Here is a 57671-nt window from a genome sequence, read left to right as displayed (position 1 = left end):
TCGCGAGCAGCAATGCCACCCCGTCGGTTGCCAAGAAAGGGGACGCAGCGACTCTAACCTTCACCGCCAGCGAGAGCTTGCAGAATCTGCCCGCAGTCACCATTGCAGGCCAGACGGCCAGCGTGACCAGCTTGGGCGGTAATGTCTACCAAGCGGAATATTCGTTTACAGGCGATGAAGCGGAAGGGCCTGTTCCGTTCACCATCAATTTCGCCAACTTGTCCGGAAACATGGGGGCGAGCGTACATACAACTACGGATGGCAGCGGCGTATTGTTCGATCAGACGGCGCCTGCAGGTACAATGAGCATTAACAGCGGAGCAGAGAGCACCAGCTCGGCTTCCGTCAGCTTGATGATTGCGGGTAGCGACGGTGCGGGTTCGGGCGGTGTCCGGATGCGCTTCTCTAACGACAATGCGGTCTGGAGCTCATGGGAAGCGATTGCCGGTACGAAAGCATGGACATTGAGCCCGGGCAGCGGCGCCAAGAGAGTGTACATGGAGTTGACGGATGCGGCGGGCAATGTAACAACACCCGCGATTAGCGCCGGGATTACTTTGCGTCATTCGTCCGACGGCGGGGGCGGTTCATCGTCCGGCTCTTCGCAAGGCGAGACCATCACCGTTCATGTAGAAAACAGCGGCAACGGCGGAATTGTGTCCACGGTGGTCATCCATCGTACGACTGGAGCGGACGGACGGAAGAAGGATGAGATTTCCCTTACACCGGGACAAGCGGACAAGCTGGTCGATCAACTGAAAGCTGCCGGTTCCGACTCTGCCAGAATCGTCATTCCCGATCCCAAGGATGAGGTTTCCGGGCTTAAAGTCGTATTGCCGAAGGAATCAGCGGGCAAATTGGCGGATAATCAAGTGAATCTGGAGATCAGCACGAATAACGTGCGTCTTGTTATTCCGGGCGAGTCATTGCAAGGATGGAAGGAAGACATCTACTTCAATATCGTGCCGCTCAAAACAGAAAGCGAGCGCAGTGAAGCAGAACAACGCGCAAGAATGGAGCCGATTGTGCGTGAAGCCGCGGGAAATGCAATAATCAACGTTTTGGGTCGTCCCATGAAAATCGAGACGAACATGCAGAACCGTCCGGTTACACTCGTAATGCCGCTGCCCGAGTCGGGTCTAAGCGGGCAGCAGCTTAAAGAGTTGGGCATCTTCATCGAGCATAGCGACGGGACAAAAGAGCTGATACGAGGCGAAATCGTCCCATACGATCCAACGGGCAAGCCGGGCATTCGGTTTACCGTGACTAAGTTCAGCACGTTTACGGTCGTTCAGCTAGGATCGCAAGCAAGCAAAGGGCATCATGCGTATATGACAGGCTATCCGGACGGCACGTTCGGGCCGGACAAGCCAATAACGCGCGCAGAAATGGCAACTGTGTTATCCCGGCTGTTCGGTAAGGATAAGGGCAGCGCGCCGTCTGCCAAAACCTTTACGGATACCGCGCCTTCTCACTGGGCGAAAGCGGCTGTCGATCTGGCGGCGGACAGCGGACTGATGGACGGTTATCCGGATGGCAGCTTCAAGCCGGAACAAGCAATTACGCGCGCTGAGGCGGCAAGCATTGCAGCTCGTTTGATCACAGCTGCGGAAGGCGGCGGCAGCTTTTCCGACACTGTAGACCACTGGGCGGCCGCAGAAATTGGGAAAGCGATGGCAGCGGGAATTGTCAGCGGATACGGTGACGGCACGTTCCGGCCGGAGCGGACTCTCACGCGCGCCGAAGCGGTAACGATGCTTAACAAGCTGGCAGGTCGGGAGCCATTGTCCGTATCAGATGCTGCATGGAGCGATGTGTCTGAGCATCACTGGGCGTTTAAGCACATTCAAGAGGCGTCGGTGGATCATGCTCATGAGACGGTACCCGGCCACGGAAAGTAATAGAGCAAGCCAGTCTCAGCTTGGAAGGGAAACAGGTATAGAGTCGGGTTAAGCGGCACATGAGAAGACGTTGGACGGCAGGGAGATAACATGCTCTCTGCTTTTTTTTGTCTCATACTTGCATGATCGGATAACCCGACGCCGTTGTCTTCAGCATGCCGTGCAGGTACTGCTTTCGATTGCATTCGGTTGTTTTGTATCCGCCGTTTTTTAGCAAGCCTCATATCGAAGGGGATTTACAATTACTTAACATTCGCAAATAATCATTTAATTATATAATTATTTACAAATATTAAGGGGTGTGAGAAAATGAACAGCAAAGCGGCTCGATTTTATTTTCTTTGCGGTCAAAACCGTTGTCGCAGCCAGATAGCAGAAGCTTTTGCCAAGTATTATGGCGGAGAGCATATCGTCGTTGAAAGCGCCGGATTGGAGCCATCCAATACACTGCATCCTTTTACGATTGAAGTCATGCAGGAGGTGGGGATCGATCTTTCGCAGAATGTTAGTAAAAAAATAGATATGAATTTTTTTATTTCCGCTAACGCGATTGTCAAACTATGTGAGCAAGTCGTCGAGCGTTGCCCGATCGTACCATTTCATATCCGAAACGAAGAATGGAACATTACAGACCCCTTGGCGATTGAAGGTTGCACTCTACAGGATGTTAGGGCGGCGCGTGATGAAATCCGGGAAAAGGTCATTGGTTTATTGAAAGGGATGAAAATCCCTGTCGTTTAGAAAGGAGTAGCAAGCATGATTTCGATTGAAGAGATGGCCGATGTATTGAAGTTGCTGGGCGATAAGAACAGGCTTACGATTGTCGCCCTGCTGAATGAGAAGGAACTGTGCGTCTGCGAGATCGTCGAGCTGTTACAAACGAGTCAGCCGAACATTAGCCAGCATATGCGCAAATTAAAAGACGGCGGCCTCGTCAAAGAGACCAAAAGAGGGCAGTGGGTATACTACTCCTTAACTATTCAAGACAAGCCCTACATCGCGGAAATTCTGAACCGGATTCCTTCGCAAAAAGAAAAAATGCAATCGACGATCTGCGAGGAGAATGAATGCTGCAATTAATTCAGGAGGGCTTTTATGGTTTACATCGCTTTTCTTATTTTTTTACTCACCTTAACATTTGTGATTTGGCAGCCAAAAGGATTGAATATCGGCTGGTCGGCTAGCGGCGGAGCCATTCTCGCATTAATTTTCGGTGTAGTCAGCTTCGCGGACGTCGGTACCGTTACCGGCATTGTATGGAACGCCACTTTGGCGTTTGTTGCCATAATTTTAATCTCGCTGGTGCTCGATGAGATCGGATTTTTCGAATGGGCAGCGCTGCATATGGCGCGGCTTGCACGCGGCAACGGACTGCTCATGTTCGTCTTTATCGTGTTGCTGGGATCGGCTGTCGCAGCTCTGTTTGCAAACGACGGCGCGGCCTTAATCATAACACCGATCGTGCTTGCAATGGTACGCGCGCTTAAATTTGAGGAGAAGATGATTCTTCCGTTTATTATGGCAAGCGGCTTCATTGCCGATACCGCTTCTTTGCCGCTTGTCGTAAGCAATTTGGTGAATATCGTATCCGCCGATTACTTCAATATCGGTTTTGTGGAATATGCGAGCCGTATGATCGTACCGAATTTTTTCTCGATCCTGGCCAGCCTCCTGGTACTGTATTTGTATTTTCATAAAAGCATTGCGAAAAGCTACGATCTCTCCGAGCTAAAAAAGCCGGAAGAAGCGATCAAGGACAAGAGATTGTTCCGACTATCCTGGGTAATATTAGCAGCTCTCCTCGCTGCCTACTTTGGCAGTGAATTTTTATCCGTTCCCGTGTCGATCGTTGCCGGGCTTGCCGCGATTGCTTTCCTTATGGCTGTGAGAAGAAGCCCTGTCATTCAGACATGGACGCTCGTCAAGGGGGCTCCTTGGGCTGTCGTCATCTTCTCCATCGGTATGTACGTCGTCGTGTATGGGCTCCGGAATGCCGGTCTTACCGATACATTAGGCAGTGTCATTCAAGCAGTCGCGGACAAAGGGCTATTCGCCGCTGCCGTAGGTATGGGGTTTATCGCAGCGATTCTATCCTCGGTTATGAATAACATGCCGACCGTCATGATCGACGCATTGGCCATACAAGGCACGCATACCGAAGGGATGATTCGTGAGGCATTAATCTATGCCAATGTGATCGGTTCGGATCTGGGGCCGAAAATTACCCCGATCGGATCTCTGGCAACCTTGCTCTGGCTGCATGTGTTAGCGGCGAAAAACGTGAAGATCGGATGGGGGATGTATTTCAAGATCGGCATTCTTTTAACCGTCCCCACTTTGTTTATTACTCTCGTCGGTCTTTTTGCGTGGCTTTACTTGCTTCAATCCACGAACGTTCATGTATGGCTGATCATCGTGACTATCACAGCAGCCCTTGCGATGGCTACCATAATCGCCGTGAAGTGGGCATTAGGAAGCAAGCATAGAGGAAGTCAAAAAGTCTAACCCAAATCGGAAATTGAAAGGAGACATGTACGATGGAGAAGAAACCTCTTGTTTATTTTTTATGCACCGGCAATTCGTGCAGAAGCCAGATGGCGGATGGATTTTTAAAAGCGTTGGGTGGCGAAAAATATGAAGTGAAAAGCGCGGGGCTGGAGGCGCATGGCCTAAATCCGCGTGCGGTCCAGGTGATGAAGGAAGCCGGCGTAGATATAAGCCGGAATACGTCCGATGTGATCGATCCGGAACTGTTGAATCGCGCCGATTACGTGATTACCTTGTGCGGACATGCCGACGAGCATTGTCCCGTGATCGCTAACAAGAATGTAACCAAGTGGCATTGGGGTTTTGATGACCCGGCAAAAGCAACCGGAACCGAGGACGAAGTCATGGAACAATTCCGGACTGTCCGGGATTCGATTCAAAACCGGATTAAGCAATTTGTAAAAGAAGGGAAGTGAACGTCTCCTATGATCAAAAGGATGCATGTTGCTTTGAACTGTACCGATCTGAAGAAGTCTCTTGACTTCTATCGGGCTTTTTTTGGAGCAGAGCCAAGTAAAATCAAGGATAACTATGCTAAATTCGAGCTCGGGGAACCGGCCCTTCATTTTTCATTAAATGTCCGCCCTTTCGAACAAAAGGGTGTATTGAACCACCTGGGTTTCCAAGTCAATAACACCGAAGAAGTGCTCGCTATGGGGGAACGGCTGCGTCAAAGCGGGCTTCTGCTCATTGACGAGATGAATACGACTTGCTGTTATGCGGTTCAGGATAAAGTTTGGGTATACGATCCCGACGGAAATGCCTGGGAGATTTTCTACACAAAAGAGGATTCCGAATTTGAATCGGCGGGAGAAGCCCGGGACTTGTCATTGTGCTGTGCTCCGCCATCGGCACCGGTTCAGGTGAAGTTCGAATCTTTTAAAAAAGGGGTATAGTCCGTGACTATCGAAAAATCGTACCATGCTCTAATTCCGAATCGCATATTTATGGGTGGAGCAGCAGACGTCGAATCCATGGTAAAAAACGAAGGCATTGATGTTGTTGTTGATCTCCGAGGCGAAGCGACTGAACGTGCCTATCCGAGTGACCAGGTGCAATGGGTTCAGATCCCGTTGGCGGATCGTTCCAGCCAGCCCCAGGAAGAAGCATTTCGGCAAGCCATTCAAGCGGTGACAGAGGCATACCGCCAGAATAAAAAAGTAGCCTTTCATTGCGGCGGGGGAAAGGGAAGAACGGGTACAGTCGCTGCTGGAACCTTACTTGCTCTAGGATTATGCCAAACGGTCGATGAGGCTGAAGCCAAAGCAAAAGAGATACGAAACGTGATCGAATTGAAACCGGCACAGAAAGAATCGCTGTTGAGATTGTACCCAAACCGATAAACAGGAATGAAACCACTTGTTTGAGAAAGTGGTTTTTTCTTTTTATACAAGACCAAATCATAGGAAAATTAATGGTTGCAATTTGCAAGTAAATGCGATATAACTATTGCAGGAGGCGAAAGAGCATGGAAAATATTCGCGAGCTGTTTCAAATCATGACCCGCCGATTTGGTTTTCTAAATAAAAACTGCTGTACAGCCGGCGGATTGGACATTTCCTTGATCCAGAGCCACATCATCTATGAGATTGATCATCAGCACAAACCATCCATGCAACAGGTAGCAGAAGCATTAGGTACCGATATTACAACTTTTAGCCGTCAAGTTCAGTCGTTAATCAAAATGAACTTGGTGAAAAAGGTTCCCGATCCGGATGATCGGAGAGTATATATTCTTTCTTTGACCGTAGAGGGGAAATTCGTTGCAACGACGATCGACCAGCAAATGAATGCATATTTAAACGAGATCTTCTCACACATGAACGATTTTGAAAAAGAGACTGTACTTCGTTCGATCAAGCTGCTGAATGAGGCGATGGCAAAATCCGGCTTATGCTGCACACCCCCTATGGGGTAATCTTTTTTGGTACATAGTTGCAATTTGCAAATAATTTGAAGGGTGATGACAATGGCTGAGGTATGGGACACAATCGTAATCGGGGGAGGGCAGGCAGGGCTAGCTTCCGGATTTCATTTGAGCAGGAACGGTCTGAAGTTCATGATTCTTGAGGCAAGCGATCAGCCGGCAGGTTCGTGGCCTCAATATTATGACAGTTTAAAGCTTTTTTCACCGGCACGCTTTTCCTCTTTACCCGGAATGAAAATTCAGGGGGACCCCGACCGGTATCTCCGGAAAGAGGAAGTTATCCGTTACTTACAGGACTATAGGGAAAAGTATCAGCTGCCAGTTAGATTAAATAAACGTGTGGTGTCCGTCGAGAAAAGCGGTGATGTGTTCACAGTCCATACAATGACCGGGGACTTGTACCAGACCAGAACGATGATTAACGCAACGGGTTCCTTTCACAATCCGTATACCCCCGTCATTCAGGGGAGAACCGAGTTTAAGGGCGCGATCATGCATTCCTCCGAGTACCGCAATCCGGATCGTTAAGGAGCCTCTCTAAAAAGAGCAACTGATACCGACCTGCGCGGAAAATGGTTATGGAATATCCGATGGTGCAAGCTGGTTTCCGGTCTCCGGAACGGGGACTTTCGGAATTGCCGATTGCGTAAAACCGGGGAGACGTGTAAGGAGCTTGCAGAAAACGTTGTCCGCCGGGCCGCTTCCCGCTAATCCGTCTTTCTAATAAAACGAACGAGCAGCATCCGGAACAACAGGATGTGGTAAAGCGTGCCCGTCGCCGCAAGCAGCAGTGCAGCGGGCAGATCGGACGCGGACCCGGCGAAGTAGGCTTTGGACGACCAGTAGGCCGGAAAGACGGCGCCCAGCGCCTGGATCGGGAACGGAATAAAATAAGCGATGACAGGGCCGAAAACAAGCAGTCCGACTCCTTTGGACAACGCCATGCCTTCCACTTTGTTGGATGCGTAAGCGCCCAGAAACAAAGACATAACCGGTGCGGAGAGCGCCGCCATCGGCAGGATCATCAACATATTCCACAGGCGCACCGGGACTAACCCGGAGCAGGTGAGTATGAAGACGCTGTAGACGACGGACAGCAGCACCGGCAGGAAGAGCCGATACCGCAAATATCCTCGTTTCGATAAAGGCGTAACCGCATAATAGTCGATCAGCTTCTCGTCCCGCTCGTCGAGCATCAGGAAACCCGTCATGACCCCCAGAATGAGCGGTGTCAGAAACAGCGCGATACTCAGGATCAGATCATAATGGACGGTCAGGTCGAAGCCGGTCCGTCCCTCCAGAAGCATGGCGCCGGCCGGGACTCCGAACCGGAGCACAACTAATAGAAGCAGCGGCGCGAGCAGATAAAAGGCGAGCATAGGGTCCCGGGTTACTTGCCGCAGATCCCCGCGAATCAGATGGAACGTTCGGTTCATCGTCCTTCGGCTCCTTCCCCGATTTTATAAACGAGAAACCGGTAAACAGAGTTCCGGGTCCAGCCATAAGCGAGCCCGATCCAAGCCAATAGCAAAACCGCGCTATACAGAAGCTGAGCCGGACTTGGAGCGGAGAAGGGCGCGCCGATGAGCAGAAGCGATCCGTAGGTTGGCAATACCGCAAGCAGCGGGCTGCTCCATATTCCGGCCGTTTCCAGGACTGGCAGCATGAACAGTAGTGTCGCAAAGGTAGACAGGAAGAAAAAGCCGTTTAACGTCTTCACCCGCACCGCAACCCCGAGACCGATAAACGTAAAAAACACCGAGGTCATGGCTACGCCGATTAGCAGCCATACGGGATTCGTGCCGAAGCCGAAGGCAGAGGCATGGATGATCCAACTGGTAGCAACAGACAGCACCGATAGCGATAGCGTTTTGGACCAAATATACTCTTCCGGCGTATAAGGTGTCACAAATAAGCTGTCGTGGATGCCTTGCCCTTTCTCAAGCAGGACGAGTCCGCCGATAAAGAAAAAGCCGAGCATGCTCGGGTCGGAGAACGTGAGCAGGATGTTCGTTTTCTCCAGGTAGCTGTCCGGCAGCAGCTGCATCAGGACGATATAGGCCACAGCGACGAGGGAATAAGCGTAATAAAAGCCGTGACGGAATTGCAGCAAAACATCGTATCGGAACGCCGCAGCCAACCTCATCCCAGACACCTCCCCGTAATGTTCACAAATATATCTTCCAGGGAAGCTTCCTGGGTATGCATCGTCTCGATCGTTCCGCTGCGGAGCAGCCGGATAAACGCAGGATCGTTGCCGATCGTCCGCAGATCGAACGAGGCTCGCTTGAGCGACGAATCTTCCTTGTACTCGATTTGGACTTCCTTCCGGCCTTGGCGAACCTTCAGCTCGCGGGGGGAATCGATCAGACGGATGTCTCCGTCTACGATGAAAGCGACGCGGTCGCACAGCTCTTCGGCGGCGCTCATGTTGTGCGTGGTCAGAAGAATCGTTGTGCCTTCGCGTTTTTTCCGGAGGATCAGCTCCTTCAAGCTTTTGGCATTCACCGGGTCAAGTCCCGATGTCGGTTCGTCCAGAAACAGCAGGCCCGGTTTATTCAGAAGAGCCCGGCACATGTTCAGCCGCATTTTCATTCCTTTGGAATAATCGGCTACTTTCCTATGAGCGTACGGTTCCAGCCCGAGCATGGCCAGCAGGTTCTTCGGATCTTCCGTCTCACCGGAATATAACGAGCGGAATAAATTCAGATTCTCGATGGCCGTAAACCGGGCGTAAAAGTTGGGGAACTCGAAGGCGACGCCGATGTTCTCGTAATAATCGTTCCGCACCTCCCTAAGCTCTTTGCCGATGACGCGAACGCTTCCTGCATACGGCTTGAGGACGCCGATCAATATTTTTTGGATTGTGCTTTTACCGGCACCGGACGGGCCCAGAAATCCGAAAATTTCCCCTTCGCGGATGGAGAAGTCGAGTCCTTTAAGCGCAGGCTCCTTAACTCCCGGATACCAAAACTGCAACTGTTGCACCTCAATCATCGGTTTCCTCCTCTTCGGCAATCAGGCCGTCCGCCACAAGACGGATGAGCAGTTCGATCGTATCCTCGTATTTGTCCTCGCCGATATGACGTTTCTGCAGGGCGAGCAGCACAAGCGAACGAAGCAGACTAACGATCGTTTCCGGATGTGCCTGGGTCATGATCCCGCGCTGCTGAGCCAGCTCGAAAATCGGAATGAAAAACCGGGTGTCGCTGTCAAAATGCTCCTTCAGCTTCTCCTCGGGTATTCCGCGGAACAACGTTTCCATACTGTCGTTGTCGTAAAGCTGGCGGATGAGCGGATGGGTCTCCATAACGGCGAACGATTCGCGTAAAAACCGTTTGAAGAGCGGCCGGGTCAGCTTTCCGGCAGATTGAAGCAAATCCAGCAGACGGCTGCGAATGGCCTGCTCCTCAAGCTGGAGAATTTCCAGATACAGCTCCTCCTTGGAAGCGAAAAACATATAAAACGATCCTTGCGCGATTCCTGCGGATTTGGTCAGGTCCGTGACGCTTGTTTTCTTAAGCCCGTGCACCGAGAACAGCTGGCGCCCATTCTCCAGCAACCTGCCGCGGATAAGCTCTTTTTCTTTGTCGGTGAATTTGCGCATATGCGGAAAACTCCTCTTTGGAAACATATGAATAATTTTATTTTATATTCACATAATAAAGTTTCTGCATGCTTCTGTCAATGATTGCCGGCAAGGTTCACCTGAAGATTGTCCAATGGAAAAGGGAAACCATCAGAGAGCCGTACTCCGGAAAACAAGCTTGTATCGCTTGATGAGGGGGCTGGGTAACCAGCCCTCTGTAGCGACAGGGCGCCGGTATCGTTCGCTGCATTCACACCGTCCGTACAACGGCTCCGTATCGGCCAACGACGCCTCGAACAGCGCGGCCCGCGACCGCCGTCGCCGTATAGCCGCACCGGTATCGTGCATCAGCCCGGGGTGCCGCTGATCGCGGAGGACGAATGTGCCGCCGGATTTCCGCTTGAGAAGCGTTGTCATTTTGCCAAGACAAAAATGCTTCACCCGCATAAGCTGAGCTAGTGCGGAGAGAAGCATTTATTGGTTGTGTTTACGGTTAGAGAGTGGTTTGCGAGGCTGTCGATTCAATGTGGACAACCCAAGTGGAAAGGGAAAAGATTACCTTCTGGCGAGTTTTGTCTGGAATCCCCTACCTTACAATCCTTATTCAATCAAGGGATTCCGGACAACCTGTTTGAGCAGAAGAAGGTAACTTTTCACTTGGAACGGCCTGCTTACACTTCTACACAATGAATCGACAGCCTCGTTTGCAGCTTTTATTTTGTCTGTAACCCGCTTGAATGACACAATAAGAGTGATCTGCAGCTTCTTCTATCGGCCGAAGGCTGTACCGTCAAGTTGCAATCCGTCACGAAGACGCAGGGGCGTCCTGCAGCTTGCGTTTGCCGGCTCTTAGCGACATGCCGAAGCAGATCAGCAGAACCATACAGGCCAGCGCATACGGATAGTTGATATCCACATCGAACAAAAATCCGGCGACGATCGGTCCGGCGATATTGCCGAGACTGGTGAAGGCCGAGTTGAGACCGGCCACGTAGCCCTGCTGATCTTTGGCCATCATGGACATCTGGGTGCTGATGGCCGGACGCAAGATGTCGATCGCCAGGAAGACGATAAACGTAACGGCGAAAATGAGCCAAAACTTATGGACGAACAGCGTGAGCAAAATAAACAAACCGGCAAAAAACAAGCAAACCGAAATGACGCGTTTCTCCCCGAAACGGTTCAGAATCCAGCTGAACGCGGTCACCTGAACGACGGCGCCGGCGATGGAGCCGAACGTGATGATAAAGGCGATATCTTTAGGCCCGAACCCGAATTTATGATCGACGAACAATCCGAAAACCGTCTCGAAGTTGGCCAGTCCGAACGACATGACAAAGACGATAACCAGGCTTAAAAAGTAAGGCTCGCGGTAGGAGTGCAGCAATTGCGAGAGAAGGCTTCTCCGTTGTTTCTCTGCGGACGCCGAATCGGCAGCCCCTTCCTTGGCCGGCAGCGACTCAGGCAAAATAAGGAGCGTGATGACGGCGGCGATCAGTCCGGCCACGGCGGCGGTATAAAAGGGGGTGCGAATCCCGAATTCGGCGATATACCCGCCAATGCCCGGACCGATAACGAAACCTGTCGTAATCGCCGCGTTAATATAGCCCATCCCGGCGGCGCGCTGCTCCTTCGTCGTGACGTCCGCGGCGTAAGCCATGACGGCGGGCATAATCAAGGCGGCGCTGACGCCGCCGAGCATCCGCGAGACGAACAGCAGCACCGGGTCGCTTGCGATTCCGAACAGCCCTTCCGACACCGCGAACACGAACATGCCGATGACGATCATCCGTTTTCTGCCGAACGAATCGGCCAGCCGCCCGGCCTGAGGCGAGAACAGAAGCTGCGTTAGCGAGAAGGCCGCTACCAGCAAGCCGACCGTGCTCCCGGTTATGCCGAGCTCGTCCATAAACATAGGCAGGATCGGTATGACGAGGCCGATCCCCGTAAAGACTAGAAATAGATTCAACATCAGGACCAGAACGGCCCCCCGATTTTTTAACAGCAAAGACATGATTAATTCCTCCAAACGATATAAAAGCAAACATACTGAATATTCATTCTAGATTATGGTGAAAAAAAGGACTAGCGGGATGGCTTGGCAACGCCGTGCAAAAACACGTCCATTGCAAGCCGGTAAGCCGCCAGCGCCTTATCCCGGTCCATATGCCGGGAATGTTGACTTAATCCGAACATCAAACTGTCCAAAATAATCGCGAGAGCCGCCACATTTGTGATCTGGAATTCGCCGTTGTCGACTCCTCGTTGGAGCAGCTGCCGATTAAAGTTAAGATAACCTTGGACCATGGCGTTAATACGCTCTTCCACATCCGAAGCTTTCTCGGCATTGTTGAAAAACTCGTCAACCGCTTTGGTCAGCGGATGATTCAATTGGTCGATCGCCAAATGTTCAGCCATTCCGTATAATTTCTCGGCGGTAGTCGGGTAGAGCGGTTCTTTGGCCAGCCATGTTTCTTCCCATTCCCGGTTCCATTCCTCGATCAGATATAAAATCAGTCCTTCTTTACTCTTGAAATGATAATAAATGTTGCCTGCGCTGCAGCCGGTCGCTTTCACGATATCTTCAATCGATGTAGCCTTGTAGCCTTTTTGCACGAACAAGGTTCTGGCCTTCTCGGCTATTTTCTTTTTGGTTTGCTCGCTTTGCAGCTTCTTTTTATTCATCCATACCGCACCACTTTCTGGCTGGCCGTGTACAGTCGCCGAATTATACTGAACGTTTATTCAGTATTCTAACCGATCAAGAGATCATTTCGCAAGGTTTGTCTCAAAAAATGTGATTCCATATGTAAAACCTATAGAAAGATAATATTTTTAATATTATCGCTATACAACAATCAGTGATAGCATACGGATAGACTCGGACTGATAGAATATAGGTGCAAATGGCAAATGGACGTATTCCGTCACAAGAATAAATACATTTGGGGAGGGAAAAGCGCGTGAACGGGACGTTTTGGCTGACGAATGTCCGTTTGGAGACCGGTTATAAGATGGAGGACGGTGCGATTACGGGAACAACGACAGATCTGTATCACCTGAGGATCGAGAAGGGAATCATTTCGGATCGGGTACTAGCAAGCGATGTGCCGTATGGATCGAAGCCGGGGGAAAGGAAAGGGAAACAGGGGCTGCCTCATCTGGATGTGCAGGGGCGGCTCGCTCTGCCTTCTTTCGTAGAGAAGCATTGTCACCTGGACAAGACGCTGCTCGGCGACCGCTGGCGCCCGGTTCGTCCGGCCCCGACCTTATTTGAACGATTCGAGATTGAGAAAGCTGCGTTGCCGCAGCTGGCCACTACGATGAAGGAACGGGCCGAGACTTTGCTCGGCATCCTTCTGCAGGCGGGGTCGACGCATGTCCGCACGCATGTCGATTTATATCCGGAGGTTGGGCTCAGCCATCTGGAAGCCGTACAGGAGGCACTGGCCTCGTTCAACGGCAAATTGTCGTACGAAATCGTCGCGTTTCCTCAGCACGGACTGCTGCGCACGCAAAGCGCCGGACTTGTGAGAGAGGCGCTGCGCCGGGGCTGCAGGCTGGTCGGAGGCGTCGATCCGCATACGGTGGATGGCGATATGGAGAAATCGCTGCAGACGATGATGGAGCTGGCGGTGGAAGCGGATGCTGATGTCGATCTGCATTTGCACGACGGCGGTCGGGTCGGGCTGGACACGATCCGGAGATTGGCGCAGTTGACGGAGGAAGCCGGCTGGCGGGGCCGGGTGTCGGTCAGCCATGCGTTCGCCTTGGGCGAAATGGAAGGCCGGGAAGCGGACGAGCTGACGCAACTGCTCGCCGATAACGGCATGACGATCATCACGAGCGTGCCGCTGGGCCGGACGATGCCGCCGATACCGTTCCTGCATGCCAATCAAGTGCCGGTTGCGATCGGCTGCGACAATATATTCGATTCATGGTCGCCGTTCGGCAACGGTGACATTCTCGAAAGAGCGGGGCGGCTGGCGGAACGGTTTGGACGAAATACGGAGCAGGCATTGGGGGAGACGCTCGGCTGGATTACGGGAGGCCGAACGCCGCTTGACCGGGAAGGACGGCAAGTGTGGCCCAAGCCCGGCGACGAAGCGAGCTTCGTGTTCGCCGAAGCGGAATGCTCGGCGGAGGCTGTAGCCCGAAGAGCGAAACGTCCGGCCGTGATGTTCAAAGGAAGCATCGTATATGGATCATTGGAGGGTGGAGCATGAATCATTCGGCTTATTGGCTCGTCAACGTTCGTTTGGAAAGCGGCTACCGTTACGAAGAGGGGGAGATTACCGGAACCGAAACGGATATGTGCAGCATTCGCATCGAGAACGGCCGGATGACGGCCATCGCTTCGGCTGCGGACAGTCTGCCGGGCGACGGGCTTCCGCTGCGTAATGCGGGAGGGCTCTTGATGCTTCCCGCTTTCAGGGAAATGCACATTCATATCGACAAAACCTACTATAGCGGGCCGTGGAAAGCGGTAAAACCGGTGACGGGCATATTCGGCAGAATCGAGGAGGAGCGGGAGCTCTTGCCGAAGCTGCTGCCTACCGCACAGGAGCGGGCGGAGAATATGCTCGCGCTGCTGCTTGGCTATGGCTCCACTCATGTCCGGACGCACTGCAATGTCGACCCGGTCGTCGGCTTAAGAAACCTGGAGGCTGCCATGCGCGCGCTTCAGACGTATTCCGGCAAGCTGACCTCCGAGGTAGTCGCCTTCCCGCAGCACGGGCTGCTTCGCTCGGATGCGGTCCAGCTCGTCCGGGAGGCGATGCGGCATGGCGCCACCCATGTCGGTGCGGTCGACCCGGCAACGGTGGACGAAAATATCGAGAAATCGCTGCAAACGATGATGGACATCGCGGTTCAGACGGATGCGGGCGTAGATATTCATATCCATGACCGCGGCGAGACGGGAATAAGGACGATGCACAGGCTCGCCGATCTGACGCAGCAGGCCGGCTGGCAGGGCCGGGTGACGGTGAGCCATGCGTTCGGTTTTGCGGGCGAAGCCGGAGCCGCCGCCGAGCTGGCGGAACGCTTCGCGGGTCTCGGCATCTCCGTCACCTCGACGGTGCCGATCGGCAGTTTGATCATGCCGATTCCGATGATGCGAGCGAAGGGAGTCCGGGTTGAGCTGGGCAACGACAGCATTACCGACCATTGGTCGCCGTTCGGCACCGGGGACTGTCTGGAGAAAGCGGGACGGCTCGCCGAGTTGTACCGGTTCGTCGATGAGCGCTCGCTCGGCGAAGCGCTGGGTTTTATCACGGGAGGCGTAACACCTCTCGATGCCGAAGGCAAACGGGTGTGGCCCGCAGCCGGCGATGCCGCCGACGCGGTGCTGGTACAAGCAAGCTGCTCCGCGGAAGCGGTAGCACGAAGAGCGAAGCGGGTGGCGGTGCTGTTCGGAGGAGAGGTTGTCTCCGGGGCGTTAGACGCCGGATAAAACGTTCCGCGGGGGAGCTGCGGCTCCCAGCGCAACAAACAAGCCGGGAGCTTCTCATTCGAGAGAAGCTTCCGGCTTGTTTTCAATCGATTAGAATAGTTAGCCGAAAATAGCAGATGCAAAAGAGGCTGTCGATTCATTACGGACAACCAAGTGGAAAGGGAAAAGATTACCCTCTGGCGAGTTTTGTTTGGAATCCCCTACCTTACAATTCTTATTCAATCAAGGGATTCCGGACAACCTGTTTGAGCAGAAGAAGGTAACTTTTCACTTGGAACGGCCTGCTTACACTTCTACAATGAATCGACAGTCTCGCAAAAGACTCTTATTTTCCTATTTTTCCAGTCAGCTCGACGTACGCGCATTCGTTCCAGCGCAGCTAAACGCAATCTGCTCCCTGAATGAGGGGAACGGGCTTCATCCAAGGTGGAGCGGTTCCCCATAACCTCTCCACGACCGGCTGGAGCGGAGGTGGCCCCGACTCCTCCCACGCACCGACCGGGTCGGAGTCGATTATTTGCCCATTGCTTGGCCAGCCGTTTCGCTTTTTAACAGCTCAACAAAATTGTGAGCGGCTTTGGACAAACGGTGGTTTTTCAGCCGGATGACGCCGACCGGAGAATACAGCTCCGCAGCCGGGGAGATTCGGCGAGCGCGGACCGGGTAGCCCGGATGCCGGGCAACCATCGTCTCCGGAACGATCGAGCAGCAAAAACCGGACGAAACCAAATCCATCAGCAGCGTAATATCGGAACATTCGCCCATAAGGTTAGGGTTCAGACGGAACCGGGAGAACGCCTCCACGATTAAATAATAAACGCCTAATCCTTCGGTGCTCGGCAGGATCAACGGAACGTCACCCAGATCGGCTAGCGACACCTCGTCACCCGGCCACTGTGTCGATTGGGAAGACGTAATAAAGTAAAACGGCTCGGCAAACAGATGAAGCACGGAAAAAGGAGACAGCTCAAGCGGCAGACGAATGATCGCAAGCTCGATGCTCCGTTCCTTGACCAGATTGCACAGATGAGCCGATTCGTTCTGCTGAATTTTATAAGTGACCTTAGGGTATTGCTTCTGGAACCGGTGGAGCATCCCGGATAGTCCCGCAACCGAAAACGTATTGATGCCGATTTTCAACTTTCCGTTTACCCCATTACCCACTTCCTTTACTTCCGTTTTCGCTTCTTCCATGAGCTGGGTCAGCTGCAGCGCATACTTATACAACGATTTCCCGGCTTCGGTCACTTCGAAATTTTTGCCGCTTCTCTCTACCAGCTGCAAGCCGAGCTCTTCTTCCATCGCTTTTAACTGCTGGCTTAACGGCGGCTGGGACATATGCAGTTTTTCGGCGGCGGCCGAGATTCTCCCTTCCTCCACGATCGCAATAAAATATCGCAGCTGCCGGATATCCATCTCTTGAAGACTCCTTTCTCGTAATAAGGGGCGAACGGATCAGGGTACTGTCTCTTGGCGGCGGATGCGCGCCCGGAGGCAGCCACGGGTCGCCCTACAGCTCGAACCAAATGAAAACGGCCAGTGAAGCTAGCAGCGCAGCAGCGTTGACCGCCGCGAAAAACCGTTTTCGCACCTTTCCGCTCATTGGTTCGGCAGACCAGAGAAGCTCCCACACCAATATCCCGTTTAATACGGCGAAAATAATCAAAGAGATCACCAATTTTACAACCATCCGGTATCCACCTTTCCTTGAGAAATGATGAGTTTAGGAGCATAAGCTTGAGGGTTGCGCCAATCGCTGGCAACGATCGCACGCAACCTGATCCTTGCAGCGTGGTCTAGCGGTTCCGTTTGCGGAGTCCGGCCGGCAGGTACGGGATCGAGAACGATACGGTAGTCCCGCGATCCGGAGCGCTTTGGATATCAAGTCCTTTGCCATAGTAGCGTTTTAAACGAAGATCGGTATTGCATAGGCCAATTCCCCGGTCGGGCTCGGACGGATGGCCGGATAACCGCTGCAAAATCTCCTCCTCGATCCCGACACCGTCGTCCGCGATGACGATCTTCGCGTGAGCGCCGGTGTCGGTGAGACGGATCGTAATCGTTCCGCCGCGGGTCCGCTTCATCACTCCGTGTCTGACTGCGTTTTCTACCAGGGGCTGGATCGTAAGCAAGGGGATCATCAGCCGTCCGCATTCGCCTATCTCCCATTGAACCTGCAATCTGTCGTCAAACCGTTCCTTTTCAATATGCAAATAAGCGCGGACGATGTTCAGTTCTTCTTCAATCGGGACCAGCTCATCCCGGAATTTAATTTTGCTTCTGATGACATCGCCGAATGCTTCGAGCATGTCGCGCATCCGTTTCAAATCGATCGAACTGAGCGCCGAGATCGAATTTAATGTATTAAAGATGAAATGGGGCTGAATTTGCGCCTGCAGCCAGGCAGTCTCCATCCGAATCCGCTCGCGCATAGACTGCTTCACTTCCGTTAACATTTGTACTCTCGCTCTTAATTCGAGCGCATCGACCGGCTTCGTTACATAGTCGTTGGCCCCTGCTTGAAACCCGTATCGAATGTCTTCGGGCCGGCTTCTGGCGGTAAGGAGCAGAACGGGAAGGTCGGTGACGGAGAAACGGCCGCGAATGACACGGGTCAACTCATACCCGGACATATGAGGCATCATGACGTCCGTTAAGACCAGGTCCCATTCTTTGGCATCCAATGCAGCCAGCGCTTGCTTGCCGCTTGTCACCGACGTTATGGCATAACGGTCCGACGATAAAATCGTCTCAACCACTTCCAGATTTACCGGGTCGTCGTCTACGACCAGCAGATGAGGCCGATCGCCCGCGCAAGCCGCTCCCGTCAGCGTCTTCTCCATCCAAAGCGGCGGGGAAAAAGGGGCGGCGACCGCAGCTGCCGATACAGCCGATTCTGTCGACTCCTTCGCCTTAACGTCCAACGATTCGGCCTGTCCCGCCAGCTGCAGCGTAAACACGAATTCCGAACCTTGTCCGGGTGCGGAGCGGACTCGCAGCGTTCCGCCATGCAGCTCGACCAGCTGCTTGCTGATACTGAGGCCGAGGCCAAATCCGCCCTCGATCATCGTCTTGGCGGAGTCCGCCTGCTCGTAAGGCTCGAACACCCGCTGCCGCGTTTCCTCATCCATCCCGATGCCGGTATCGGCGATCGCGATGCGGGCTTTTCCGTGTTTGACCTCCCCCCGAATCGTTACTTCGCCTTCGTTCGTAAATTTCAACGCATTGTGCAGCAGATTAAACACGATTTGGATCACCCGGTTTTCGTCGGCGTACACGTTCGGGAAATGCTCGGGAATTTCGTTAACGATCCGTACGGGCTTGCCTTCCGTCATCGGGTGGAGCATGTCCGTGACGCCGGTAACGATCGGTTGCAGCTTGATGCTCCGGAGCTGCAGACGGGGACCCGACTCTTGCAGGCTCATGGCATCGAGCAGGTCGTTTAGCATAATGGACATCCGGCGCCCCACGGTCAGGACGGTTTTCAGATCTTTGACGCTTTTCCTGTTCAGCGACGGCTGCTCTCGTTCCAAGACCGCATGCGACAAGTTCAAGATGCCGTGCAGCGGATTGCGCAGCTCGTGGGACGTATTGGCCAAAAATTCGTCCTTCCGTTTATCCGCCCTCTGCAGTTTGGCCGCGAGCTGCTCGGTTTCCGCATGCACCTGAAAGTAGTGTCTGAACCAGACCGAAGCGAAGCAAGCGATCGAAGCGATCAGGTCAAACGGGTAATAAACGACTTTAATGCCGGCCGTCATCAAAATCCCCCACCAGAGGAGATTGCTCATGAACGCGATGACGGACAGCAGCAGCAATACGTTATCCTTCGGTTCCTTGATGGAGGTGCGGAGCATGGACAAGATCGTGAACAGCATCGAGACCCCGATGCCTAGCGAATATATGAACTGAATCGTCACCACATACCTGGCCGGCAGGAGGAGCGACAACAAAGCGGCCGTACCGCAAAAAGCGGAGAGCCATGGGACCCATTTGCGCCAAAAGGCCGTCAACTGGTGCTTGATGCACTGAAGCAGCGCATACGCGGCTGTAATCATGGCAAAATGGACCAGCTTAAAGCTGAATTCATAGTTGATCGGGAACCAATACGACAGCAGTTTCTCGTCGCTGCCCAGCAAATACATGAACATCGCGCTGACCAGAAGCAGGGAGAAGGCGATCAATCTCCGGTCCCGGCGTCCTACCAGATACAGGATGAGTGCATAGACGGCATGGATCAGAAAAACGACGGCCGCAATCTGCTGCATGCTGATCGAGAGCAGCGTCTCCCGGGCCATCCGCTCCTCCGTCCCGAACTTGATGGAACGGACGATCCCGCTCCCCCGGGGATCTTTGTAATTGGCCGCCTGGATGACAACCTCGATTACGCTGTCGCCGTTCGCCGTGAAGGAGGAGGAGTAAGGCACGTTATGCGCGACATACGTCTCTGCACTTTCCCCCGGCTGACCCGAGGCGGACAGCAGCCGGCCGTTCACATACAACGCGGATGAGCTTCGCACGCTGGGAATCCGAATGCTGTAGTTCCGGTCCTGTTCCGGGCTGACCAGGATGCGCAGCCGATAGGTCGCATAGCCGTACGGCGTGTCGCTTCCCGGCTGCAAGGAATCGTTCCAGCCGCCCGGAACCCGTATCCAATCCGGTTGGCCTGGCGCCGCTCCCCGCTCGCCGGTGATCAGCCACGTATGCGGGTAAAACTCCCACTCGCCGTCCAGGGTAAGGGTGCGGCTGTCCCAGTCCTCCCAGTTTCGCAAATCGAGCTGGCCGTGAACGGCATGGGGCTGATCCGGGTTATGAAACGACGCGATCCATATTAGGCGCATGCCGGTCAGAATCATAAAAAAGACACCGGCGATCGCTATATATCTCCATTTGGTATTTCGGTTTGGAAAATTCGGCAAATCAGATATACTCCTTATTAATAGGTGTTAACGGCTAGATGGGGAAAGGCCGCAATAAAAAAAGGGCCTATAATAAAGTTCCATGCTCCGCAGTCGAATCCTTTCGAATCGTGTATCTCCCTCCTTGAAAAAAAAGGAAAACAAAAAAAGAGAATCCAATATGACAGAGGTTGTCATATTTATTGCGGTATAATGAGGAAGAGAACAAGAGACCGAGGGGGAGAGACGATGAAAGATTTAAGCGGAAAAGTAGCCTTGGTGGCGGGGGCGACGACGGACGCCTTGGCCAAGGAGCCTCACTTCGTGATCTCCGAGACGCCGCGTTTCGTCGGACGCGCCGTTGCGGCTTTGGCGAAAGACCCCTCGGTGCACCGATGGAACGGTCGTTCCGTGTCCAGCGGCCAGCTTGCGCAGGAATACGATTTTTGCGATCTGGACGGTTCGAAGCCGGACTGCTGGCGGTATATCGTTGAAGTGCAGCAGGCAGGCAAGCCGGCAGATCCGTCCAGATACCGGTAACGCTCCTCCGTTACAACTGAATAAGATTTGGAGAAGAACCTCCGGCCCCGCAGCATACAAGCGGATCTGGAGGTTTTTTACTGCGCTTTTGTGATTTTTTTGGGAGATCGGCGTGGTATAGTAGAGGTTGTCTGTCGACTTCCAAGAAGAGGGGAACAACCGTTGAGTAGAGAGTTTTACCGGAAGCTCGTTGGGATCGGCTCGATCTTTGCGATTTCGATCGTTCTGTTTATCGGAGTGTATTCCCAATCCATACCGAATCCAAGCTCGCCGCCTGCCAAGCAGGGGGTATTGGATTTATCGGATTGGGATTTTCGCGGCTCAGGGCTTGTCCGTCTGGACGGAGAATGGGAGTTTTATGAAGATCAGCTGCTGGAGCCTTCGGATTTTCGCCAAGGCACACGCCCGGAGGCCGCTTATTTATCAGTGCCCGGCACGTGGAAAGGAAAGCTGGCGGATGGCGGCATGACCCGCAAAGGGTACGGCACGTATCGGCTGAAAGTAATCGTTCCCGTAACGGACGAAGTTTTCGGACTGAAAATGAGAAGCGTCCGCATGTCCCACCGGCTGTTCATCAACGGCAAGGCGGAAGGAGAGAGCGGTCTGCCAGCAGCCGGGATGGACGAATACCGTCCGGGCAATACGCCGTATACTACATTTTTCCACACCGGTTCCCGCGAAGTTGAAATCGTGATCCAGGTGTCGAACCACGTTTTTGTCACCGGAGGCATCGTGAATTCGATCCCGTTCGGGCTGCACCACGCAATGACCAAGATGAACGGAATCCAGCTCGGCACCGACATTGCGATGATCCTCATTCTGGGCATGTTCGGCTCCTACCATCTCAGTCTTTATTTTATCGGACGAAGAGAACGGTCGTACTTGCTCAGCGGTTTCTATATGCTGATCCTGGTCGTGCAGAAATCGCTGTTCGGCGAGAAGATTTTGCAACGGACGCTGCCGGATCTCCCGTTCGAAATCGCCTACAAGCTGCTGGATGTAAGCGAATTTCTCAGCGCGGCGGTCATTATTTTATTTTTCTGCACGGTGGACCCTCGTCTGATGTCGCCCCGGAGGAGAAAGGCAGTACTGGCTCCGCTTGCCGTATACGTAGCCGCGGTTGTCGTGCTGCCCTACCACGAACACATCCAAGCGAAATATTTGTTTTATGTATACCTCGGTATCGCGATTCTGTGCATCATCGGCCGAATGATTTATTTGTACGGCAAAAGCGGAGGGCTCTCATCCGAGCGCAGGGAGCAGGCGCTATTTATCGGCGGGATCGTGTCGCTCCTCCTCTTTCTTGTCGATGGAAGCCTGTATGCGGAAAATCTCGTTCCTACGGATCTGGCGGGGAAATTCGGCGTCATCAGCTTCATCATCTTCATGAATATATTGCTTGCTGTACGTTTCTCGAACGCTTATGCCAAAACGGAAAGCCTGACGCATCAGCTGACGATATCCAATCAGTTGAAGGACGAATTTCTGACTAATACGTCCCATGAAATCAAAACTCCGCTTCACGGCATTATGAATATGACCTCCTATTTGCTGGACGACGAGGAGAACAATTTGACCGCGAAGCAAAAGCAAAACTTGTGGCTGATCAAGGATACGTCCATGAAGCTGTCGATGCTGATCCACGATTTGATTGACGTGACCCGCTTGAAGCACGGGGAGCTGCGCTTGCAGCAAACGGTAGTGGACGTGAAGGTTGCCGCGCAAATCGTATGCGACGTGCTGCAATTCGAACTTGCCGGCAAAGCCGTCCGGCTGGTCAATCAGGTCGACTCCGACGTATGGGTTTTGGCCGACGAGAACCGGCTGCGCCAAGTGTTATACAACCTGGTCCATAATGCGATCAAGCATACGGACCAAGGGACGATCGAGATCACCGCGACCGTGGAGAATGAGGCGGTTTATCTACATGTCGAAGATACGGGTACCGGTATTCCGCCGGAACGGCGTGATGCGATCTTCGAATATTTTGAACAACTGGACGGATTGCTTCCGCAGGACGGTTATACCGGTATGGGCGTCGGCCTGTACATCAGCCGCAAGCTGGTCGAACGAATGGGCGGGGACATTCGGGTGGCCTGGTCGGAGGTTGGCCGGGGGACGAGCATCGTTTTCACGCTGCCTGCCGTAAAGCGGATACCGGTGTACCGCGAAGCGGCATCCGCTTATGAAGAGCTGCGGCGGGTCGCTTTCGACGATGCTCCGCTGGATATTGTAAACCAGCAGGGGGATACGATACTGATCGTTGACGACGAGGCTTCCAATATCCACAGCTTGCTTACCATTTTGAAGCGGCATCGTTACAATGTGGTTGTCGCGTTCTCGGCCAAAGAGGCGATGGACAAAATGAAACAGCATCCGGATGTCGATCTCGTCATTCTGGATGTAATGATGCCGGGAACGTCCGGCATTGAGCTGTGCCAGACGCTGCGCACACACTATTCGATTCTGGATCTGCCTATCCTGTTTGCGACCGCCAAGGATACTACGCAGGATATTGCGCTTGGCTTCAGGGCAGGAGCCAACGATTATGTAACCAAGCCGTTTGACGGGGAGACGCTGATCGCCCGAATTCAGACGCTGATCGCGATGAAAACTTCGATTCAGGAGGCGATTCGCAACGAGCACGCGTTTCATCAGGCACAAATCAAACCGCACTTTTTGTACAACGCGCTCAGCAGCGTAATCTCCTTTTGCTACACGGATGGAGAAAAAGCGGCCTATTTGCTAACCATGCTCAGCCAATATTTGCGGTACATTCTGGACATGGACCGTTCTACCTTGTTCGTCCCTCTATATCGGGAGCTGGAGCTGATCGAGGCGTACGTGGAGATTGAAAAAGCCCGATTCGGGGAGCGGTTCGATTTTGTCTGCACCTCCGACCCGAAACTGAACCACATCGAAATTCCTTCCTTATGCATCCAGCCGTTCGTGGAAAATGCGATCAGGCACGGGCTGTTCGAGAAAGAAGGACCCGGGAAGGTAACGCTTGCGATTCGCGAAGGAGAGGGATATATTCAAGTAACGATCGAAGACGACGGGGTCGGAATTCCGGACGATTTGCTGTATCACTTGTCTGCAGGCGAACGAAAAACCGGCGGCATCGGCATCTCCAATATCCGCAAACGTCTGGATACGATACCGGGTGCCGCTCTGACGATCCGCTCCGAGCCGGGACTCGGAACTAAAGTAATGATGTATCTGCCGGCCAGTTAAGGACGGGCTTACTTACTGAGAGAGGAGGAATAGCTCTGTTTCAAGTTTGTATTGTCGAAGACGAAAAGCCGATTCTTGACTTGATGAAGGTAATCATCGGCCGCAACCCCTATTTTACGATCACAGGAACGTTCGTTAGTCCGCTGGAGGCGCTGGACCATCTGCCCCGCCTCAAGCCGGACGTCGCGTTTCTGGACGTGGAGATGCCGAGGATGAACGGGCTCGAGCTTGCGCAAAACATCAGCAAGTTATCGGAGCGGACCAAAATCGTATTTACAACCGCCTACAGGCACTACGCGCTGGAAGCGTTCGATGTATATGCGCTGGATTATATTTTGAAGCCTGTAACGCCGGCGGCAATCGAACGGGTCGCGGACCGTCTCCTGAAGCTGCATCGTCCCGTCGTCCTGAACGGGCACAGGGCTTGGACTTCTGCGATCAAATGCTTTGGGGGACTGGATGTCCGGAGTCCGGAGGGAGCTCCGGTTCGTTTTCCGACACGCATGACGGAGGAGCTGTTCGCCTATTTCCTGTGTCATCCGGGCAAGGAACAGAGCAAGTGGCAGCTCGCCGATATGTTGTGGCCGGATATGAAAGAGGAGCGGGTATCCCATAATCTGCACAACACGATCTACCGGTTGAAGAAACTGTTGAAAGAGAACGGAATCGGCATGGATATACAGAAGTCTAACGAAGGCTACCTGCTGGATACGGGGCATGTGTTATACGATGTGTTAGCCTTCGAGAAGGAATACGACGCTTTGACGGGCGCGGGCGATCCGAAAGATGCGGAGCAAGCGGAACGGCTGTGCGCCCTGTACAAAGGGCCTTTGCTCGACGGGAAGCCGTACCTGTGGAAAATGCCTCTGGAGGAAGCCCATTTCAACAAATATACGGCGCTCGTTCGTTATCTGATTACCGAGGACCTCGCTAAGCAGAAATGGTTGAAGGCGGAGCAGCGGCTGGAAGCGTACGTTTCGTTGTACCCGGTACACGAGGAGATGAACCGGACCTTGATGGGGCTTTATGCGATGAGAGGCGATAAGGAGAAGATTGTCAGACAGTATTCGGTATTCGAGCATACGTACCGTAAAGTGCTGGGGCTGGAGCCTCCTCAGGAGCTGAGGGACCGGGTCGCGTCCTGGCTGGGGTGAAAGCTGTTGAATAGGGAAGAAGAAGCTAAAAAGCTTTTGCGGGAATGGGTGCTGCAGAAGCTTTTTTTTGTATGCCCGGCAGTACTTGGGGTGAAGTGCAATCTGCATGCGAATGTGCCTCTTCATTGTAGGGCGGACGGTCGGTCGACAAACGGGCCGTGCAGGCTTGAAGCGCCGCTTCCGAACCAAAGATTGCTTTTAGAACTTCTTCACCTTGTTAAAACGGGGATGAGCACGGAATATAGCTAACTCAGCTCTAGCGGCCCCGGAATACAGCTAGCCATGCTCTGACGGCCCGGAATATAAGCTAACCGTGCTCTAGCGGCCCGGAATACAGCTAGCCATGCTCTAGCGGCCAGGAATATAAGCTAACCGTGCTCTAGCGGCCCGGAATACAGCTAGTCGTGCTCTAATGGCCAGGAATACAGCTAACCCGGCTCTCCCCCTACTCTAACGGACATGGTGGAGGTTATTTCGCTAATAAACCGTATTTTAAAATGTAACGGTCACCACAGCGCTTATTTACTCCGAACCACCTCCAAAAGAGACGTTTCCCAACAAATAAGTGCATCTATGTCCGTTAGAAATCAAAACGATTGAAATTCACCGTAATAACGGCCGTTGTGTCCGTTAGAGTTTTTGTTCTTATACACCATTCACGACTTGCGCTCCCAACAGAGCCGATATGTACGATATCGCTGTTTCCCGCTGACTACGATTAACAAATTTCGTTCGACTAATCCATGCAAGATGCGCCGGGTATGACGATCGGAAAGTCGAAGGTGACCGGCCAGGTCGGCTGCTGAAAAACAATGGAGCAGACGGCGGGCGAATCGAAGCGCTTCAGCTTCAGCCCAATCCAGGTCCGACGACACAGGGGTGGAGATAAATTTTCCGATAAAAGCTAGTACAAGCTGTTTGCAAAATTCGGGTTCTTCGACTATGGAAAGGTAGGCAACAGTGAGCAGGGTCCAGTCGTCGAGTACCAGCATGGAATGCTTCTTGCACAAATCCTTGAAGCGTGAAACACCGATGTCTCTGGCGTGAGAGCGATAATCCTGAATTTCAATGCAGCCTTTGGCGCCTCCGGGCATATACGCCAGATCGAGATAGCGTACGGCATTATGAACATCCTTGACTTCCCATTCGGGGTACAGATGATCCAAATTCCCGACTGCCGGATACCAGCAGGATCGTAGAAACTCCACGGTGCTGTGGGTCAATCCTTTTTCAAGGAATTCACGCCTTCTCGGATTTTTCTCGTTCGCCATGTTTCGTTGCAGCCATTCCTCATAAGCTTTAGTAAATAAGCTCATTGCCCCGTCTCCTTTCATCCATACAAAAAGCCGCTCCAATACGGCATCCATAAACAGACGCTCGTATTAAAGCGGCATATGCTTCACGCCGATTCAATAGGGTTAGAGTATAACCGATTATCCCGAATACGACAATTGTGAACACGTGATCCTCTGAAAAAAAGAGCGTCGTTCAGGCGTTTTCCCCGGACGATCATTTTTAAATGCAGGAATACTGCCCATCGCCTCACCCATGCGCGAACCTAGAGTCTGGCCCTGGTTTCCATCTCCATCTCCACCTTCGCGACCGATCGGCATACAGACAAACGCTTTCGACAAAAGCGATGTCCGAGTCCGTTAACGTTTTTCCTGCAAGCCCTGTGTGGACGGTTACGATTTTGTAATCCAAATGTAACAAACGCTTCACGTTACATTAAGGTTCGAACGTTACTATGAAATAGACCCCTTTTATAATATAAACCTTGAACCCGCGGCCCGTTGCCGGCGGGTTCCTTTTTTGGCGTTTTATTTTTTAAGGTGTTAAAGCGGCAAAATGACACGCCAAATCCTCCGTTTTCGCCAGAGGCATTCATTGTGGAAAAGGCTTTGTCTAGAAGCTTTTCTTATCCTAGCAGACTCGCTTTGCCGCACGCGCCTCTTCGTGACCGTTATAGCCAAACTGTCCTTTGGAGCCGCGCAAGCCGGATGGTATAATGAACACAAAAACGAACAGGAATGTGATGAGGTTATGATTAAAGCAGTGGATGCAGCCTCCTAAAATAGCAATCCACTATTCTAGGAGGGACGATACGATGAATTTCACTCGGATTGATTTGGATACATGGAGCCGGAAACCTTACTTTGAACATTATTTAGACCGTGTCCGATGCACGTACAGCATGACGGCCAACCTCGACATTACCCGGTTGCTGGCGGAAGTTAAGTTAAAGGGGATCAAGCTGTACCCGGCCCTGCTGCACATGATCGCCGCCGTAGTGAACCGCCACCGCGAGTTTCGCACCTGTTTCGATGCCGAAGGCCGGTTGGGCTATTGGGACCGAATGTCTCCCGGCTATACGATTTTCCATGACGACGATAAAACTTTTTCGTCCATATGGACTTCGTACTGCGACGATTTTAATGCATTTTACAGGCGCTATCTGGACGACAGCAATAAGTACGGAAACGTCAAAGGATTGGCCGCAAAACCAAACGAGCCGCCGAATACGTTCCCGATCTCCAGTATTCCCTGGGTCAGCTTCACCAGCTTTAACTTGAACATCTATAACGAGGGAACCTATTTGCTGCCTATTTTTACAATGGGCAAATATTTCTCGCAAGACGGGAAAATAGTAATCCCCTTATCGGCACAGCTTCACCATGCCGTATGCGACGGTTATCATGCCGGCGTGTTGTTTAGAGAGCTGCAGGAGCGGGCGGAGGCATGTACGGACTGGTTATGAAACGATTCAGTGCTCCTCAGACCCTCCCGTCCGAAGAAGCTGTAAGAGAGCATAGGGAATGAGCGATTACAAGGCCATCTTTCTATTTCCTGCGAGACGAACTGCCGGAATAGTCAGGGGCCTTGTTCCCGTCTTTACTTCGATTCATGAGGATGTGAGCGTCCATGATGAAGGATACCATCATCTCGTCCTTGCTGGAAACGGCGGAGCTGAACGTACTTCAATTCGATATCCACCGGCTCCGTGCGATGAATTACCGTAATCGCGTGTTCGAGCACTATTACATGATGACTTATGTGAAAAGCGGCTCGGCCAAGCTGCGGGTCCGGGATCGAATCTATGAGATCACCCCGGGGACTGTCATTTTCATCCCTACCTTTCTGGAGCACGACCAGTACATGGACAGCGAAGAGGAGACCGAGTTCTTATGGTGGCACTTTACGTACAAGATTCATAATCGGATCGATGTGCTGCCGTTTCTGCAAATTCCTTATCTGTATCCGCTGCGGAATCATGAACGGTTCGAAGCGGTATTCGATGAATTTATGTGCTCCACGGCGAGGGAAGGACGCCTGCCCAACATCATTTTGCACAAGGCCAAATCGCTGGAGCTGCTTTATCTACTTCTGGATAACGCAGTAGGAGCCGTCGATCCGGGGGAATCCCCGCAGCCGTCCCACAGTTTTTTGTCCATCCTGCTGAAGATCGTCACCCGCCCCGAAGCAACGCTTTCGTTAAAGGAGCTGGCCGTAGATTTACATATGAATCCGACTTATGTCAGCAACCGGTTCAAAGAAATGTTCGGCACATCGCCGATTCTGCTTCAGCGTGAAATCAAGATCGCCAAGGCGAAGAAGCTGCTGGAAATGCGCGAGATGAACATTACCGAAATCAGCCGGATTCTCGGCTTTAACGATATTCAGACGTTTACCCGGTTGTTTAAGAAATATACCGGCATATCCCCGGGGCAATACAAAAGGCTGTTCAACCTGTAAAAGTGTTAAACTTCAACAAAGGCATGCTCTACGTTGTCTGCCCCTCCCGGTTATACAATACTCCCAAGAGGAATTTATTCCGACTTGAGGAGGTTCCAGGATGGACACTGTAAACATCGTATTCGCAGACAAGGAAAAGGTAGAGGTCCGCAAGGAAACGCTCGAAACTTCGCTCGGGCCTTCGCAGCTTTTGTGCGCCGCACGTTGTTCGCTGATCAGTACAGGCACGGAGATGCAATGTCTGAAAGGCGTATTCGACGCGGATACGAACTGGGCGGGGTGGGTCCGATATCCGTTTCGTCCCGGATATTCGATGGTGGCGGAAGTGCTTGAGGCCGGAACGGAAGTTCGCGGCATACGGAAGGGCGACCGGGTGTTTGTCGAGAATGCGCACGCCCAATATTTCAAAACGGACGCAGGAAGCGTATGCCTTCTTCCGGACGGAATCAGCGACGAGCAGGGAGCGTGGATCAATCTCGCCAAGACGACGCAACTCGGCGTAAGAAGAGCGGAGCTGCAGCTCGGGGAGACAGTCGGCGTGATCGGGCTCGGCCTATTGGGACAGCTTGTTACGCAATATTTGGCTCTTTCCGGAGTGCAGCAGATTTTCGCCATCGACCCGGCGAAGGACCGCCTGAAGCTGATTCAGGAACGTCCGGGCCTTCATCTGCTCGCTATGGATGCGGGTGAAGCACAAGATGAGATTCGCCATGCAACCGAAGGCCGGATGCTGGACGCCGTCTTTGACGTAACCGGTCATCCGGCGGTTCTGGCCCGGGCTACCAAGCTCGTCAAACCTTTGGGACGCGTAATATTGCTGGGGGATACGGCGACGCCTTCGCGGCAGGAGATGGGGCATAACGTCGTATCGAATTCCGTGTCCATCCTGGGCATTCACGGCACTATGACGTACCGGTCCTGGACGCATTCCGAGATGGCCGATTTGTTTGTCACTTATTTGCTTCAGCGCCGGATGGAGGTGTCGGGATTAATCACGCATCGCTATTCGCCGCTGGAAGCGGCGGATGCCTACGATATGTTAACCCGAAACCGGGGCTCGGCTATGGGCGTGCTTCTGGACTGGACGAAGCTGCCTGCGGAAAGCTACTCGCCCGCAAGCGGCAGCGTGAAGTAAAAAACGACGCCGTTCGCTTCGTTGCGCACCCCGAACCTGCTTCCGTGCAAGGTTAAAATATTTTTGACGATGGCCAGACCGATTCCGGAGCCGCCGAGCCCTCGATTGCCCGATTTGTCCACGGTGTAGAACGTATCCCAGATGTGCGGCAAATCCGTCTCCGGGATCGGCTCGCCCTCGTTAAACAGCAGCACCTCGATCGTTCCGACCGAGCCGGGGACGCCGGCGCCCGGCCCTTCGGCAGTGACGATCCGGATTTTTCCGCCTTCGGGCGTATGCCGGATCGCGTTGCCAAGCAAATTCGTGATGACTTGCCCGATCCGAAATTCGTCGCCCATCACGACCGCATCCGCATCCTCGAGCTCGACCCCGCAGAAAATCCGCTTCTTGTTCAGCTCCACGAACATTTTATCCGAAAGCGATTCGGCCAGCGTCCCGATCCGGAAAGGCTCCTTGCGAAGATTGAACTTCCCGGCTTCGAGCTGCGAGAGGTCGAGCATATCGCTTACGATATTGGCCATCCGTTCCGTCTCCGAGACGATGACGTCCAAATATTCCTCCTGCCGTTCCCCCTGCACGATCCCGTCCTTCAGCCCTTCCGCATAACCGCCGATCAGGCTGATTGGGGTTTTCAGCTCGTGCGAGACGCTCGCTACGAATTCTCTCCGCAGCCGCTCCAGCCGTTTCTCGTTTTCGATATCCGCTTTTAATTGCTCGTTGGCTTTATGGAGCTGACCGAGCGTGTCGTTCAGGTTTTGCGACAAAAAGTTCAGCGTTCCGCCCAAGCTGCCGATTTCGTCGCGCGAGCCGTCCTCGCACCGGACCGTAAAGTCCAGCTTCGCCATCTGGCCGGCGGCTTCGTTCAGCTTGACGAGCGGCCGGGAGATCATCCGGGAGAACAAGTACGTAAGCAGGACGATCAGAGCGATGGCGAGAAGCAGGAAGTAGACGTAAAAATCGCGTACGATCCCGGCCGCTTCTCCTACCGGTTGAAGCGACATGACGGCGAGCAGGACGTTGTCCGTAGCGTCGCCGTTCTTAAGCGGAGCGATGGCGGCGATCGTGCTTGTACGCGGATTCGCGCGGTCGCTGACGTTAGCGAACGAGACCGTTTCGCCAAGATTGATCACCCTCCGGACAAGAGCGTTGTTCTCTTTCCAGCTGTTCATCGCCGTCAGCACGTCTTTCAGCCCGTTGTCGGGGAGAGGCGGGCGGAGCAGCTGCTGCTGCCTTTGGACGGCATTGCCGTCTTTATCTACGACCTGCACGAACGAAAAACGCGGCTGGGTGCCGAGCACGAGCGACCCGTCCTTCAACTGGCCGATCGCCATCGTGGCGGAATACTGCTTCTCGAAGACGGAGAACTGCTCGACCAGACCGGACAAATCGTCCTGCGATTTATAATAAGTGCTGCGAAACGTTTCGAGCGCACTTTTCAGCTCGTTTGTTTTTTTGCGCTCGTAATACGATTCGAAAAAGCTGGATTGCACGGCCATAAGCAGAGACAGGAAAAATACGAGCAGCAGCGACGTCAGGACGAACAGCTTCGTCGATATTTTACGGAATCGTCCGATCATCGCCTCACCTCGAATTTGTACCCGAACCCTTTGAGTGTGGCGATCAGGTCCGATTTGTGCTCCAGCTTCTGCCTGACGCGCTTGATATGCGTATCGACCGTACGGATGTCCCCCTCATAATCGAAACCCCATACCTGGTTTAAAATCTGATCCCGCGACAAAGCCATGTTCGGATTCCGGTACAAGTACAGTAGCAGTTCGTATTCTTTGCGGGTGAACAGGATTCTCCGCCCGTCGATGCGGATCTCATGGGCGTCCAGATCCAGCTCCAAGCCTTGGATGGATACGGTATGATGACCGGCGCCGCTTCCTTCGTCCAGTCGTTTGAACAGCGCTTTGATTTTGGCGATGAACACCTTCGGGCTGAACGGCTTCGTGATGTAATCGTCCGCGCCGAGGTCGTACCCGAGCAGCTTGTCGTACTCTTCCGATTTGGCCGTCAGCAGCACGATCAGCACGTTGGACGTCTCGCGAATCGCTCTGCAAGTGTCGAAGCCGTCCATAAACGGCATCATGATATCCAGGATGACGAGGTCGACCCGTCCGGCTTCGTATCGTTCCAGAGCTTCCCGCCCGTTCGCTGCCTCGATTGTATTGAAGCCCTCGTGACGCAAATAATCGACCAGCAGCTTGCGCATCTTCAGTTCGTCCTCGACGATCAGCACCGTTTTACCCATCATGACCACGCTCCCGCACCCATTGTAGCACCAGTTCACACGGTTGTCACATTGACCGGATACGATACAATTGCAGCCCTGTAAGCCAAATTCGTAACAATTATTACCAGCGAAAGCACCCAATTCGAACGGAAAGGCGGTGTGCAACTTTCGAATGAAAACCAGCTGGAAACGGCTGATGAAGCGCACAACGTTCCCGTCTCCGGCATCCTCCGGCGATCTTGCGGGATTTCAAACCGGCGGCCGGAACGCTCCGGCTCCGCGCAAACGCCGCCGCTTGCGGTTTCACGACGGTTGGATAGCCGGCGTTTTTCTGGCGCCTAGCCTGGCCGGGTTCTCGGTCTTTTTCCTCCTCCCGTTCGGCGTCGGCTTTTATTATTCGTTAGTCGATACTCCGGTCGACGGCACGTTCGTCGGACTGCGCAATTATACCGAGCTGATCGGCAACGGCGTATTCCGGAGAGCTGCGCTCAATACGCTGCTGTTCACGCTCGTAAGCGTTCCGCTGAACATGCTGCTGTCGCTGCTGCTCGCGATGCTGCTGAACCGGAGCGTTTACGGACGCAATTGGCTGCGCATCGGCTTTCTCGCTCCGCTCGTTATTCCGGTAGCCTCCGTCGTCCTCGTCTGGCAGTCGCTGTTCGACCTGAACGGGAGCGTGAACGGGCTTCTCGTGGCGTGGGGCGCAGGGGCGGTAGACTGGATGGAAAGCCCGATGGCGTTCTGGGTTGTCGTCATCGTTTATTTATGGAAAAACGTCGGCTACAACATGGTGCTGTTTCTCGCCGGACTGCAGAATATTCCGGGTGAATACTACGAAGCCGCCTCGATCGACGGGGCCGGCCGCTTCCGCCAGTGGCGGACGATTACGCTCGTTTATGTGACGCCGACGGCATTTTTCGTGTTCATTATGTCGATCGTCAATTCGTTCAAGGTATTTCGGGAGACGTATATGATTGCCGGGGAATATCCGCAGGAGCGCATCTACATGATGCAGCATTACATGAACAACATGTTCAAATCGCTCGATTACCAAAAGCTGACCAGCGCCGCCTTTATGATGGCGGTTGTGATTGTCGCGCTCGTCTTTGTGTTGTTTACGGTAGAACGCCGGATAGCAAGGTCGATCGGATGATACTCGAACGGAAAGGGGGGATACAGCGGATGAGGAAGGATGAGGCGGCAGTGCCGCTCTATAGAGGGACCGCTCCCGCCCGAAGCGGGCCGTCCTGGAAGCGTCGGACGTTCAGGCTCGGGGCCGGGCTGCATAAGGCGCTGCTGACTGCTTTTCTGCTCGGACTCGCCAGCGCATTCGTCTTCCCGATCGTGCTGACGCTGACGAACTCGCTGATGGCCGAAAGCGAAATAACTGGGATTTACGAGGCGATATCGGGCGACGGCACGGGACTCGATCCTCGGTTGGCAAGCTCGTACGTCCGTCTGAAATGGATTCCGGACTTGGTAACGATTAGACAATACTACGATGTTCTGGTGAAAAAACAGCCGTTTCTGCTCATGTTCTGGAATTCGGTGCTGATGGTCGTTCCGATTATCGCCGGACAGCTGGTCGTCGCGTCGCTGGCGGGTTATGCGTTCTCGCAGCTCCGGTTCCGGTTCAGGGAGCCGCTGTTTTTTATGTACATCGTGACGATGCTGATGCCGTTTCAGGTGACGCTCGTGCCGAATTTTATCGTGGCCGACAAGCTTGGGCTGCTGGGCTCGTATTTCGCGATTATACTTCCCGGCATTTTTGCGGCGTTCGGCGTCTTTTTGATGCGGCAGTTCATGCTTGCGATTCCTTACAGCTACATCGAGGCGGCGCGGGCGGACGGAGCTGGACATCTCCGGATTTTTCTAGGCATCGTGCTGCCGATGTGCAGGCCGGGGCTGGCTGCCCTCGCCATCCTCGCGTTCGTCGACAACTGGAACATGGTCGAGCAGCCGATCGTTTTTTTGCGCGATGCGATCAAGCAGCCGCTCTCGGTTTATTTGTCGGTGATCGGCGAAGGGGAGCGGGGGATCGCGTTTGCCGCTTGCGCAATCTATATGGCTCCGATGCTGCTGCTGATGCTGTACGCGGAGCAGTATTTGATCGAAGGGATTCAGCTGTCGGGTTTAAAGGGCTGACACGCGTGCAGTGTTAACCGACACCGCCGTCCGAAAAGCAGGACGAAACACGAACTAACGGAGGTGAACGAACGGTCATGGAGTCTCTGGACATCCCGCAGCAGCATCTCTCACAGCCGGCGGCCGCATCCGCGCGCAAGCGGATGATCCGGAGCGTTATTGCCGCTTTTGCTTTGCTGATGATTACCCTTACTTTGTTTTCGAACACGCTGCTTCATTACTCGCTTCCCCAAGTCACGGTCGAGAAGGCCGCCCCCGGAGCTTTGTCGCATGAAATCGCGGGTTCCGGAGCGGTGGAGGTCGCGGAAACAGCTGAACTCAACGTCGATACCCGCTGGACGGTCGATCAGGTTTTCGTCAAAACCGGCGATAAAGTAACCGCAGGCCAGACGCTCGTCACGTTCAAGACGGATGACGCCCGCGGCTCGCTGATGGACGAGGAGGCTCGCTACGAGCAAAAAAAGCTGAACGTGCAAAAGCTGCAGGACAATCTCGTCGAAGCGATCAAAAACGGGAACGTGCTCCAGGAGCGGTCGCTGGAGCGCGATCTTGACAGCGTCAAGCTCGATATGCAAATTCAGGAGCGCAAAATCAGGCAGCTACGGGAGCAGCTCGAGCGGGGAGCGGAGCTGGTCTCAACCGTAACCGGTACGTTGATCGAGCTGAACGCGACTGAAGGGCTAGTCCCGGCAAGCGGCCGCTCGATCGCGAGAGTAACCGACGAGTCGAAGGGGTACCGGTTCAAGACGACGATCGATTCGTCCAAGACGAAATATGTCAACGTGGGCGATACGGTCGAAGTGATGATCCCGTCCCTCAGCAACGCCAGATTGAACGGCCGTCTGAGCGCCATTAACGATCCCGTCAGCGGGACGAGCAGCACGGCCTCGGGCGCGAATGCCAGCCGCAAAGAGCTTGTCGTGGAATTGACGGACGACCGGCTCCGGGGCGGGGAAACGGGAGAATTGTTCGTATCCAAAAAGATGTCCCAGTCCAGGATGCTCGTCTCGAATGCGGCGGTTCGGGAAGACGACAGCGGCAAGTACGTGCTTGTGATGAAGCAGGTCAAAGGGCCGCTCGGCGATGAAATGTACGCGCAGCGTGCGGCCGTCACGATTATCGATGGAGATGACGATAAATCGTCGATCGACAGCGGCGTGAGTCCGCTCGACCAGATTATCGTATCGGGCAGCAAGCCGGTCCGGGACGGAGACCGTGTCATGCTGGCGCCATAAGGAGGAGGAGCTTTGATACGATCGTACAGAACATCGTGGCTCGTCTTCGCCGGGATGCTGCTGCTCGTCGCCTGTTTTGGGCTGGCAGAGTCGTTTCTCACCCAGTGGCGCGATCTGAACGGCACGGAATCGCTGGGCAAGCTCGGGGTTAACGCCGACCTGTCGGCCGATCCGTCCGGCTCCGCGCAGCTGACGTTACAGGAGGCCGACAAGCTCGTCGGGAAGTGGGGGCGTCCGGCGTTTTACTCCGCCCGTACCGTTGACGCCGTCTCGAGCGGAGACAAGCGGACGGAAGCGGACGTTTTCGGCGTCAGCGCGTTATACGACCGCTTCGCGAACTTCCCGCTCGTTCGGGGCAGCCTGCTGACCGGGCGGTCGATTGTGGAGCATGCGAGGGTCGTCCTGATCAGCTCGGATCTCGCCGACAAGCTGTTTCGCACCCGGGATGTCGTCGGAATGCCGATGCAGATTATGGGGGCTACGTTTAAAATTGTCGGCGTCTACGAGGCGTCTACGTCGCTGCTTCACAAGATGACCGATAACGGCAAGCCGGATCTGCTCGTACCGGTTACGACGCTGACCGAGCTCCGTCCGTCGATACGGGTTTCGGCTATCGAGCTGCAGGCGGGTCCGGGCGCGGTAATTACCGGGGAGACGGAAGTAAGGAACGCACTGGCCGCGATAGGCATATCCCCGTCCGGCTACCGGATCGTGAATTACGCGGCGGAGCGGGACTGGATCGCCCAGATGCCGAAGCTGCTGCTGGCGGCGGTCGGGCTTGCCGGGATCGGCTGGTCGGTTCGGCTTGTGATCGGCCGGATCCGCAAGATCGGACGTCAGCTGCGGCGGGGGCTTGCAGCCGAAGATTGGCCGGACGTGCTGCGGAGCCATTGGAAGACGCTTGCCGCGGATCTGGCCGCGATTGCCGCGCTGCTCGCAAGTATGCTGGCCATATGGCTGGCGATCCGGCACCGGTATTACATCCCGGCACGGCTGTTTCCGGAAGAACTGATCGATTGGAGCTTTTACCGGGACTTATGGCTGGCCGAGTGGCGGCGTCAAGTCGCTGCGATGGGGTATGTGGCCACGCCCGGGGAGCTGATCCATATGCGGGTTGAGCTGCTTGTCGGCAGACTAACGTGTACCGGACTTCTGGCCGGCTTGCCGCTCGTGTGGATCGGACTGCGCCAGTGGGCGCTGGAAGGCGTTGATCTGGCCGCAGGGATCGTCCGTCTGGCTGCATATACGTGCGCAGCGGCAGTGATCTCGGCGGTGGCCGCCCAACTGGCCGGGACGGATTATGTCATTCGGCCGCAGGATCTGTTCGTGATCGTTTGTATGCCGGTCTTGGGGGCGCTGGCTCAAAACGCCGCGAACCGGCGTCGCCGATAGGCCGAGGAGGCTTGCATTTATATGAATGGGGAGGAACAACGATGACGAGGAGACAAACATGGCGCAGATGGATCGCCGGAGGCACGCTGTTATCTATGGCGATGCTATCTGCATGCGGAGGAGCCGGGGGATCGCCGGCGGGCAATACGGATGCCGGAGCCGGCGCTGCGGAGGGGGAGAAAGGGAATGCCGGAGCAAAGTTGGCCGAACCGGTTACGCTGACGTTATCGGTGCAGTCCTCGAACCGTTTTCTCGAGCTGGCCAAGCAAAAATTCGAGGAGAGCCATCCGAACGTCAAAATCGAGATCAAGGAAAGCATCGCCGCTCCGAAGTCCGACGGCAAAACGATGATCCGCAAAGGGGAAAAGCCCGACCCGAAAGATGCGGAGAAGTTCACGAGCACGGTCAATACCGAGCTGATGAGCGGCAGGGCGTCGGACATTCTGATCACCGACGAAAATTTCCCTTACAAGAAATACGCCGATAAAAAGCTGCTGGAAAATATCGCCGATCTGATGAAAAAAGACGGCTCGTTCAAGCGGGACGACTATTATTCCAACGTATTCGACGCGATGGTATACAAAGATGGCATCTATGCGCTTCCGGCCAAGCTGACGCTGAACGGGCTGCTCGGCAATCAGGACGCGCTCGGCGGCGTCAGCCTGAACGACGACGTATGGACGTGGCACGATTTCAAAGCCGCCGTCGAGCCTCTGGCCCAGGATGCGAACAAAGACGGCGTTCCGGACCGGTATGCGCTGATCAACACGAGCGGCGCCGCACTGCTGTCTCAAATGGTCGATTCCAGCTACGGAAAGCTCGTCAACGACGCGAACAAGAAGTTTGACACCGGTTTGTTCACGGACATGCTCAAGCTGAGCAAAGCGATGGCGGACGCCAAGCTGGTCACCCCGGAAAGACCCGAGCGGGCCGACATCCTGTTTCAGGCGTTCTCGCCCCTTCAGTACGAAGACATGATTCTGCTCAGCCAGATGCAGTTCGGCGGCAACGGAGCTTTTTACAAAGTGCCAGCCTATACCGATTCAAAGGGACTTTCGTTTACGTCCGATATGCGGCTCTCGATCAATGCCAAATCCGGCCATAAGCAGGAGGCGTGGGAATTCGTCAAGCTGCTGCTGTCCGAGGATATGCAGAAAACCCGCGAGCTGTCCGGCTTTGCGGTCAACCGCAAGGCGAGCTTGGAGCGGCAGGCGCAGCTCAAGGAAATTGGATCGGGCGACGGCAAAAACCAGATCAAGCTGATGACGAAGGACGGCAAAGAATTCAAGCCGCGCCCGGCGGAGCAAAAGGATATCGACGCGATCGAACAGGCGCTGTCGGAACTCCGGGTATACGCGGATACCAATCCGAAGGTAAAAGCGATCGTCGAGCAGGAAGCCGGCCCGTTCTTTTCCGGCCAAAAATCCGCCGAAGAGGTGGCTAAGTCGGTTCAGAACAAGGTGAACACTTATTTGCAAGAGTAAGGAATGAAAGATTTTTAATGGAATGCAAGCATCCTGAACCGCGTTAGCGGGACGGGATGCTTTTTAACAATTCGGAATGGTTGGCTAACGCAGGTCATTCACCGTGTCGGGGTCGGCCCTGCGTCTTGCTTATAGACAGGAAGGAACCGGATAAGAGCGGTTTGCAGCGTTTATTTTGTCCGAAACCATCTTGGATGGGGAAATAAGAGCGAGTTGGGGCTTCTATAATCGGCAAAAAGGGTGCAGACCCCGCCAGTTGGTTGAAGTAAGGGGTGCAAACCGCTTTTATTCGCTTCTGTTTATCGATTAGGCTGAAAATAGAGGGTGCCAGAAACTCTTATTTTGTTATATAGCAATAGCCTACGGCATTACGTTTTTCAGCGTATCTGAACACGACCTGCTCGCAGAAAGCTGTCTAAAGGGCGAATCATCAATACAACCAAAACATCGAATGCCAGTCGAGGCTCGTAAGCCGCGGATCTGTTCTTTCGTCAAGTAGCCCAGCTTTTCCGCCGTCCGGACGACTAATTGGCGTGTAGACTCGGACATCCCCGGTTTTCCTTTTAACGCTTTGGATACCGTTTGGACGGTCAATCCGAACCCTCTGCGATTGTTCGAAGGGTGATTGATTTGATTACGGGCATAGAAGCACCTCGATCGGGGAGTCATAGCAGCATCGTAACACGATCCGGCGAATTTAGGAATGCGCTATATCGATGGGAAGCCTTGGTGCTGCCCATTTTTTGATTAAACTAAAGTGATACTAGAAGCAGCGATTCAGACGTTTATAATGGGTTACAGACGGAGACCTCAGCTAGAATAAGGCAGAAACGCCGTGAAGCGGGATCGAATAAAACCGGAACATAGAGGAGAGTTTACTGTGCAACCTTTACACACTCAGGCGGATACGATCGTATATGGAGGAACACCTGCCGGCATCGGTGCGGCCATCGCATCGGCGCGGCGCGGGAAACGCGTGCTTCTGATCGAACCTTCCGCTTTCGTCGGCGGTTTGATGACGAGCGGTCTGGGAGAGACCGACATCCGTTCGGTGGATACGTCCGGATCGGTGTTCGGCGAATTTCTGACGCTCGTGCATGAGCACTACGTATCCGTATACGGCGAGCAGTCGCAGCAGGTGAAGGATTGCTGCGGAGGCTTGAGATTCGAGCCTTCCGTAGCGCGTAAAGTGATGCATACGCTGCTTGGAAATGAGCCCGGAGTTACCGTACTAGTTGAACGGCAGCTTCTCTCCGTTCAGATGGAAGGCGGACGGATTGCAGGTGTGGAGGCCGAGGACGTGCGGTCGCGCGAGAAAACGGCGTACCATGCGCATCAGTTTATCGACGCCACGTATGAGGGGGATCTGGCGGCCATGGCCGGTGTGCCGTACCGGATCGGACGCGAATCCCGTGACGAATGGAACGAGGAGCTGGCCGGCAAGCTGTATTGCGAATACAACACGAAGGAGATTCTTCCCGGCAGTACGGGGGAAGGCGACGAGTTGCTGCAAGCGTACAATTTCCGGCTCTGTATGACGAACAATCCGGATAACCGGGTACCGTTTACCAAACCGGCTCATTACAACCGCAACGAATATACTAGCTTGCTCGGCGATATTGCGGCGGGCCGGCTGAAAACATTCGGCGATGTAATCAAGCTGTCGCCTATCCCCAACGGCAAAACGGATACGAACAATCACCACAACTGTTCGTGCTCGACGGATCTGCCGGGCGAAAATCACGGCTACCCGGAAGGAAACCGTTCGGAGCGGGAGCGGATCGCGACTCGCCATCGGGAATACATCCAGGGGCTGCTCTGGTTTCTTCAGGAGGACGGAGAGCTGCCGGAGACGTTCCGGGCGGAGGCGCGGAAATGGGGGTATGCGGCGGACGAATTTCCGGAGACCGGCCATTTCCCACCGCAAATCTATGTGCGGGAAGCACGGAGGATCGTCGGACGGTACGTGTTTACGGAAAACGATGCCAGACTCGCGCCGGGGTTGAACCGGTCGCCCGTGCATTACGACAGTATAGCGACCGGCGACTATGCGATCGATTCCCATGCGACCCGCAAGCGGGAGCCGATCGGGCAAAATCGGGCGCTGGAAGGATTCCTCGGCTTCGGCAAGCTGACCGAAGTGTATCAGATTCCGTTCGGCGTAATGGTGCCGGAGCAGGTAACGAATCTGCTCGTTCCGGTCGCGGTATCGGCTACGCATATGGGCTTCGGAACGATCCGGATGGAGCCGTTCTGGCTGCAGCTCGGCTTTGCCGCTGGAGCCGCCGCTTCGATGAGCCAGACGCTCGGGACCTGCGTTCAGCAGATCTGCATCGACAAGCTGCAGGACGAATTGATCGAAGCGAACCAGCTGATCACCTATTTCCGTGATGTGAAGGCGAATCACCCGGCGCACGCGGCGCTGCAATATTTCGGGACGAAGTCGTTTTTCACCAGCTACGAAGCGCGCCCGGACGAGAGCTGCACCTTGGCCGACGCCTCCATGTGGCTGAACCTGGCCAGAGCGCTGCCCGGCGGCGCCCGCTTGCCGGCGCTTCCCGCGACGGACCGGATTGCACCGGCCGGCACGGATATCGGGCCGCGCAAGCTGGCGGAGGAAGAGCCGTACCGGACGTACTGGGCGGCGAAGCCGAACCTGTCGCGGCCGATGGCGGTACGGTGGATCGCGGCCGCCCGCCGCTCGCTCGGAGTCGAGTACCGCAGTCCGCTTGAGGAGGGCGGTCTGGAGGACGTGACTCGCGGCGAATTCGTTACGGCGCTGTACGAGTTGCTGAAGCTCTCGCGAAGCCAATAATCGCCTTGGCTGTCTGACTCAGAGATGATGATGAGGGTGCTGGTGCTAGTTCTGGTACTGGTACTGGTACTGGTACTGGTACTGGTGCTGATGCTAATGGGGATTGGGTGGCTGTCTCCCAAGTCATGTTGCGATTTTTCGCGCTCCGCTTCCAACCGATATTCCTCGAGAAAAAGGAAAGGACCTCAGCCTCCACGTTACCGTGGAAGTGAGGTCCTTTCGTTTAGGCAGGATTCTTTCTGAAATTAGTCGAAATTTAAATGATTCCCTGCAGAGAAGCAGGAATATTTCGCAGAATGAGCCAAAACGCTTTACACCATCCCCCTGCCCCGTGGCCCAACGCCTTCGCGCAAGCAGTGGGATGCGTTCCTTCACCCCGCACCGCGGGCCCAACGCCTGCGCGTAAGCCAGGGTTGGTCAGCCGTCGTGTGACTGGGTCCCCGTGCGCCGGGAGCCGCTGCCCCTTTGCCGCCCTGCTTGAAATAAAGTATAAGCTGTTTGATCATTATGTGCATGTAAAGCGCTTACAAAATTCTTTACTATGAAATTAGAAACACACGCGTGGCACTTACCATGATCAGGGAGGGGCTCGAATGAAAAAGAGAGTGGTTTCGGCAAGTGTATTGGCTATCGCCGTATTGACGGCGGCGGCCGGATGCGGGGGCAAGGAAGGCGGCGAGCAGGGACAGCAGGTTAAACCGGAGGTCAACAAAGATCCGATCACGCTGCAGCTGGCGGTTCAAGGAACGGGAGCCGTCGTCGACCCGGAATTCCAGGCGATCGTAAACGAGCACTTGAAGAAGAAGTATCCGCACATCACGATCAACTACAACCCGGAGAGCCAGGGGACGACGATCGATGCGCTGCTGGCGGCCGGAACTCCCCCCGATATTATCATCACCTTCAACGGCAATCTAGCTTCGTACCGGGACAAAGAGCTCGTATACGATATGACGCCTCAGTTCCAAACGAACGGAGTCGATCTGGGCCGGTTCGAAGCCACGTATATAAACGATGTCAAAAACGCTTCGGACAAAGGCGAGCTGTACGGCTTGCCCGTCAACGTCAACTACCACGCCATGTATTATAACAAAGACATTTTCGATAAATTCGGGGTCGCGTACCCGACGAACGGGATGAACTGGGATCAACTGCTCGATACGGCCCGGAAATTGACGCGTAAAGAAGGCGGAACCCAATACCGCGGCCTCGATCCCGGATCTACGATCATCTGGATGTCGCAGCCTTTATCGATTGCGGTCATCGATCCGAAGACGGACAAAGCGATTATCAATACCGACAAATGGAGAAGAGTATTCGAGCTGGCGAAGTCGATCTACGACATCCCGGGCAACGGCTATATAGCTGAATCGCCTAAGGATCAGTTTATGAAAAGCAAAACGCTCGCGATCCTGCTCGATCTGAATATATTGAACCAGCTGGCGAGTGCGGAGAAGGAAGGACTGAACTGGGACGTCGCCCAATACCCGAGCTATCCCGAGCAGCCGAACACGTACGGCAATGCAAGCGTGTATGTTGCGGTCGGCACCAAACCGAGCAAGTACAAGGATGACGTCGCCAAGGTCATCGATCTGATGTCTTCAGAAGAGGTGCAGCTCGCCTTGTCCCAGAAAGGCAGACTGTCTCCGCTCCGGAGCGAGAAGGTGAAGGATGCGCTCGGCAGCGAGAACCCGGCTCTGAAAAACAAAGACCTGCCTTCGATCTTCAAAAGCAAGCCGGTCCCGTACCCGGTGGCCTCGATCTATCGCAGCAAAGCGGAAAGCGCGGCCGTCACGATATTCAGACAATATCTGAACGGCGGGATGGACGTTAATACAGCGCTGAAGCAGACGGAGGAAGCGGTGAACAAATTGGTCGAAGCCGAGAAAGGGAAGCAGTAGCAACACCACCAGCACCAGCACCAGCAGCGGAAAGGGTAAGCGGTTTAGCATTCACAGTCGGCTTGCACTTTCTGCTATCGCAGTAGGCTAGCGCCTTCCAGCAAGTGTAATCCGCTAGCGTATTCCCGCTAGCGCACTCCCCTTCCCGCGGGGCTAGCTCGATTCCGGGTCCGGGTCACACCCGGTACCCCTTTATCGCAATGGCAAACGATGCGCCTTCCCGTCTAAGGAGGCGCATTTTTCGTGCGCGTTTGGCCGCAAACGGATGATTTATCGGGTTTCTTTGGTTATAATTTTCTGAATGAGCTGGAATGGGGGAAGCGCATGAGCATCTACAACAATATTTTTCATTATTTTCGCGGCCAGACGAGCGGCCGGTCAGGCGAATCTCCGGTTCTTCAGCTGGAGAATAACGTGACGAAAGCGTTCCTGAACATGCTGGAGCATGCGGACGTTTCTTTATTCCGATCGTTTTGCCGCGAACTCGGGATAACACCGCCCTCCGAGAAGCCGGAATATCATATTCAGGCGGCTTCCACCTTTCGGCAGCGATCGGCGCTGGGAGGCGTGCTTGCCATCGCCAGGGAGGCGGACGTCAGCACGGAAGGCGAGCCCCATTCGTATACGATAGCGGACGGAGCGATAGTCTCGCCGGAACTGGCGCTCGTTCTTGAAGTAAAAATAAAGGACGACCGGTTGTACCGCAGTCAGCTGGACGGCCATAAGAAGCTGCTGGCCCATTCGGAGCAGCTAGCGTCCGATCCGATCGTCCGGACTTGGGAGCAGATTTTCGGGTTTCTGAGGCAGGCGAAGCTCACGTACGAGAGCAGTGGGGACGCGCTTTCCAGCTTTTTGATCGGGCAGTTTCTCGACTTCAGCCAGACGAACTGCATCGCCAAGGATCAGCTCGAAGCGGAAGATATCCTGAGAAGATTTATGACGGAACGCGAACGCCGGATGGCCGGCGAGATTCACCGTTACATTCTGAACCACGAGGCATGGAAGCCCAACATCCTCGTATCCGTTCCGAAGCGCGGAGACTGTATCGAGTACAAGCTCGCCGGCAAACAACACCGCAACTTCCTGACGCTGCTCGCGGACGACCGGGTCCGAGGTCTGATTGTGCGCAGAGACGGCGAAGGCGGGGCAGCGCTGCAGCCGGAAATCGACCGCCTGACGAATATTCCTTTCGACCGAACCGGTTTTCACAACGGAAATGAAGCTTACATCCGTTTCGACTTCTGGAAGGACGACTGGACAGGCATCCGTCCCTTTATTGATGCGACCGGGCAATACAGGCTGTGATACGCCGGCCGCCAGCCGGGATCTTATATATACGTAACTAGGCATATACGAAAAGAGCAGTTTGGCTTAAAATGGAACTAACGACGGTATACCAATAAACGATGACTGCCGCCCTTTCTCATAACGAGCGACAAGCTGCATATGAGCGCGGCCGGCAGGATCGCCGGCCGAAATTGGGGGAACGGGACGTCCCGGGACCGGCGGCAGATCGGTAAGGAGCGTACGCGTATATGGCAGCGAATCCAAAGAAAACGGCCAAATTAACCGGCAGCGAGCAGGTCCTGCTCTTCCTGAATGAGCTCGAACATCCGCTGAAGCCGGAGATCGAAGACGTCCGGACGATCATTCTGGAGGCGGACGCCCGGCTGACGGAGCATATCAAGTGGAATGCTCCTAGCTTTTGTATGAACGGCGAAGACCGGATCACGTTTCAGCTTCATGGAAAAGAAATGTTCAGACTGGTGTTTCATTGCGGGGCGAAGGCGAAGCGGCATGCGGAGAATAAACGGTTGATCGAGGACGGTACCGGGTTGCTCGATTGGGCGGCGAATGACCGGGCCATCGTCAAGTTTGCCGGCAGGAGCGATGTCGAAGCAGGCCGGGACAAGCTGGCCGAAGTGATAAGGAAATGGCTGGAAGCGGCGGTTTAGCCGAAAATCGCGGAGCGCATGGTGGTTTCAACCAGACTCGTCGGGGTAAGAAACAGTATACGGCCGATGGGAGGTTCCGCTAATGTCAACCGAACAAATACAGAGTTGTATGGAAGAATGCCTGCAAGCTGTGATGGCCTGCAATCAATGTTACCAGGCTTGCCTGGAGGAAGACCATGCCGGCATGTTGAAGGCAAGCATCCGCCTCAGCCGGGAATGCGCGGAGATTTGCGCCTTCGCCGCCCAAGCGATGTCGTTGAACAGCTCGTACGCGAAGCAGATCTGTATGATTTGTGCGGAGGTATGCGAAGCTTGCGCTCAAGAATGCAGAAAGCATGATCACGACCCTTGTCAGCGCTGCGCCGAAGCGTGCTACTCCTGCGCATTGGCATGCAAGGCGATGGCCGGTTAACCGGATGGAGGCATGTGAGAACGAACGGAATGCCGCATGTGTCAATGAATAGCGGCGGCGCGGTTCAAAGGAAATGAAAGGTGCCATTGCGGCAGGCGGGCAGCGTATTGCGGTACTTCATCCGTTGTTTATGGACTACTTTTTTGCGCTGGACACGCCGCCGATCGCAGAGCAGAAATCCCCTTCCCTCCCGCGCGCTGGCTTATAGTTTGCACGTCAGAGAAGGGGCTGTCTCCATAGCCGTACTGCGATTTTTCGAGCCCTGTCTAGAACCGATTTTTCTCGGGAAAAGGACCTCAGTCCCCACGTTACAGTGGGAATTTGAGGTCCTTTCGTTTGAAAAGGGGGACCGTCCCCCTGATTATAAACACTTTCGGACAGCCCCTTTTCAATAACTCCCGAAGCCTTCGCCATGCTCCCCGGGTGGCCGCTGCCCGAGGCAGAGGCAAGCCCAGCGCGTCTCGTCTCTACAGCGGATTCTGAATTTTCAATGTATGGGAAGGAGGATGGCCGACGATTTTTTTGTACATGTAGTTGAAGTACGTCTGATCGCAATAGCCGAGCGATTCGGAGATTTCCCCGATCGTCATATTGTCGGTAAGCAGCAGCTCGCGTGCGGCGGAGATGCGTACCTCGTGCATGTATTCGATCGGCGTGCGTCCGGTTACTTCCTTGAACACGGTGGAGACGTAGGTCGGCGACCGGTTTACCGTTTCCGCCAGCTCGCTTATCCGAAGCGGCTTGTTGTAATGTTGGACGATGTGCTGCTGGATGCGATGCGCCAGGTTGCGGCGGGAAGCCGAGTGGGCGCCGCCGGTCAGCTCGCGCTGCACGATCCCGAGTATCTCGGACAGGATACCGCGCGCGATCAGCTCGTAGTACGGCATTTTCCCGATCCAGCATTCATTCAGCATCGAGAACCGCTGTTTCAGATAGTCGTAATGGAGCGGACGGATCAGCTGGAATGTCCCGTTTTGCAGCAGAGCGAGATCTTCCGGAAGAGTATCCCTAAAGTGTGCGGAATACAGCTGAATCGGCTCTTCGCCATCCGATACGGACGAACGCAATGAGCCTTTCGGGAAAAACAGCCCTTCGCCTTTGCGGATGCGAACCGTCTCGTCTCCGAATCGGTACGTCGCGGAGCCCCTAACGATAAGGAAGAGCACATGATGCTTCACCGTAGATTCCGGCACCCCCCAGTTGCCGTTAACGGCTTGCTGAAAAGCGATATTATAAATCTCCATCCGGTAAGCTGCCTCCTTTTCCTTTCCAAAAACGAAGAATCACTAAAAAAATGCTATGATCACCAATCGTAATTCAATTCGAAGCGATTTACAATAAAAATATGAAAGCGGCGAACGACACGAGCGACACGAGCGACACATTCCCAAACAAGCCGAACCGACTGTGAAAGGGCAGGGTGAATCCGCAATGAATCCAAATCAAAAAGTAATTGACGTCGACGTCCATAACTCGTTAACGAGTCCGAGGGATCTTCTTCCCTATTTGCCGGAGCCTTGGAGGTCCCGGGTCGAGAGCTCGGGGCTGGGTCTCCCCGGTCACGGCTATTATAATCCGCTCGGCGTGAACCGGCAGGACTGCAGGCCGCCTTCCGGAGGACCATCCGCTTCCGACCCGGAATTTCTGATTCAGGACCTGCTGGTGCCGTATCAGATCGAAGTTGCGATCCTCACCGGGGATCTGATGGGCGTATCCGCGATGCACGATCCCGATCACGGGGCGGTGATCGCTTCCGCGTACAACGATTTTCTTGCCGAGCGCTGGCTGAACTATCCCGAGTTTCGCGGTTCGATTCTAGTATCCGCGCACGATCCGCTGCTCGCTGCCCGCGAAATCGACCGGATGGCCGATCATCCGCGGATGGTCGGCGTCATTATGGGAAGCGGCCAGCGGGCTCCGCTCGGCCAGCGCCAATTCCATCCGATCTATGAGGCGGCCGAGCGGCACGGGCTGCCCGTAGCGATCCATCCGGGGACGGAAGGAGCCGGCGGGACGCATGCGCCTACGCCGTCCGGGTATCCGACGCGTTATCTGGAGTGGCATACGGCGTTGTCCCAAAACTATATGGCGCACCTGATCAGTCTCGTCTGCGAAGGGGTGTTCGAGAAATTTCCGAATCTGAAGTTTGTGATGCTGGAGGGCGGGATCGCCTGGCTGCCGCACCTGATGTGGCGTCTGGACAAAAACTACAAAGGGCTTCGCTCCTCGGTACCGTGGCTGAAACGGATGCCGAGCGAATATATCCGCGACCATTGCCTGTTCTCGACGCAGCCGATCGAGGAGCCGGACGATCCGAAAGATCTGCTCGCCATCTTCGATATGATCGACGCCGAAAACTTCCTGATGTTCTCGAGCGATTATCCGCACTGGGACAATGACGTGCCGACGGAAATATTGAAACGGCTACGCCCGGAGGCGCGGCAAAAAATTTACTATGACAACGCAAAGCGGTTATATAAGCTGTAGACAGGGGGAGCGACTACGATGACAGTCTACTACGTGGCTGACGAAGCCGAGATCGAGGAAGGCAAGCGGATTATCGTGGAGGTGAAGGGCCGGTCGATCGGCGTATACCGTGTCGGCGGCGAGCTGTTCGCTCTGCATAACCGGTGCCCGCACGAAGGCGCTCCTTTGTGCAAAGGCCCGATATGCGGCACGACGCTGCCGTCCCTCGTCTACGAGTACGAGTATGGCCGCAAGGGGGAACTGGTGCGCTGTCCGTGGCACGGATGGGAGTTCGAGATCAAGACCGGCAAATCGGTATTCAGCGAGAAGGTACGCACGAGAAGCTACAAAGTGCAGGTGGAGGACGGCAAGGTCGGTATAGTAATGTAATCATTGTAATGTCATGTCGGCATTGTAATGTAACGTCGGCATTGCAATGTAACGGTTGCCGCAGCGCATATGCAGGCGCTGTATGGTCTGGAATCAGGATCAGGATTCGAAGAGGCTGTCCCGAAGGCTGCGAGCCGCACCTTCCGGGACGGCCTTTTTGTTGTGGGGCGGTCCGGACTCAGGGAGCGGCGGAGGGGCGTTATGTTCAGGAGGTGGAGGAGGACCCTCTGCTGAGGAGATAGGCGGGTAGGTTCATACTTGTTTTGGCAAAAAAAATATTGTGCTATAGGGAAACTATGCTATAATATAGATTATATATAATACATTTTCCGAACGGTGGTGATTCGGTACGCGAACGGAAATCGATATCTAACTTTGCGGGGATCAAGCTTTAGCCGGAAACGGGCTTAGGCACGAAAATGTGTTGGAAGTAACGAGCTCCAGAAAAGAATGGTTTTTCGAGAGGTTTATGTGAAAGTGAACAAAGCAAGAAGTACAACGCAAGAAGTGAACAGTAGGAGGGGCATACCGATGAGCCAGCCGTGGTTTAAGAAAAGTCACCGCAGATGTTTGGTGGACATGCATATCCCGGATTGGGACGAGCGATTTTTATCGCAGTTTGATTCCAAGCGTTATATCGAGCTGATGAAGCTGGCGCAGGTGGACGCGATTTACTTTTATACGAACTCCTGTGTAGGACTCACCAACTTCCCGACCAAGGCGGACAAGATGCATAAAGGGCTGAAGGGCAGAGACATCGTCCGCGAGATCACCACACTGACCAAAGAAGCGGGACTTCCTTCTATCGTCTACTATAATATATGGTCGAAGTGGGCGTACGATCATCATCCGGAATGGAGAGCGGTGAACGGAGTCGGCTTGACTACCGGCGATTACTACTGGGGGCAGCCGGGCCGGTACGGCGTATGCTGTTACAACCACGAAGGGTACCGGGATATGGTCTTGGCCGATGTCGAGCAGCTGTGCAAAAACTATGAATTCGACGGCTTATGGATCGACATGATCATGCTGTCGCAAGTATGCTACTGCTCGGCGTGCCGGAAGCGGTATTTGGCGGAGACGGGAATAAGCGAGATTCCGAGAGTGGTCGATTGGAACGATCCGCAGTTCGTTCAGTTCCAGCGGCGCCGGGAAGCGTGGCAGTCCGAATTCGCCGAGCTGGTCACGCAATCGGCCAAGCGGTGGAAGCCGGGCATCTCCCTGGGGCATAATGTGGCCGGTTATTATGTGGGCTGGCATCAGGCGGCTTCGCTGAAGTTTTTTGACCAAAACGATTATTTAAGCGGCGATATTTCGGGCGGTCCCCAGATCGTTAACTACGTGTGCAAGCTGTTCCACAGCGCCAGCAAAAACCATTCCGTCGAATTTATGACGACGGTCGCCGACGCCAACCTGCTGGAGCATACGGTCTACAAGCCGAAGCATTATTTAAAAAACCTGGTTTATTTGGCGATGGCCAATAACGGCGCCTTCAGTTTTATCGATGCGATCGATCCGCTCGGTACGATGAACGAGAAAATGTACCGGATGCTCGGCGAAATATACGGGGAAACCCGTCGGTACGAGCCCTTTATGGATTACGATGCCGAATATTGCCAAGATATTGCGATTTATACGAATATCGAGTCGTTGATCGATTTGCGCGACAGCGGCAAGACGGTGAACAATGTTCCGCATTCGGCAAGCACACCGCATCATCTAGCGGCGTTAAATGCAGCCAGAGCGATGATCGACGCCAATCTTCCGTTCGGTGTCATCACCAAAAACCGGTTGAACGAGCTTCATAAATACCAGGTGCTTATCCTGCCCGACCTGCAGATGATGGATGAAGACGAGATCGAAGCGATCCGTAAATTCGTAGAAGCCGGAGGCAGCATCTACGCCAGCGCGAATACGTCCCTGGTGGACAAAACCGGGAAGCGGCACGACAATTACATGCTTTCCGACGTATTCGGAGTCACCTATGAACGGACGACCTGGGAAGATATTGCCTACTACGCGCCGACCGAAAGCGGCAAGCCGTACTTTGCCGATTATGACGACTATTACCCGCTAACCGTGAACTGCAATCAGCTGATCGTCCAGGAACACGAAGGGGCCGAGCCGCTGGCGACGATCGTGCTGCCCGAGCTGAATCCGGACAATCCGCACCAGTTCGCGTCGGCGATCAGCAGCCCGCCGGAGATTCCGACTACATATCCCGGGGTTGTCGTGAACCGGTATGGGCAAGGAAAATCGATGTACGCCGCCGGTTATTTGGAGAGGATGGCGAAGGAGGGGCAGCGCTCGATCTTTATCAATCTGATCCGTTCTCTGCTTACGAAGCCGGCTTATTTCCGGACCAATGCGCCTAAACCTGTCGAGATCACGATGTTCCGCCACCAGTCGGGCAAGCGGGATACGATCAACGTCATCAATATGCAGCAGGAGCAACCGAATATTCCCGTATCGGGCGTCCGGGTCCAAGTCAACACGGGAGACCGGAAACCGTCGAGGGTCGTGCTTCTTCCGGGCGAAGCTCCGGTCGATTACGTCCGCGAAGGCGAATATATCGCGTTTGATGTGCCGCAGATCGAGATTTTCCATATGTTCGCTATCGATTATGAATAAGGGTCTGCTACCCGGTTGCGCTCTGAACTTTGTTGCTGCACCTGTATGACTAAGCAGGACCGTCAGAGACCGAAGACCCTCGAGCCAGTTTGTTGACAGCGCTTACTTCGGGGGTCTTCCCTTCAGAATTCTGTGCGAATAGATGGAGAAAGAGGGTTCGATTCACCGATGAATAAAAAATATATCGCGATTCCGATCTCGATGATGCTCGCTGCTTCCATCGCCGCCGGTTGCGGCAAAACCGGAGCAGTCGGCGGGGAAGCGGACAAAAAGGAACCGGCTCCGATCGACTACACCCAGGAGAAGGCCGAAATTGTGTTTTATTCGAATAACGGGGAGCTGCCGGAAAGCTTCGACGCCCGGATGGGCAACTTGGTCCGCCAGAAGTTTCCGAACTATACGATCAAGTACATCCAGGCGGGACAAGGAACTCAGCTGACGGACCTGATTACGACCGGAACCCGGTTCGATATTTTTTATCAATCGATCGGCAACTTTGAGGCCCAGGCTTTTCCCGTTAATATTCAATACGACATGACCGAGCTGATCAAGAAGCACCAAATCGATTTGACGCGGCTGGACTCCACCGTTGTCGATGCCGTGAAGCAAGCGTCCGGCGGGAAATTGTACGGCCTTCCGGTTACAACCACCAATCTGGTGCTTTACTACAACAAAGATCTCTTCAATAAATTCGGCGTCCCGTTCCCGAAAGACGGAATGACCTGGGACGAGATCATGGAGCTGAACAAAAAGCTGACCCGGGTTGAGAACGGAGTTCAGTATTACGGATTTACGCACTCTCCTTTTCACACCCTTCGTTTAAACCCATTCTCCGTACCTAGCGCCGATCCGGCGACCGGTGCACCCGCGATTAATAAGGATGAGCGATGGAAAACGTTTTTCGACGCATTTTACGTCCAGCCGATGAATGCTCCCGGCTACAAGGATGCCATCGAGAAAGCGAATAAAATACCGGATATCAACGCATTCGTGAAAGAAAAGACGGTCGGGATGTTTCTCTACCTGTCCAGTCTGATCTATGCATGGGAGAAGGAACTGCAAGGCATCAATTGGGACATCGTCTCGATGCCCACCTTTAAGGAGATGCCAAGTGTCGGCTCCCAGTCGTATCCGAGCTATTACGGGATTACGCAGATGGCCCAGAACAAGGACGCGGCGGCGCAAGTGCTGAAATACCTGGTCTCCGACGAATTCCAATCCGACATCGCGCGGAAAGGGACGATGCCGGTGCTGAACAACGACAAGGTGAAGATGGAGCTGGGCAAAGATTCGTTCTACAAGGATCGGAACTGGAAAGCGATCTTTTATAACAAATTCGCGCCGATTCCGCCCAAGCCGGCCTATGACGCAGATCTGCTCACCACTTATTACACGATCGGCAACCAGTTCAACTTAGGCAAGATGGATTTGAACACGGCGCTGAGAATGATGGAGGAAGACGGACTGAAAAAGATCGAGGCGTACAAGCAGAAAACCAAATAAGAAAACCGGGAGGAAATGTTCTATGAATGAGCATCGATTCGCGAACGGGAATACGGTTGAAGCTACTGCTCCAGAAGGATCGGACTATACGCAGGTCAAATCGAACAAGCGGATCAGCCGGAGGGCGATGCTGGCTACTCTGGGCATGACAGGCGCCGCAGTTGTTTCAGGAGGATTGATGAATACGATGGACGTGATGGCGGACACGGTGCAGGCCATTGACGTGATGAACCCGCCGGTTCCGCTTGCCCCGCTGGTTGGGGACGGGGTGACGGACGACACGGCCGCATTTCAGGCGATTTTGAATTATGCTGCTGCCAATCGGTTGTCCGTCTATTGCCCGTCCGGGAAAACGTATCTGGTGCAGTCGATCCGGATCAAAAACGGAACCGTATCGCTTATATGCGACGGCGTGATCAAGGGGAAAGGGACGGCGGTCAACGGAGTCGTCCAGCTGGACGGGCCGAACCTGTTCGGCGGAACCGCTGTCGAGCACTTTACTTTGCAGGCGAATATCGATATGTCCGGCGGCGACCGGGAAGCGATCAAAGCCGACGGATGCTCCAACTGCACCTTCACTCATAACCGCATCTACGGATTTACGAATCATGCTTCGTTGAATCATTACGGCATCTTGTTATGGTTCAGCTCCAACTACAACAAGATCCAGCACAATTACATCGACGGCTACGATAAGCCGACGCAAAGAGGACTGCTTATCGACCTGATCGGGGAGTCGGCCAACTTCGGCGGGTTCCACGATAACGGCAACATTGTGCCGCCTACCCGACCGTGCGTCGGGAACATCATCACCGACAACATCTTATTAAATGGAAGCTATGCGATTAACCTGTTAGCTGTCGAAAACAGCGTCGTATCGCATAATTATTGCTACAAACAAAATCATCGCAGCATCTATGTGGCCCAGTCGTCCAACAACAACATCATCTCGGACAACCAGCTGATCGGCTTCCTCTCCTCGGGCGTGCTGCTCGGATACGGGGCTTATAAAAATCTGGTCACCTCCAATCTTATGAAACAGCTCGACGGTTACAATTCGATCGGCGGCGAAGCGGCCGTTAATGTCAACACAGGCTCGTACGACAACCTGATCGCCGACAATACGATCGAAAGCTTTACGAATTACGGCGTATATCTGGCGGTTAACTCGATCGGCAATAAAGTGGACGGCAATGCGATATCGAGGCATTACGTCGCCGGGATCGCCCTGGAGAACGACTGGATTCGGCCCCTTCCGACAGGAGCGAAATATTCGCGGCCCAACTACGGCCCGCCTTCGGTAGGGACCGTATGGGCGACGAAGGATTCGGAGTCGAACATCATCCAGAACAACATCATCGGTTCTTGCTATACCGGGCGAGCGATGTGCGCGATCTACGTATCGCAGCTCGGTACGACGAGCACCAAAAACAATATTATCCAGAACAATGTGGTGACGGACACGGCCAGTTATGCGTATCATTTGTACTGCTTTGAGGAAACGAGCGGCAAGCTGACAGGCAATACGCTGAAAAACAATTCGTTCCACATGGCGACGCTCAGCAAGCTGTTTTTGACGCGCGGCCGGGGGCACTTCAAACAATGCGCGGGCAATGACGCGCTGGATACGGACCCGTATACGTTTGCCGCAGGCGATACTACGCCGTCGGTCGGGATCGGCGGCTCGTTCGTCTTCGCCAACTCGTCGTCTACATCGGTCACGATGTTTGACGACGGAGCGGACAATCAGACGATCGTCGTTCGGCTGGACGCCAATACGACGATTGTATACGGACCGTCCACGATCCGGACCAAGGGGAGCGCGAACATTGCTGGGGCAAGCACAGATCAGTTCGTAACCTTGAAGCGGATCGCCGGCGTCTGGTATGAGATTTCCAGAAGCTTTTGAGGACTGGCGTTATAGGATAAAGGAAGCGTTGTGCAGCGGTACGGTATGGTACGCTGTGATGATGCGCGGCGTGGCGTGGAGTTTGGCGAGCCGCTGTCAGACGGGAGCTAGGAAAAGGGGAGAGGCTCACGGCCGCTCCCCTGGTTGTTTTGAATCTCTTCTTAGAAGAGGCGTAGCGGCGTGGTGTTGTGCAGCGGCGGGCAGAAGCCCGTACGTGGAGGACGGCACGATGTCGGCACATGGAAGCCGGCACGATGAAGCCCAAGAAGTGCGCCGGCCGGAAGCACCGGTTCATAGTTTCGTGATTTTGAACGAATCCGGCCCTGCACGTTTGTGTGCCAGCGGAAGAGTAACTTCCTTTATTTTTGCCAAACCGATCATTTTCACCTAATAGCGGAAATAGGGTTTCCGTTATTTTGGCCGTTTGGGGTAAAAGCGACGGTTACACGGGAAATAGCGGAACCAAAGCTTCCGCTATATGGCGATTCTCCGCTGTATGCAATCCATAACGGAAGTAAAGCTTCCGGTAAAGCTTCCGGAAAAGTTTCACCCGGCCCTAGTTGAAGCCGATAGCCGCCCTAACGCCGCCAGCTCGTCACACGACTGCGGGCAGCAGATGACGCGATACATCCGTATCCGGGCGCTGCACGTCAAAAGACCGTCCGGACGTACAACCGAACCGGACGGCATGTCGTACTACAGGCGGTTTGCCGGCACTTACCTTTTTAACTCGGCTACCGCTTTCTCCGCTTCCTCGGATGCGGTCCGCAAGGCGGTATTCAGATCGCTATTGCCCAAGACGAGCTGAACGGCATGTTTCCGTAATATCCCCTCGACTGTCAACTGGTAATTGGTCCTCACGGTAATTGGGGCGGGCTTGTTATAATAAACCGCTTTCCAGTTAATATTTTGGAAGGCAGACCCGGTCCCGAACGCCTGCTTCACTTCCGGATCGTTGATGACCGGCATCAGCCCTTTTTTCGAATACATCATCTGGGCTTCCTTCGTCGTTAAATAATGAATGACCTCCATCGCAGCTTGTTTATTGCTCGCCATCGAGGTGATGCCGAATATTTCCGGCGTCGTCTGCGTGCCGACACCGGGCAAATCCCGGAAGGTAGGGAGAGCGGCCATATCCCAGTTCACTTTCTCCAGCGTTTCGGGTACGGCTTGGGGAAACTTGGAGATGAAGGCGAACATGGCCAGCTCCTGCGAGTTCGTAAATTCAAACCGGTACGGGATATTTTTCAAGGCAGCTGTCCGGTCTTTATAGGCCGGATTGTCGGCGGGCTTCAGGACGAACGTTTCCAGCAGCTTGTTCCAGCCGTCCTGGGTGAAGGTGGGCTTCTCGGTTTTGGGATCAAGCAGAGGGATTGACAACGGATTGTTCATAAGAGCGAACAGATCGGTCGCAAAGCCCAAATACTGCTTGTCGCCTTCTTTGCGCGTCAGCTTGGCGGCCAGCTCTGTCAGCTCATCCCAGTACATCCCGTCCTTCGGGTACGGAACGCCGAACTTGTCGAAGATTTCTTTGTTGTAATACATTACAAAGCCGACGTTCGTTACCGGCAGACCGTACAGCTTGCCGCCTCCGGAGTTCCGGATGCCGTCAATCAGAGTAGGCTCGAACTTGCCCAAATCGATTTTGTTCGTCTGAACGAGCTCGGTCATGTCATACAGCAAGTTTCCGCTTGATCCCAGCTCGTAGAAGTAGGAGATGTTCTGATAGATCAGATCGATCCGCTGCTTCTGGGCAATCAGCTCGGGCAGCGTCGAGCCGGGTTTGTTTTGGATGTAGGTGAACGTGTAGTCGGGGAACTTCTGCCGGATGATATTGCCGTGAATGGAGTTGAATCCTTCCTGGGAATCTCCGGTATTCGAGAAGATGACCAGTTCTACCGCTTCTTTCGGCTCCGCAGGTTCTGCCGCCTTCGGCGGGGCGGATTCGGGCAACTCGGCGGACTTCGTTTCGTTATTGCTCGAACCGGTTCCGCAAGCAGCGATCCATACAAGGGCAGCCGCGGACAATAAACATTTCAGCCGTTTGTCAGTCATATTCATTCTCCTTTAGCTTGGTTATCCATCTTCCATACGTCCAGCCTTGGCAACGCAACAAGGTACTTCTCTGCAGGACCTGCTGCAAGCTGCCGCTTAATCGATTACTTGTCCATCGTGCGGGCACCTCCTACCTATCCATTCCGGAGCTTATGATAGCGCATACATAGATGTCGATGGCGGCGAAACAGGGACGTTATGAGGGAGTAGAAGCGAAAAACGAACCGGTTAGTAGATGCTATAAAGTAGATTATACATAATATATAAACGTTAATCGATTTCTATGTCAATAGCATTTCAGTTTTTTCTTCCCTTTTCTTATGGTTTCTTTAAAAACAATTGACGATGATACGTAAACTATAATATATTATATATAAAATTATCGTGAGGAAAGGAGTTGGAACCTGTGCAACCAACGGAACCGAAAATCCTGCTTCAGAAAAAAAGCATGAGCCACGAGCTCGTAGAGCTTATTAAGCGGAAAATATTAAGCGGCGAGCTGAACCCCGGGGAGCGGATCGTCGAGATCAAGCTGGCCAAGGAGTACGGCATCAGCCAGTCGCCGGTCCGGGAAGCGATCCGCCATCTGTCCGGGGAAGGGATCGTTACGATCGTTCCGAGCAAAGGCCCCGTTGTCAAAAAGATGGAGGCGGCCGACATCTTCGAGATTTATTCGCTGCGTTCCTCTCTGGAAGCGCTGGCCATCCATCTGACCACTCAGCACGCCTCGGATGAGGAAATCCGGGAATTGGTCGAATTTTACGGCCAGATGGGCGACTGGCTGCACGACGAGACGAAACCGACCTTGCTTAAGGAATCGCTGCATCTGCATCAGAGCATCATCCAGCTTTCCCGGCATTCCCGGCTCATCCAGGTGTACGAATCGATCTCGTTTCAGATCCAGCTGGTCAACCGGATTCTCGGCATGACTTCCACGAAGCAGAAGGAGTACAACGATCATCGCGAGCTGATCGAGGCGCTGGTGGCGCGCGATCCGGCATCGGCGGAGCAG

The 57671-nt window shown here is 54.1% G+C and carries 46 protein-coding genes and 1 pseudogene (2 of these 47 cut by a window edge); 33 read left to right on the top strand and 14 right to left on the bottom strand.

The window, feature by feature from the left end; all coding sequences use genetic code 11:
* The 9 genes from PV433_RS24705 to PV433_RS24665 form a co-directional block, all read left to right on the top strand.
* Positions 1-1901, top strand: partial view of an S-layer homology domain-containing protein gene (locus PV433_RS24705; RefSeq protein ID WP_332074687.1) — the 3' portion only. Its footprint begins 1276 nt before the window's first position; the window shows 1901 of its 3177 coding nt (coding positions 1277-3177); the start codon falls outside the window, past its left edge; its stop codon occupies positions 1899-1901.
* A gap of 309 nt (positions 1902-2210) precedes the next feature.
* Positions 2211-2642: an arsenate reductase ArsC gene (locus PV433_RS24700; RefSeq protein WP_332074686.1), complete on the top strand. Its 432-nt coding sequence runs from the start codon at positions 2211-2213 to the stop codon at positions 2640-2642.
* Positions 2643-2657: 15 nt separating this feature from the next.
* Positions 2658-2981, top strand: coding sequence for an ArsR/SmtB family transcription factor (locus PV433_RS24695; protein WP_332074685.1), 324 nt, complete (start codon positions 2658-2660; stop codon positions 2979-2981).
* A 15-nt stretch (positions 2982-2996) separates the two neighbouring features.
* Positions 2997-4406 (top strand): arsenic transporter, encoded by a 1410-nt coding sequence (locus PV433_RS24690; protein WP_332074684.1) that lies wholly within the window; start codon positions 2997-2999, stop codon positions 4404-4406.
* Positions 4407-4438: 32 nt separating this feature from the next.
* A complete protein-coding gene (gene arsC / locus PV433_RS24685) occupies positions 4439-4864 on the top strand; it encodes an arsenate reductase (thioredoxin) (protein WP_332074683.1) in 426 nt (141 codons plus the stop codon).
* A 9-nt stretch (positions 4865-4873) separates the two neighbouring features.
* Entirely contained in the window at positions 4874-5344 is a 471-nt protein-coding gene (locus PV433_RS24680; protein WP_190927003.1) for an ArsI/CadI family heavy metal resistance metalloenzyme, read from the top strand.
* Positions 5345-5347: 3 nt separating this feature from the next.
* Positions 5348-5791 carry a protein-tyrosine phosphatase family protein gene (locus PV433_RS24675; RefSeq protein ID WP_332074682.1) on the top strand — a complete coding sequence of 148 codons (444 nt, stop codon included), beginning with the start codon at positions 5348-5350 and terminating at the stop codon, positions 5789-5791.
* Between the two features lie 125 nt (positions 5792-5916).
* Entirely contained in the window at positions 5917-6366 is a 450-nt protein-coding gene (locus PV433_RS24670; protein WP_332074681.1) for a MarR family winged helix-turn-helix transcriptional regulator, read from the top strand.
* A 45-nt stretch (positions 6367-6411) separates the two neighbouring features.
* Complete coding sequence (locus tag PV433_RS24665; protein ID WP_332074680.1) at positions 6412-6903, top strand: flavin-containing monooxygenase; 492 nt, start codon at positions 6412-6414, stop codon at positions 6901-6903.
* A 179-nt stretch (positions 6904-7082) separates the two neighbouring features.
* On the opposite strand, the gene PV433_RS24660 is transcribed toward PV433_RS24665, so the two are convergent.
* The 6 genes from PV433_RS24660 to PV433_RS24635 all read right to left on the bottom strand — a co-directional run bounded on the left by PV433_RS24660 (position 7083) and on the right by PV433_RS24635 (position 12649).
* Positions 7083-7811: a hypothetical protein gene (locus tag PV433_RS24660; RefSeq protein ID WP_332074679.1), complete on the bottom strand. Its 729-nt coding sequence runs from the start codon at positions 7809-7811 to the stop codon at positions 7083-7085.
* Positions 7808-8521, bottom strand: coding sequence for a fluoroquinolone export ABC transporter permease subunit (locus PV433_RS24655; RefSeq protein ID WP_332074678.1), 714 nt, complete (start codon positions 8519-8521; stop codon positions 7808-7810). The genes PV433_RS24660 and PV433_RS24655 overlap by 4 nt, the downstream gene beginning before the upstream one ends.
* Complete coding sequence (locus PV433_RS24650; protein WP_332074677.1) at positions 8518-9372, bottom strand: ABC transporter ATP-binding protein; 855 nt, start codon at positions 9370-9372, stop codon at positions 8518-8520. The genes PV433_RS24655 and PV433_RS24650 overlap by 4 nt, the downstream gene beginning before the upstream one ends.
* Entirely contained in the window at positions 9365-9982 is a 618-nt protein-coding gene (locus PV433_RS24645; RefSeq protein ID WP_332074676.1) for a TetR/AcrR family transcriptional regulator, read from the bottom strand. The genes PV433_RS24650 and PV433_RS24645 overlap by 8 nt, the downstream gene beginning before the upstream one ends.
* Positions 9983-10769: 787 nt before the next feature.
* Positions 10770-11978, bottom strand: coding sequence for an MFS transporter (locus PV433_RS24640; protein ID WP_332074675.1), 1209 nt, complete (start codon positions 11976-11978; stop codon positions 10770-10772).
* 71 nt (positions 11979-12049) lie between these two features.
* Entirely contained in the window at positions 12050-12649 is a 600-nt protein-coding gene (locus PV433_RS24635) for a TetR/AcrR family transcriptional regulator (protein ID WP_332074674.1), read from the bottom strand.
* A gap of 278 nt (positions 12650-12927) precedes the next feature.
* On the opposite strand from PV433_RS24635, the gene PV433_RS24630 reads away from it, so the two are divergent.
* Together PV433_RS24630 and PV433_RS24625 are read left to right on the top strand one after the other, a co-directional pair.
* On the top strand, positions 12928-14190 hold the full coding sequence (locus PV433_RS24630; RefSeq protein WP_332074673.1) for an amidohydrolase: 1263 nt from the start codon (positions 12928-12930) through the stop codon (positions 14188-14190).
* Entirely contained in the window at positions 14187-15419 is a 1233-nt protein-coding gene (locus PV433_RS24625; RefSeq protein WP_332074672.1) for an amidohydrolase family protein, read from the top strand. The genes PV433_RS24630 and PV433_RS24625 overlap by 4 nt, the downstream gene beginning before the upstream one ends.
* Positions 15420-15932: 513 nt before the next feature.
* On the opposite strand, the gene PV433_RS24620 is transcribed toward PV433_RS24625, so the two are convergent.
* The 3 genes from PV433_RS24620 to PV433_RS24610 form a co-directional block, all read right to left on the bottom strand.
* The gene (locus PV433_RS24620) at positions 15933-16835 is read right to left on the bottom strand and encodes a LysR family transcriptional regulator (protein ID WP_332074671.1); all 903 of its coding nucleotides are present in this window, start codon (positions 16833-16835) and stop codon (positions 15933-15935) included.
* A 94-nt stretch (positions 16836-16929) separates the two neighbouring features.
* Positions 16930-17109, bottom strand: coding sequence for a hypothetical protein (locus tag PV433_RS24615; protein ID WP_190926983.1), 180 nt, complete (start codon positions 17107-17109; stop codon positions 16930-16932).
* A gap of 106 nt (positions 17110-17215) precedes the next feature.
* On the bottom strand, positions 17216-20335 hold the full coding sequence (locus tag PV433_RS24610) for a hybrid sensor histidine kinase/response regulator (protein WP_332074670.1): 3120 nt from the start codon (positions 20333-20335) through the stop codon (positions 17216-17218).
* 276 nt (positions 20336-20611) lie between these two features.
* Here PV433_RS24610 and PV433_RS24605 point away from each other — a divergent pair.
* The 3 genes and pseudogenes from PV433_RS24605 to PV433_RS24595 all read left to right on the top strand — a co-directional run.
* Positions 20612-20854: pseudogene (locus tag PV433_RS24605) on the top strand (short-chain dehydrogenase); the annotation flags it as partial.
* Between the two features lie 162 nt (positions 20855-21016).
* Positions 21017-24088 carry a hybrid sensor histidine kinase/response regulator gene (locus PV433_RS24600; protein ID WP_332074669.1) on the top strand — a complete coding sequence of 1024 codons (3072 nt, stop codon included), beginning with the start codon at positions 21017-21019 and terminating at the stop codon, positions 24086-24088.
* Positions 24089-24117: 29 nt separating this feature from the next.
* Entirely contained in the window at positions 24118-25242 is a 1125-nt protein-coding gene (locus PV433_RS24595; RefSeq protein WP_332074781.1) for a response regulator, read from the top strand.
* A 656-nt stretch (positions 25243-25898) separates the two neighbouring features.
* Here the strand turns inward: PV433_RS24595 and PV433_RS24590 are convergent.
* Positions 25899-26558, bottom strand: a complete 660-nt coding sequence (locus tag PV433_RS24590) for a transcriptional regulator (RefSeq protein WP_332074780.1) — start codon at positions 26556-26558, stop codon at positions 25899-25901.
* Between the two features lie 791 nt (positions 26559-27349).
* Here PV433_RS24590 and catA point away from each other — a divergent pair.
* The 3 genes from catA to PV433_RS24575 all read left to right on the top strand — a co-directional run bounded on the left by catA (position 27350) and on the right by PV433_RS24575 (position 30130).
* A complete protein-coding gene (catA, locus tag PV433_RS24585; RefSeq protein ID WP_332074668.1) occupies positions 27350-28000 on the top strand; it encodes a type A chloramphenicol O-acetyltransferase in 651 nt (216 codons plus the stop codon).
* A gap of 164 nt (positions 28001-28164) precedes the next feature.
* A complete protein-coding gene (locus PV433_RS24580; RefSeq protein WP_332074667.1) occupies positions 28165-28995 on the top strand; it encodes a helix-turn-helix domain-containing protein in 831 nt (276 codons plus the stop codon).
* A gap of 100 nt (positions 28996-29095) precedes the next feature.
* Entirely contained in the window at positions 29096-30130 is a 1035-nt protein-coding gene (locus PV433_RS24575) for a zinc-dependent alcohol dehydrogenase (RefSeq protein WP_332074666.1), read from the top strand.
* Here the strand turns inward: PV433_RS24575 and PV433_RS24570 are convergent.
* Positions 30100-31707 carry a sensor histidine kinase gene (locus tag PV433_RS24570; RefSeq protein WP_332074665.1) on the bottom strand — a complete coding sequence of 536 codons (1608 nt, stop codon included), beginning with the start codon at positions 31705-31707 and terminating at the stop codon, positions 30100-30102. The two genes, PV433_RS24575 and PV433_RS24570, sit on opposite strands and share 31 nt — an antisense overlap.
* Entirely contained in the window at positions 31704-32384 is a 681-nt protein-coding gene (locus PV433_RS24565) for a response regulator transcription factor (protein WP_332074779.1), read from the bottom strand. The genes PV433_RS24570 and PV433_RS24565 overlap by 4 nt, the downstream gene beginning before the upstream one ends.
* Positions 32385-32538: 154 nt before the next feature.
* On the opposite strand from PV433_RS24565, the gene PV433_RS24560 reads away from it, so the two are divergent.
* The 10 genes from PV433_RS24560 to PV433_RS24515 all read left to right on the top strand — a co-directional run bounded on the left by PV433_RS24560 (position 32539) and on the right by PV433_RS24515 (position 45705).
* The gene (locus tag PV433_RS24560) at positions 32539-33519 is read left to right on the top strand and encodes a carbohydrate ABC transporter permease (protein WP_332074664.1); all 981 of its coding nucleotides are present in this window, start codon (positions 32539-32541) and stop codon (positions 33517-33519) included.
* 29 nt (positions 33520-33548) lie between these two features.
* Positions 33549-34511: a carbohydrate ABC transporter permease gene (locus PV433_RS24555; protein WP_332074663.1), complete on the top strand. Its 963-nt coding sequence runs from the start codon at positions 33549-33551 to the stop codon at positions 34509-34511.
* A gap of 77 nt (positions 34512-34588) precedes the next feature.
* The gene (locus PV433_RS24550) at positions 34589-35746 is read left to right on the top strand and encodes an efflux RND transporter periplasmic adaptor subunit (protein ID WP_332074662.1); all 1158 of its coding nucleotides are present in this window, start codon (positions 34589-34591) and stop codon (positions 35744-35746) included.
* A gap of 12 nt (positions 35747-35758) precedes the next feature.
* Positions 35759-37138 carry an ABC transporter permease gene (locus PV433_RS24545; RefSeq protein WP_332074661.1) on the top strand — a complete coding sequence of 460 codons (1380 nt, stop codon included), beginning with the start codon at positions 35759-35761 and terminating at the stop codon, positions 37136-37138.
* 41 nt (positions 37139-37179) lie between these two features.
* Positions 37180-38622 carry an ABC transporter substrate-binding protein gene (locus tag PV433_RS24540; protein ID WP_332074660.1) on the top strand — a complete coding sequence of 481 codons (1443 nt, stop codon included), beginning with the start codon at positions 37180-37182 and terminating at the stop codon, positions 38620-38622.
* Between the two features lie 880 nt (positions 38623-39502).
* On the top strand, positions 39503-41437 hold the full coding sequence (locus tag PV433_RS24535) for an FAD-dependent oxidoreductase (protein ID WP_332074659.1): 1935 nt from the start codon (positions 39503-39505) through the stop codon (positions 41435-41437).
* Positions 41438-42030: 593 nt separating this feature from the next.
* Positions 42031-43338, top strand: a complete 1308-nt coding sequence (locus tag PV433_RS24530; protein ID WP_332074658.1) for an ABC transporter substrate-binding protein — start codon at positions 42031-42033, stop codon at positions 43336-43338.
* 243 nt (positions 43339-43581) lie between these two features.
* Positions 43582-44643 carry a hypothetical protein gene (locus tag PV433_RS24525; RefSeq protein ID WP_332074657.1) on the top strand — a complete coding sequence of 354 codons (1062 nt, stop codon included), beginning with the start codon at positions 43582-43584 and terminating at the stop codon, positions 44641-44643.
* A 230-nt stretch (positions 44644-44873) separates the two neighbouring features.
* Positions 44874-45293, top strand: coding sequence for a DUF1801 domain-containing protein (locus PV433_RS24520; protein ID WP_332074656.1), 420 nt, complete (start codon positions 44874-44876; stop codon positions 45291-45293).
* An 82-nt stretch (positions 45294-45375) separates the two neighbouring features.
* A complete protein-coding gene (locus PV433_RS24515; RefSeq protein WP_332074655.1) occupies positions 45376-45705 on the top strand; it encodes a four-helix bundle copper-binding protein in 330 nt (109 codons plus the stop codon).
* 467 nt (positions 45706-46172) lie between these two features.
* Here the strand turns inward: PV433_RS24515 and PV433_RS24510 are convergent, their stop codons facing one another.
* Positions 46173-46949: an AraC family transcriptional regulator gene (locus PV433_RS24510; protein ID WP_332074654.1), complete on the bottom strand. Its 777-nt coding sequence runs from the start codon at positions 46947-46949 to the stop codon at positions 46173-46175.
* A 187-nt stretch (positions 46950-47136) separates the two neighbouring features.
* Here PV433_RS24510 and PV433_RS24505 point away from each other — a divergent pair, with 187 nt between their 5' ends.
* The 5 genes from PV433_RS24505 (at position 47137) to PV433_RS24485 (ending at position 54604) form a co-directional block, all read left to right on the top strand.
* Positions 47137-48192, top strand: a complete 1056-nt coding sequence (locus PV433_RS24505; RefSeq protein WP_332074653.1) for an amidohydrolase family protein — start codon at positions 47137-47139, stop codon at positions 48190-48192.
* Positions 48193-48210: 18 nt separating this feature from the next.
* Positions 48211-48561, top strand: coding sequence for a Rieske (2Fe-2S) protein (locus PV433_RS24500; protein WP_332074652.1), 351 nt, complete (start codon positions 48211-48213; stop codon positions 48559-48561).
* A 531-nt stretch (positions 48562-49092) separates the two neighbouring features.
* Entirely contained in the window at positions 49093-51192 is a 2100-nt protein-coding gene (locus PV433_RS24495) for an alpha-amylase family protein (protein ID WP_332074651.1), read from the top strand.
* A gap of 168 nt (positions 51193-51360) precedes the next feature.
* A complete protein-coding gene (locus PV433_RS24490) occupies positions 51361-52695 on the top strand; it encodes an ABC transporter substrate-binding protein (protein WP_332074650.1) in 1335 nt (444 codons plus the stop codon).
* 22 nt (positions 52696-52717) lie between these two features.
* Positions 52718-54604 carry a NosD domain-containing protein gene (locus PV433_RS24485; RefSeq protein ID WP_332074649.1) on the top strand — a complete coding sequence of 629 codons (1887 nt, stop codon included), beginning with the start codon at positions 52718-52720 and terminating at the stop codon, positions 54602-54604.
* Positions 54605-55321: 717 nt separating this feature from the next.
* Here PV433_RS24485 and PV433_RS24480 read toward each other — a convergent pair.
* On the bottom strand, positions 55322-56659 hold the full coding sequence (locus PV433_RS24480; protein WP_332074648.1) for an ABC transporter substrate-binding protein: 1338 nt from the start codon (positions 56657-56659) through the stop codon (positions 55322-55324).
* A gap of 406 nt (positions 56660-57065) precedes the next feature.
* On the opposite strand from PV433_RS24480, the gene PV433_RS24475 reads away from it, so the two are divergent.
* Positions 57066-57671: the 5' portion of a GntR family transcriptional regulator gene (locus tag PV433_RS24475; RefSeq protein WP_332074647.1), read on the top strand. 117 nt of this gene lie beyond the right edge of the window; only the first 606 of its 723 coding nucleotides appear in the window; its start codon is at positions 57066-57068; the stop codon falls past the right edge of the window.

This window comes from Paenibacillus sp. GYB004, from assembly GCF_036577605.1.
In the GTDB taxonomy this organism is placed as follows: Bacteria; Bacillota; Bacilli; order Paenibacillales; family NBRC-103111; genus Paenibacillus_AB; species Paenibacillus_AB oceani.
Note: the sequence above shows the minus strand (reverse complement) of the source record. Positions and strands in the feature narration are given on the sequence as shown.

Bases quoted from the DNA above. Each gene is read 5' to 3' on its own strand.
- PV433_RS24700 (WP_332074686.1), top strand. From the start codon at position 2,211: ATGAACAGCAAAGCGGCTCGATTTTATTTTCTTTGCGGTCAAAACCGT.
- PV433_RS24695 (WP_332074685.1), top strand. From the start codon at position 2,658: ATGATTTCGATTGAAGAGATGGCCGATGTATTGAAGTTGCTGGGCGAT.
- PV433_RS24690 (WP_332074684.1), top strand. From the start codon at position 2,997: ATGGTTTACATCGCTTTTCTTATTTTTTTACTCACCTTAACATTTGTG.
- arsC (WP_332074683.1), top strand. From the start codon at position 4,439: ATGGAGAAGAAACCTCTTGTTTATTTTTTATGCACCGGCAATTCGTGC.
- PV433_RS24680 (WP_190927003.1), top strand. From the start codon at position 4,874: ATGATCAAAAGGATGCATGTTGCTTTGAACTGTACCGATCTGAAGAAG.
- PV433_RS24670 (WP_332074681.1), top strand. From the start codon at position 5,917: ATGGAAAATATTCGCGAGCTGTTTCAAATCATGACCCGCCGATTTGGT.
- PV433_RS24665 (WP_332074680.1), top strand. From the start codon at position 6,412: ATGACAATGGCTGAGGTATGGGACACAATCGTAATCGGGGGAGGGCAG.
- PV433_RS24660 (WP_332074679.1), bottom strand. From the start codon at position 7,811: ATGAACCGAACGTTCCATCTGATTCGCGGGGATCTGCGGCAAGTAACC.
- PV433_RS24655 (WP_332074678.1), bottom strand. From the start codon at position 8,521: ATGAGGTTGGCTGCGGCGTTCCGATACGATGTTTTGCTGCAATTCCGT.
- PV433_RS24650 (WP_332074677.1), bottom strand. From the start codon at position 9,372: ATGATTGAGGTGCAACAGTTGCAGTTTTGGTATCCGGGAGTTAAGGAG.
- PV433_RS24645 (WP_332074676.1), bottom strand. From the start codon at position 9,982: ATGCGCAAATTCACCGACAAAGAAAAAGAGCTTATCCGCGGCAGGTTG.
- PV433_RS24640 (WP_332074675.1), bottom strand. From the start codon at position 11,978: ATGTCTTTGCTGTTAAAAAATCGGGGGGCCGTTCTGGTCCTGATGTTG.
- PV433_RS24635 (WP_332074674.1), bottom strand. From the start codon at position 12,649: ATGAATAAAAAGAAGCTGCAAAGCGAGCAAACCAAAAAGAAAATAGCC.
- PV433_RS24625 (WP_332074672.1), top strand. From the start codon at position 14,187: ATGAATCATTCGGCTTATTGGCTCGTCAACGTTCGTTTGGAAAGCGGC.
- PV433_RS24620 (WP_332074671.1), bottom strand. From the start codon at position 16,835: ATGGATATCCGGCAGCTGCGATATTTTATTGCGATCGTGGAGGAAGGG.
- PV433_RS24615 (WP_190926983.1), bottom strand. From the start codon at position 17,109: ATGGTTGTAAAATTGGTGATCTCTTTGATTATTTTCGCCGTATTAAAC.
- PV433_RS24590 (WP_332074780.1), bottom strand. From the start codon at position 26,558: ATGAGCTTATTTACTAAAGCTTATGAGGAATGGCTGCAACGAAACATG.
- catA (WP_332074668.1), top strand. From the start codon at position 27,350: ATGAATTTCACTCGGATTGATTTGGATACATGGAGCCGGAAACCTTAC.
- PV433_RS24580 (WP_332074667.1), top strand. From the start codon at position 28,165: ATGATGAAGGATACCATCATCTCGTCCTTGCTGGAAACGGCGGAGCTG.
- PV433_RS24575 (WP_332074666.1), top strand. From the start codon at position 29,096: ATGGACACTGTAAACATCGTATTCGCAGACAAGGAAAAGGTAGAGGTC.
- PV433_RS24570 (WP_332074665.1), bottom strand. From the start codon at position 31,707: ATGATCGGACGATTCCGTAAAATATCGACGAAGCTGTTCGTCCTGACG.
- PV433_RS24565 (WP_332074779.1), bottom strand. From the start codon at position 32,384: ATGGGTAAAACGGTGCTGATCGTCGAGGACGAACTGAAGATGCGCAAG.
- PV433_RS24560 (WP_332074664.1), top strand. From the start codon at position 32,539: ATGAAAACCAGCTGGAAACGGCTGATGAAGCGCACAACGTTCCCGTCT.
- PV433_RS24555 (WP_332074663.1), top strand. From the start codon at position 33,549: ATGAGGAAGGATGAGGCGGCAGTGCCGCTCTATAGAGGGACCGCTCCC.
- PV433_RS24550 (WP_332074662.1), top strand. From the start codon at position 34,589: ATGGAGTCTCTGGACATCCCGCAGCAGCATCTCTCACAGCCGGCGGCC.
- PV433_RS24540 (WP_332074660.1), top strand. From the start codon at position 37,180: ATGACGAGGAGACAAACATGGCGCAGATGGATCGCCGGAGGCACGCTG.
- PV433_RS24530 (WP_332074658.1), top strand. From the start codon at position 42,031: ATGAAAAAGAGAGTGGTTTCGGCAAGTGTATTGGCTATCGCCGTATTG.
- PV433_RS24520 (WP_332074656.1), top strand. From the start codon at position 44,874: ATGGCAGCGAATCCAAAGAAAACGGCCAAATTAACCGGCAGCGAGCAG.
- PV433_RS24515 (WP_332074655.1), top strand. From the start codon at position 45,376: ATGTCAACCGAACAAATACAGAGTTGTATGGAAGAATGCCTGCAAGCT.
- PV433_RS24510 (WP_332074654.1), bottom strand. From the start codon at position 46,949: ATGGAGATTTATAATATCGCTTTTCAGCAAGCCGTTAACGGCAACTGG.
- PV433_RS24505 (WP_332074653.1), top strand. From the start codon at position 47,137: ATGAATCCAAATCAAAAAGTAATTGACGTCGACGTCCATAACTCGTTA.
- PV433_RS24500 (WP_332074652.1), top strand. From the start codon at position 48,211: ATGACAGTCTACTACGTGGCTGACGAAGCCGAGATCGAGGAAGGCAAG.
- PV433_RS24495 (WP_332074651.1), top strand. From the start codon at position 49,093: ATGAGCCAGCCGTGGTTTAAGAAAAGTCACCGCAGATGTTTGGTGGAC.
- PV433_RS24490 (WP_332074650.1), top strand. From the start codon at position 51,361: ATGAATAAAAAATATATCGCGATTCCGATCTCGATGATGCTCGCTGCT.
- PV433_RS24485 (WP_332074649.1), top strand. From the start codon at position 52,718: ATGAATGAGCATCGATTCGCGAACGGGAATACGGTTGAAGCTACTGCT.
- PV433_RS24480 (WP_332074648.1), bottom strand. From the start codon at position 56,659: ATGACTGACAAACGGCTGAAATGTTTATTGTCCGCGGCTGCCCTTGTA.